Origin of the sequence: Nonomuraea solani (assembly GCF_900108335.1) — a bacterium.
GTDB lineage: Bacteria > Actinomycetota > Actinomycetes > Streptosporangiales > Streptosporangiaceae > Nonomuraea > Nonomuraea solani.
Genome location: NZ_FNVT01000018.1, coordinates 111,196 through 165,643, shown reverse-complemented (window position 1 = coordinate 165,643; position 54,448 = coordinate 111,196). Strand labels below are relative to the sequence as shown.

General features: G+C 70.4%; 59 protein-coding genes (1 of these 59 cut by a window edge). 21 read left to right on the top strand and 38 right to left on the bottom strand.

The features are described from left to right. Both C4V41_RS44615 and C4V41_RS44610 read left to right on the top strand, forming a co-directional pair. Window positions 1–46 carry the final stretch of an acetyl-CoA C-acetyltransferase gene (locus C4V41_RS44615; protein ID WP_103962102.1) on the top strand. The gene continues 1,142 nt to the left of window position 1, outside the view, so 46 of the gene's 1,188 nt are visible here — the last part of the coding sequence; the start codon falls outside the window, past its left edge; it ends in the stop codon at window positions 44–46. Further along, complete coding sequence (locus C4V41_RS44610) at window positions 43–441, top strand: hotdog family protein (protein WP_103962101.1); 399 nt, start codon at window positions 43–45, stop codon at window positions 439–441. Before C4V41_RS44615 ends, C4V41_RS44610 begins: the two co-directional genes overlap by 4 nt. Window positions 442–446: 5 nt before the next feature. Here the strand turns inward: C4V41_RS44610 and C4V41_RS44605 are convergent, their stop codons facing one another. The 8 genes from C4V41_RS44605 to C4V41_RS44570 form a co-directional block, all read right to left on the bottom strand. Then, complete coding sequence (locus C4V41_RS44605) at window positions 447–1,208, bottom strand: crotonase/enoyl-CoA hydratase family protein (RefSeq protein WP_103962100.1); 762 nt, start codon at window positions 1,206–1,208, stop codon at window positions 447–449. 19 nt (window positions 1,209–1,227) lie between these two features. Beyond that, window positions 1,228–2,376 (bottom strand): acyl-CoA dehydrogenase family protein, encoded by a 1,149-nt coding sequence (locus tag C4V41_RS44600; protein ID WP_103962099.1) that lies wholly within the window; start codon window positions 2,374–2,376, stop codon window positions 1,228–1,230. Window positions 2,377–2,446: 70 nt separating this feature from the next. Then, window positions 2,447–3,028, bottom strand: coding sequence for a TetR/AcrR family transcriptional regulator (locus C4V41_RS44595; protein WP_200824650.1), 582 nt, complete (start codon window positions 3,026–3,028; stop codon window positions 2,447–2,449). 132 nt (window positions 3,029–3,160) lie between these two features. Next, window positions 3,161–4,402: an ABC transporter substrate-binding protein gene (locus C4V41_RS44590; protein WP_103962097.1), complete on the bottom strand. Its 1,242-nt coding sequence runs from the start codon at window positions 4,400–4,402 to the stop codon at window positions 3,161–3,163. Window positions 4,403–4,440: 38 nt separating this feature from the next. Beyond that, window positions 4,441–5,559 (bottom strand): branched-chain amino acid ABC transporter permease, encoded by a 1,119-nt coding sequence (locus tag C4V41_RS44585; protein ID WP_235030769.1) that lies wholly within the window; start codon window positions 5,557–5,559, stop codon window positions 4,441–4,443. Beyond that, complete coding sequence (locus C4V41_RS44580; protein WP_103962096.1) at window positions 5,552–6,442, bottom strand: branched-chain amino acid ABC transporter permease; 891 nt, start codon at window positions 6,440–6,442, stop codon at window positions 5,552–5,554. Before C4V41_RS44580 ends, C4V41_RS44585 begins: the two co-directional genes overlap by 8 nt. Next, window positions 6,439–7,230: an ABC transporter ATP-binding protein gene (locus C4V41_RS44575; RefSeq protein WP_103962195.1), complete on the bottom strand. Its 792-nt coding sequence runs from the start codon at window positions 7,228–7,230 to the stop codon at window positions 6,439–6,441. Before C4V41_RS44575 ends, C4V41_RS44580 begins: the two co-directional genes overlap by 4 nt. Beyond that, window positions 7,227–8,018 carry an ABC transporter ATP-binding protein gene (locus C4V41_RS44570; RefSeq protein WP_103962095.1) on the bottom strand — a complete coding sequence of 264 codons (792 nt, stop codon included), beginning with the start codon at window positions 8,016–8,018 and terminating at the stop codon, window positions 7,227–7,229. Before C4V41_RS44570 ends, C4V41_RS44575 begins: the two co-directional genes overlap by 4 nt. Window positions 8,019–8,299: 281 nt before the next feature. Here C4V41_RS44570 and C4V41_RS44565 point away from each other — a divergent pair, with 281 nt between their 5' ends. After that, window positions 8,300–9,340, top strand: coding sequence for an LLM class F420-dependent oxidoreductase (locus C4V41_RS44565; RefSeq protein ID WP_103962094.1), 1,041 nt, complete (start codon window positions 8,300–8,302; stop codon window positions 9,338–9,340). A 73-nt stretch (window positions 9,341–9,413) separates the two neighbouring features. Here C4V41_RS44565 and C4V41_RS44560 read toward each other — a convergent pair whose 3' ends face one another. Beyond that, the gene (locus C4V41_RS44560) at window positions 9,414–10,157 is read right to left on the bottom strand and encodes an SDR family NAD(P)-dependent oxidoreductase (RefSeq protein WP_103962093.1); all 744 of its coding nucleotides are present in this window, start codon (window positions 10,155–10,157) and stop codon (window positions 9,414–9,416) included. A 93-nt stretch (window positions 10,158–10,250) separates the two neighbouring features. Here C4V41_RS44560 and C4V41_RS44555 point away from each other — a divergent pair, with 93 nt between their 5' ends. Together C4V41_RS44555 and C4V41_RS44550 are read left to right on the top strand one after the other, a co-directional pair. Next, window positions 10,251–10,859 carry a TetR/AcrR family transcriptional regulator gene (locus C4V41_RS44555; RefSeq protein WP_103962092.1) on the top strand — a complete coding sequence of 203 codons (609 nt, stop codon included), beginning with the start codon at window positions 10,251–10,253 and terminating at the stop codon, window positions 10,857–10,859. 26 nt (window positions 10,860–10,885) lie between these two features. Further along, window positions 10,886–11,728 (top strand): tetratricopeptide repeat protein, encoded by an 843-nt coding sequence (locus C4V41_RS44550; RefSeq protein WP_146104020.1) that lies wholly within the window; start codon window positions 10,886–10,888, stop codon window positions 11,726–11,728. Window positions 11,729–11,734: 6 nt separating this feature from the next. Here the strand turns inward: C4V41_RS44550 and C4V41_RS44545 are convergent, their stop codons facing one another. The 4 genes from C4V41_RS44545 to C4V41_RS44530 are packed head-to-tail and all read right to left on the bottom strand — an operon-like array spanning window position 11,735 to window position 15,429. Continuing rightward, on the bottom strand, window positions 11,735–12,883 hold the full coding sequence (locus C4V41_RS44545) for an NAD(P)/FAD-dependent oxidoreductase (protein ID WP_103962090.1): 1,149 nt from the start codon (window positions 12,881–12,883) through the stop codon (window positions 11,735–11,737). Between the two features lie 53 nt (window positions 12,884–12,936). After that, window positions 12,937–13,809: an RNA polymerase sigma factor SigJ gene (gene sigJ / locus C4V41_RS44540; protein ID WP_103962089.1), complete on the bottom strand. Its 873-nt coding sequence runs from the start codon at window positions 13,807–13,809 to the stop codon at window positions 12,937–12,939. A gap of 43 nt (window positions 13,810–13,852) precedes the next feature. Further along, the gene (locus C4V41_RS44535) at window positions 13,853–14,587 is read right to left on the bottom strand and encodes a hypothetical protein (RefSeq protein WP_103962088.1); all 735 of its coding nucleotides are present in this window, start codon (window positions 14,585–14,587) and stop codon (window positions 13,853–13,855) included. A 20-nt stretch (window positions 14,588–14,607) separates the two neighbouring features. Beyond that, window positions 14,608–15,429, bottom strand: coding sequence for an alpha/beta hydrolase (locus tag C4V41_RS44530; protein WP_103962087.1), 822 nt, complete (start codon window positions 15,427–15,429; stop codon window positions 14,608–14,610). Between the two features lie 190 nt (window positions 15,430–15,619). Here C4V41_RS44530 and C4V41_RS44525 point away from each other — a divergent pair, with 190 nt between their 5' ends. After that, window positions 15,620–17,170: a M4 family metallopeptidase gene (locus C4V41_RS44525; RefSeq protein ID WP_103962086.1), complete on the top strand. Its 1,551-nt coding sequence runs from the start codon at window positions 15,620–15,622 to the stop codon at window positions 17,168–17,170. Window positions 17,171–17,343: 173 nt separating this feature from the next. After that, window positions 17,344–17,784 (top strand): YybH family protein, encoded by a 441-nt coding sequence (locus C4V41_RS44520; protein ID WP_103962085.1) that lies wholly within the window; start codon window positions 17,344–17,346, stop codon window positions 17,782–17,784. Here the strand turns inward: C4V41_RS44520 and C4V41_RS44515 are convergent. Together C4V41_RS44515 and C4V41_RS44510 are read right to left on the bottom strand one after the other, a co-directional pair. Further along, complete coding sequence (locus C4V41_RS44515) at window positions 17,781–18,665, bottom strand: LysR family transcriptional regulator (protein ID WP_103962084.1); 885 nt, start codon at window positions 18,663–18,665, stop codon at window positions 17,781–17,783. The two genes, C4V41_RS44520 and C4V41_RS44515, sit on opposite strands and share 4 nt — an antisense overlap. A 62-nt stretch (window positions 18,666–18,727) precedes the next feature. After that, window positions 18,728–19,624, bottom strand: a complete 897-nt coding sequence (locus tag C4V41_RS44510; RefSeq protein WP_103962083.1) for a LysR family transcriptional regulator — start codon at window positions 19,622–19,624, stop codon at window positions 18,728–18,730. A 110-nt stretch (window positions 19,625–19,734) separates the two neighbouring features. Here C4V41_RS44510 and C4V41_RS44505 point away from each other — a divergent pair, with 110 nt between their 5' ends. Both C4V41_RS44505 and C4V41_RS44500 read left to right on the top strand, forming a co-directional pair. After that, the gene (locus C4V41_RS44505) at window positions 19,735–20,427 is read left to right on the top strand and encodes an alpha/beta fold hydrolase (protein ID WP_103962082.1); all 693 of its coding nucleotides are present in this window, start codon (window positions 19,735–19,737) and stop codon (window positions 20,425–20,427) included. Between the two features lie 209 nt (window positions 20,428–20,636). Next, the gene (locus C4V41_RS44500; protein ID WP_103962081.1) at window positions 20,637–21,023 is read left to right on the top strand and encodes an aspartate/glutamate racemase family protein; all 387 of its coding nucleotides are present in this window, start codon (window positions 20,637–20,639) and stop codon (window positions 21,021–21,023) included. Here C4V41_RS44500 and C4V41_RS44495 read toward each other — a convergent pair. From C4V41_RS44495 to C4V41_RS44480, 4 genes are all read right to left on the bottom strand, one after another. Continuing rightward, complete coding sequence (locus tag C4V41_RS44495; protein WP_103962080.1) at window positions 21,020–21,979, bottom strand: hypothetical protein; 960 nt, start codon at window positions 21,977–21,979, stop codon at window positions 21,020–21,022. The two genes, C4V41_RS44500 and C4V41_RS44495, sit on opposite strands and share 4 nt — an antisense overlap. Next, a complete protein-coding gene (locus C4V41_RS44490; protein ID WP_103962079.1) occupies window positions 21,976–22,287 on the bottom strand; it encodes a hypothetical protein in 312 nt (103 codons plus the stop codon). Before C4V41_RS44490 ends, C4V41_RS44495 begins: the two co-directional genes overlap by 4 nt. After that, window positions 22,284–22,631: a YbaB/EbfC family nucleoid-associated protein gene (locus C4V41_RS44485; protein ID WP_103962078.1), complete on the bottom strand. Its 348-nt coding sequence runs from the start codon at window positions 22,629–22,631 to the stop codon at window positions 22,284–22,286. Before C4V41_RS44485 ends, C4V41_RS44490 begins: the two co-directional genes overlap by 4 nt. 95 nt (window positions 22,632–22,726) lie before the next feature. Beyond that, on the bottom strand, window positions 22,727–23,893 hold the full coding sequence (locus C4V41_RS44480; protein ID WP_146104019.1) for a hypothetical protein: 1,167 nt from the start codon (window positions 23,891–23,893) through the stop codon (window positions 22,727–22,729). Window positions 23,894–24,406: 513 nt separating this feature from the next. On the opposite strand from C4V41_RS44480, the gene C4V41_RS44475 reads away from it, so the two are divergent. Continuing rightward, complete coding sequence (locus C4V41_RS44475; protein WP_103962076.1) at window positions 24,407–24,769, top strand: hypothetical protein; 363 nt, start codon at window positions 24,407–24,409, stop codon at window positions 24,767–24,769. 6 nt (window positions 24,770–24,775) lie between these two features. Here the strand turns inward: C4V41_RS44475 and C4V41_RS44470 are convergent, their stop codons facing one another. Further along, the gene (locus C4V41_RS44470) at window positions 24,776–25,237 is read right to left on the bottom strand and encodes a nucleoside deaminase (RefSeq protein WP_103962075.1); all 462 of its coding nucleotides are present in this window, start codon (window positions 25,235–25,237) and stop codon (window positions 24,776–24,778) included. 68 nt (window positions 25,238–25,305) lie between these two features. Then, on the bottom strand, window positions 25,306–26,652 hold the full coding sequence (locus C4V41_RS44465) for a hypothetical protein (protein WP_103962074.1): 1,347 nt from the start codon (window positions 26,650–26,652) through the stop codon (window positions 25,306–25,308). A gap of 186 nt (window positions 26,653–26,838) precedes the next feature. Between C4V41_RS44465 and C4V41_RS44460 the strand changes: the two genes are divergently transcribed. Further along, complete coding sequence (locus tag C4V41_RS44460; protein ID WP_103962073.1) at window positions 26,839–27,204, top strand: hypothetical protein; 366 nt, start codon at window positions 26,839–26,841, stop codon at window positions 27,202–27,204. A gap of 22 nt (window positions 27,205–27,226) precedes the next feature. Here C4V41_RS44460 and C4V41_RS44455 read toward each other — a convergent pair whose 3' ends face one another. The 3 genes from C4V41_RS44455 to C4V41_RS44450 form a co-directional block, all read right to left on the bottom strand. Then, window positions 27,227–28,900 (bottom strand): helix-turn-helix domain-containing protein, encoded by a 1,674-nt coding sequence (locus tag C4V41_RS44455; protein WP_103962072.1) that lies wholly within the window; start codon window positions 28,898–28,900, stop codon window positions 27,227–27,229. Window positions 28,901–29,039: 139 nt separating this feature from the next. Continuing rightward, window positions 29,040–29,201, bottom strand: a complete 162-nt coding sequence (locus tag C4V41_RS62330) for a hypothetical protein (RefSeq protein ID WP_160150601.1) — start codon at window positions 29,199–29,201, stop codon at window positions 29,040–29,042. A gap of 77 nt (window positions 29,202–29,278) precedes the next feature. Then, a complete protein-coding gene (locus tag C4V41_RS44450; protein WP_103962071.1) occupies window positions 29,279–29,650 on the bottom strand; it encodes a DoxX family protein in 372 nt (123 codons plus the stop codon). A gap of 455 nt (window positions 29,651–30,105) precedes the next feature. Here C4V41_RS44450 and C4V41_RS44445 point away from each other — a divergent pair, with 455 nt between their 5' ends. The 3 genes from C4V41_RS44445 to C4V41_RS63440 all read left to right on the top strand — a co-directional run bounded on the left by C4V41_RS44445 (window position 30,106) and on the right by C4V41_RS63440 (window position 32,213). Next, window positions 30,106–31,059, top strand: coding sequence for a pentapeptide repeat-containing protein (locus C4V41_RS44445; protein ID WP_235030767.1), 954 nt, complete (start codon window positions 30,106–30,108; stop codon window positions 31,057–31,059). Between the two features lie 128 nt (window positions 31,060–31,187). Continuing rightward, the gene (locus C4V41_RS44440; protein WP_103962069.1) at window positions 31,188–31,922 is read left to right on the top strand and encodes a VOC family protein; all 735 of its coding nucleotides are present in this window, start codon (window positions 31,188–31,190) and stop codon (window positions 31,920–31,922) included. A gap of 75 nt (window positions 31,923–31,997) precedes the next feature. Then, window positions 31,998–32,213, top strand: a complete 216-nt coding sequence (locus tag C4V41_RS63440) for a hypothetical protein (protein WP_200824649.1) — start codon at window positions 31,998–32,000, stop codon at window positions 32,211–32,213. 37 nt (window positions 32,214–32,250) lie between these two features. Here C4V41_RS63440 and rph read toward each other — a convergent pair whose 3' ends face one another. Beyond that, window positions 32,251–34,857, bottom strand: a complete 2,607-nt coding sequence (gene rph, locus C4V41_RS44435) for a rifamycin-inactivating phosphotransferase (RefSeq protein WP_200824648.1) — start codon at window positions 34,855–34,857, stop codon at window positions 32,251–32,253. An 860-nt stretch (window positions 34,858–35,717) separates the two neighbouring features. Further along, window positions 35,718–36,284: a dihydrofolate reductase family protein gene (locus C4V41_RS44430; protein WP_103962068.1), complete on the bottom strand. Its 567-nt coding sequence runs from the start codon at window positions 36,282–36,284 to the stop codon at window positions 35,718–35,720. A gap of 202 nt (window positions 36,285–36,486) precedes the next feature. Between C4V41_RS44430 and C4V41_RS44425 the strand changes: the two genes are divergently transcribed. Continuing rightward, a complete protein-coding gene (locus tag C4V41_RS44425; protein WP_103962067.1) occupies window positions 36,487–36,891 on the top strand; it encodes a hypothetical protein in 405 nt (134 codons plus the stop codon). Window positions 36,892–37,347: 456 nt separating this feature from the next. Here C4V41_RS44425 and C4V41_RS44415 read toward each other — a convergent pair whose 3' ends face one another. Continuing rightward, the gene (locus C4V41_RS44415; RefSeq protein ID WP_103962066.1) at window positions 37,348–37,908 is read right to left on the bottom strand and encodes a hypothetical protein; all 561 of its coding nucleotides are present in this window, start codon (window positions 37,906–37,908) and stop codon (window positions 37,348–37,350) included. A 140-nt stretch (window positions 37,909–38,048) separates the two neighbouring features. Between C4V41_RS44415 and C4V41_RS44410 the strand changes: the two genes are divergently transcribed. After that, window positions 38,049–38,657, top strand: a complete 609-nt coding sequence (locus C4V41_RS44410; RefSeq protein WP_103962065.1) for a TetR/AcrR family transcriptional regulator — start codon at window positions 38,049–38,051, stop codon at window positions 38,655–38,657. 5 nt (window positions 38,658–38,662) lie between these two features. Here the strand turns inward: C4V41_RS44410 and C4V41_RS44405 are convergent, their stop codons facing one another. Continuing rightward, window positions 38,663–39,187, bottom strand: coding sequence for a hypothetical protein (locus C4V41_RS44405; protein ID WP_103962064.1), 525 nt, complete (start codon window positions 39,185–39,187; stop codon window positions 38,663–38,665). A 350-nt stretch (window positions 39,188–39,537) separates the two neighbouring features. Here C4V41_RS44405 and C4V41_RS44400 point away from each other — a divergent pair, with 350 nt between their 5' ends. Beyond that, window positions 39,538–41,088 (top strand): RtcB family protein, encoded by a 1,551-nt coding sequence (locus tag C4V41_RS44400; protein ID WP_103962063.1) that lies wholly within the window; start codon window positions 39,538–39,540, stop codon window positions 41,086–41,088. A gap of 5 nt (window positions 41,089–41,093) precedes the next feature. On the opposite strand, the gene C4V41_RS44395 is transcribed toward C4V41_RS44400, so the two are convergent. Both C4V41_RS44395 and C4V41_RS44390 read right to left on the bottom strand, forming a co-directional pair. After that, window positions 41,094–41,756: a uridine kinase family protein gene (locus C4V41_RS44395; protein ID WP_200824647.1), complete on the bottom strand. Its 663-nt coding sequence runs from the start codon at window positions 41,754–41,756 to the stop codon at window positions 41,094–41,096. A gap of 21 nt (window positions 41,757–41,777) precedes the next feature. Continuing rightward, window positions 41,778–42,431 carry a hypothetical protein gene (locus C4V41_RS44390; RefSeq protein ID WP_146104018.1) on the bottom strand — a complete coding sequence of 218 codons (654 nt, stop codon included), beginning with the start codon at window positions 42,429–42,431 and terminating at the stop codon, window positions 41,778–41,780. Window positions 42,432–42,546: 115 nt separating this feature from the next. On the opposite strand from C4V41_RS44390, the gene C4V41_RS44385 reads away from it, so the two are divergent. From C4V41_RS44385 to C4V41_RS44375, 3 genes are all read left to right on the top strand, one after another. Beyond that, a complete protein-coding gene (locus C4V41_RS44385) occupies window positions 42,547–43,029 on the top strand; it encodes a peptidase inhibitor family I36 protein (RefSeq protein ID WP_160150599.1) in 483 nt (160 codons plus the stop codon). Between the two features lie 43 nt (window positions 43,030–43,072). Next, on the top strand, window positions 43,073–44,011 hold the full coding sequence (locus tag C4V41_RS44380) for a hypothetical protein (RefSeq protein WP_146104017.1): 939 nt from the start codon (window positions 43,073–43,075) through the stop codon (window positions 44,009–44,011). Window positions 44,012–44,120: 109 nt separating this feature from the next. After that, entirely contained in the window at window positions 44,121–44,420 is a 300-nt protein-coding gene (locus C4V41_RS44375) for a hypothetical protein (RefSeq protein ID WP_146104016.1), read from the top strand. A gap of 54 nt (window positions 44,421–44,474) precedes the next feature. Here C4V41_RS44375 and rox read toward each other — a convergent pair whose 3' ends face one another. From rox to C4V41_RS44345, 7 genes are all read right to left on the bottom strand, one after another. Next, window positions 44,475–45,905, bottom strand: a complete 1,431-nt coding sequence (gene rox / locus C4V41_RS44370) for a rifampin monooxygenase (protein ID WP_103962058.1) — start codon at window positions 45,903–45,905, stop codon at window positions 44,475–44,477. A gap of 162 nt (window positions 45,906–46,067) precedes the next feature. After that, the gene (locus C4V41_RS44365; RefSeq protein WP_103962057.1) at window positions 46,068–46,913 is read right to left on the bottom strand and encodes an SAM-dependent methyltransferase; all 846 of its coding nucleotides are present in this window, start codon (window positions 46,911–46,913) and stop codon (window positions 46,068–46,070) included. Between the two features lie 79 nt (window positions 46,914–46,992). After that, the gene (locus tag C4V41_RS44360; protein WP_103962056.1) at window positions 46,993–49,785 is read right to left on the bottom strand and encodes an AfsR/SARP family transcriptional regulator; all 2,793 of its coding nucleotides are present in this window, start codon (window positions 49,783–49,785) and stop codon (window positions 46,993–46,995) included. Between the two features lie 126 nt (window positions 49,786–49,911). After that, window positions 49,912–50,124: a hypothetical protein gene (locus C4V41_RS62325; RefSeq protein ID WP_160150598.1), complete on the bottom strand. Its 213-nt coding sequence runs from the start codon at window positions 50,122–50,124 to the stop codon at window positions 49,912–49,914. Window positions 50,125–50,201: 77 nt separating this feature from the next. Further along, on the bottom strand, window positions 50,202–50,981 hold the full coding sequence (locus tag C4V41_RS44355) for a maleylpyruvate isomerase family mycothiol-dependent enzyme (protein ID WP_103962055.1): 780 nt from the start codon (window positions 50,979–50,981) through the stop codon (window positions 50,202–50,204). A gap of 168 nt (window positions 50,982–51,149) precedes the next feature. Next, the gene (locus tag C4V41_RS44350) at window positions 51,150–52,010 is read right to left on the bottom strand and encodes an aminoglycoside phosphotransferase family protein (protein ID WP_103962054.1); all 861 of its coding nucleotides are present in this window, start codon (window positions 52,008–52,010) and stop codon (window positions 51,150–51,152) included. Between the two features lie 55 nt (window positions 52,011–52,065). Beyond that, on the bottom strand, window positions 52,066–52,929 hold the full coding sequence (locus tag C4V41_RS44345; RefSeq protein WP_200824646.1) for a serine protein kinase RIO: 864 nt from the start codon (window positions 52,927–52,929) through the stop codon (window positions 52,066–52,068). A gap of 324 nt (window positions 52,930–53,253) precedes the next feature. On the opposite strand from C4V41_RS44345, the gene C4V41_RS44340 reads away from it, so the two are divergent. Continuing rightward, entirely contained in the window at window positions 53,254–54,015 is a 762-nt protein-coding gene (locus C4V41_RS44340) for an alpha/beta fold hydrolase (RefSeq protein WP_103962052.1), read from the top strand. On the opposite strand, the gene C4V41_RS66270 is transcribed toward C4V41_RS44340, so the two are convergent. Then, window positions 53,934–54,233, bottom strand: coding sequence for a recombinase family protein (locus C4V41_RS66270; protein WP_407670155.1), 300 nt, complete (start codon window positions 54,231–54,233; stop codon window positions 53,934–53,936). The two genes, C4V41_RS44340 and C4V41_RS66270, sit on opposite strands and share 82 nt — an antisense overlap. Between the last annotated feature and the right edge of the window lie 215 nt (window positions 54,234–54,448).

The following is a 54,448-nucleotide window of genomic DNA, read 5'->3' as shown; positions in this document are numbered from 1 at the left end:
CGGCGGCCAGGGCCTGGCGGCCGTCTTCGAACGGGTGACATCATGACCGCCCGCGTCTTCACGTCCCTGGCGGAGCTGAGGACCGCTCTCGGCGAGCCGCTCGGCCCCAGCGACTGGCTGGTCGTCGGCCAGGAGCGCATCAACGCCTTCACCACCGCCGCGTCCGGCCCCGGATACCTGGCCCTGTCGCTGATCCCGCACTTCGGGAGCCGGCTCTTCCGCCTCGACCTGGGCCGGGCCCGCGTCAACTACGGCCTCAACGAGGCCCGCTTCCCCGCACACGTGACCGCGGGATCACGGGTGCGGGCCTCGGCCACCTTCGCCGATCTACGCGAGACCGCGGCCGGCGCCGCGCTCACCACGCGCTACACCATCGAGCTCGACGGGGCACGGGAACCCGCCTGCGTCGCCGAGACCATCACGCTCGTTCTCGACGCCTGAGCGGGTCAGTGGTCGCGCCAGACGGGTGCCCGCTTCTCGGCGAAGGCGCGGGCGCCCTCCTGCGCGTCGGCGGAGGCCGCCACCTCGGCCCACACCTCCCGCTGCGCCGCGAACGCCGCCTCGTCGGTGTAGGCCACCGACGACGACAGGACCCGCTTCGACATCCGTACCGCGAACGGGGCGTTGGCGGCGATCCTGGCGGCCAGCGCCCGCGCCCCCTCCAGCGCTCCACCGGGCTCGGTCAGCTCGTTGACCAGCCCGTACGCGTGCGCCCGCGTCGCCGTCAACGGATCACCGGTGAGCACGAGCTGCATGGCCAGGTGGTGCGGCAACGCCTTCGCCACCCGCAGCAACCCGCCTCCCACCGCGATCAGCCCTCGCTTGACCTCGGGCAGGCTGAACCGGGCATCGCGGGCCGCGACCACGAGATCGGCCGCCAGCGCCAGCTCGCAACCGCCCGCCGCGGCCCAGCCCTCCACCGCCGCGATCAGCGGCTTCTCCGGCAGCCGCTCGGTGATCCCGGCGAACCCCCGCCCCGGCAGGGCGGGCTTCTCGCCGCGCGCGAACGCCCTCAGATCCATGCCGGAGCAGAACGTGCCACCGGTCCCGGTCAGGATCCCCACCGACAGGTCGGGCCGCGACTCCAGCTCGTCGATCGCCGCCGCGAGCGCCTTCGTCGTCTCCAGGTCCACGGCGTTGCGCGCCGCGGGCCGGTTGATGGTGATGACCGCGACGCCGTCCGCGAACTCGGTCAGCACAGTACTCATCGAGGGGTGCTCCTTCTCGTCAGAGGCCGATGGACTTGGCGATGATGCTCTTCATGACCTCGCTGGTGCCACCGTAGATGCGGGTGACCCGTGCGTCGGCGTACATGCGGGCGATCGGATATTCCAGCACGTATCCGTATCCGCCGTGCAGTTGCAGGCACTTGTCGACGACGCGGGACTGCAGCTCGGTACAGAACAGCTTCACCTTGGCCGCGTCGGCCGCGCTCAGCCGGCCGGCGTCGTGCTCCTGCAGCGCGCGGTCGACCAGCGCCTGGCCCGCCTCCACGTCGGTCGCGCACTCGGCGAGCACGAACTTGGTGTTCTGGAAGCCGGACAGGGGTTGACCGAAGACGTTGCGCCCGTTCACGTAGTCGACGGTGACCTCCAGCGCCGTCGCCGCCGCGGCCTGCGCGTTCACGGCGATGGACAGCCGCTCCTGCGCGAGGTTGTGGCCGAGGTACTCGAACGCCCGGCCCTCCTCGCCCAGCAGGTTCACCACCGGTACGAGAACGTCCTCGAAGGCCAGCTCGGCCGTGTCCTGCGCCTTGAGGCCGAGCTTGTCCAGATTGCGGCCCACCGAGAAGCCGCGCGAGGCCGCCTCGACCACCAGGATGCTCAGCCCGGCCCGCCGGTTGTCCGAAGGCGGGGACGTGCGGGCGACGACGAGCACGAGATCGGCGTTGACGGCGCCGGTGATGAAGGTCTTGGCACCATTGAGCACGTAGTGGTCACCGTCGAGGACGGCGGTGGTGGCGATGCCGGCGAGGTCGGACCCGGTGCCCGGCTCGGTCATCGCGATCGCGGTCATCAGCTCGCCGCCGGCCACCCCCGGCAGCCAGCGCCGCCGCTGCTCCTCGGAGGCGTAGCGCAGCAGGTAGGGGAGCACGATGTCGGTGTGCACCCGCACCGGGCCGAGGCCCAGCCTGGCCCGCGCCAGCTCCTCGTTCACCACGGCGTTGAACCTGAAGCTGCGCTGGCCGCCCCCGCCGTACTCTTCGGGGACCTGCAGGCCGAGAATGCCCAGCCCGCCCAGCAACCGGTAGAAGTCGCGGGGCGGCGCGCCCGCCTTCTCCCACTCGGGGAAGACCGGGACGACCTCGCGGGCCAGGAAGTCGCGGACGGTGGCCCGGAACGCCTCATGGTCGTCGTCGAAGACGGTGCGTCGCATCGTTCCTCTCTCTATTTTGTCGAACGATCGTTAAGTATGGGTCGGCATACGAGGACCCGGATCGGACGGGTCAGCGGCTCTTGGGGCGTGACCTGCGGGGCGGCGGGCTGTGCTGCACCACCGTGAGCGCCAGATGGACATAGCGCTCCACCAGGTCGGTGACGCTCAGGTCACCGCCGGGCTGATACCACTGGGCGATCGCGTTGCACATCGCCAGGATCGCCCGCTGCGCCTCGTCGGGATGGGGAGTGGCGAAGACGCCGCGCGCCACGCCGTCGTCGATGATCTCGTGCAGCAGCTTCGGCAGCGCGTCGCGCCGCTCCACGAACCGCTCCAGCCGCTCCGGCTCCAGGTTGCGCAGCTCGCGCAGCGCGAGCAGGCTGTCGACCTGCCGCCGCACCCGGTATTCGACCGTGGCCTGGACGAACGCGCCCAGCCGCGCCGCCGGGTCGTCACCGGCGGTGGCCAGCGCCGTCTCGCAGCCGCGCCGGCAGTCGTCGAGGGCGTCTTCCAGCAGCGCGTGGAGCAGCTCCTGCTTGCCAGCGTGGTAGTAGTAGAGGACCGAGAGGCTCAGCCCCGCGCCCTTCGCGATGTCCCTGATCGAGGCGCCGTGGTAGCCACGCTCGGCGAAGATGCCGCGTGCCGACTGCATGATCGCAGCGAGCCCGTTTCCCCTGGTCACCGCCTTAGGCGGCCGATCCGCCGCCTCCGCCGTGCCGCGTGTCCCCATTACCACATCCTATTCCACACGTGTCGCGTGTATGATCATCGGCCCCGGCGGGGCCTATCCCGCCTTGACCTGATACTCCTTGGCGAGGTCGGACACCTTGAAGTCCTCGACGAGCTTCATGCCGGCGTAGACGTCCTTGTCGGGGCGGTGGATCTGGCTCGCCCGCGAGGTCGGCTGCGCCGGGTCCGACAGGTCCAGCGCCGGCCCCAGCCCGTCGATGCTGAAGTCGGTCACCTTGGCGCGGGCGGCGAGCAGGCCCTTGCGGGTCAGGTCGCCGCACGTGCCGCTGATGATCTTCGCCCACAGGTGGGTCGACAGGTAGGACAGGACGACCGCGCCGCCCGACTCCGGCTGCTGCGCGCCGAACTTGGCCTTCCACTTGTCCGCGAGCGCCTTGACCGCGGGCGTGTCGGCGCCGAGCAGGCCGACGCCCGACACCCGGTAGTACCGCTTGGTCAGCGCGGGCGCGGCCGCCGTCGACAGCAGGCTCGTGCTGAAGCTCGCCACGTTCCCCATGATCGGCACGTCGAGCCCGGCGGCCTGCGCGGCGCTGGCCACCGCCGCGGTCTGCTTGGCCGTCGAGTCCAGCAGGATCGCCTTGGCGCCGGCCGCCTTCAACGCGTTGACCTGGCTGGTGAGGTCGGCGTCGGTCGGCTTGATCTGCTGGCCGGACAGCTTCAGCCCCAGCTTCCCGGCAGCGAACGTGCTGCCCTTGAGGCTGTTCTCACCGATCTCGCCCTGCAGGTAGATGTGCCCGAGGGTGTCGCCCTTCTTCAGCAGGCCCTCGCGCACCATCCAGTCGACGCTGTTGATCGCCTGGATGTCGTACGTGGCGCCGACCACCAGGAGATGCGGGTCGCCGAGCAGCGTCGGCGCGAACGCCGTCAGGCCGACCAGCACGTCGTTCGACGAGATCTTGTCCCGCAGCGCCGAGGTGATCGCCGACCCGTAGACGTTGAGGAAACCGAGGACCTCGGGCGCGATTTCGTCGTAGGCCGTGACCGCCTTCTGCACGTCGTAGCCGTGGTCCCGGATGACCAGCTCGATCTTCCGCCCGCACACGCCCCCCTCCGCGTTGATCTCGTCGACGGCGAACTGGCTGCCGGCGTTGCTGGTCTTCCCCGACGTGGCGAACGCGCCGGACAGGTCCAGCAGCATGCCGAGTTTGATGGTGGCGTCACTGACGCCGGGGGCGGCGGCGCCCGCGGACGAGGTGGCCTTGGTGGAGCAACCGGTGACGGACAGGGCGGCGACGAGGGCGGCCGCGGCGAAGACGCGCGGACGGGACCGGTTCATGGAGTCCTCCTGGTGTTTTCTGGGGGGTGCCGGATGGGTCAGGGGGCGGCGGGCCCGCGCCGGTCACGGAGGGCGTGCAGCATCGCGCGCAGCCCGCCGGGCTGGGTCAGCATCACGACCACGACGAGCGCGCCGTACACGAACTGCGCGGCGATGGACGCCTCCAGCCCCTCCTGGCCGGGGCCCGCGACCAGCGGGAGCACGTCGGCGTAGCGGGCCAGCACGATCGGCAGCGCGACCACGAACGTCGCCCCGATGATCGCGCCGGAGGTCGAGCCGAGCCCGCCGAGGACGATCATCGCGAGGAAGTCGATGGAGAGGTGGAGGTCGAAGTAGTCGGGGACGGCCCGCTGGAACGCCAGGGCCGTCAGCACGCCGGCCGTACCGGCGTACATCGAGGACAGGACGAACGCGGCGGATTTGGTGCGCTGCACGCGCACGCCCATCGCGGCGGCGCCCACCTCGCTGTCGCGTATGAGGCGGAACGCCCGGCCGGGCCGGCCCCGCAGCACGTTGCGGGCCACCAGCACGGCCACGACGGTGACGGCCAGGAAGAGGTACCAGAGGTTCTCCACGGCCCCGAACGGCACCCCGAGCACGACGAGCCCCCCGGCGTCGGAGAAGACGAACCCGCCGAGCGCGAAGGGCGTGACCGAGCGCCCGTCGTAGCCGCCGGTCACCGGCCGCAGGTTCAGCAGCAGGTGGTGGCCGAGGAAGACCAGGCCGAGCGAGGCGATGCCGAGATAGATGCCGCGCAGCCGTCCGGCGATCGGGCTGAACAGCAGGCCGCACAGCCCGGCGAGCAGGGTCGCGAGCACCGCCGCCACGAGCGGGGGCAACCCAAGGCCCCCCAACTGCCCGCCGCCGTCTCCGGCGAGGAACGCGTAGCCGTAGGTGCCGACCGCGACGAAGAACGCGTGCCCGAGCGACAGTTGCCCGGCCGCGCCGAACAGGATGGTCAGGCCGAGCGCCCCGACCGCCGACGCCATCGCGAACAGGCCGATGCGCAGCCAGAACGCGTCCACGTACAGCGGCAGGACCAGCGCCACCACGATCGCGGCGGCCACGGCCGCGGCGACCGGCAGGTGGCTCGGCAGCGTCCGGGCCCGCGCCTCGGCGGGGGCGGGGCGGGCAGGCGCGAGGGTGTCGTCAGACACGGCTGAACTCCTTCGACCCGAACAGTCCTGACGGCCGCCACAGCAGCACGACGATCATCACGAGATAGGCCACGACGTCACCCACGCCGAGCCCCAGGAAGGCGAGCGAGTCCTGGTGACCGGACACGAGCACCTGGACGACGCCGACGATGAGGCCCCCGGCGATGGCGCCGCCGAGCGAGTCGAACCCGCCGATGATGGCCGCGGGGAAGGCGGCGATCGCGACCGACTCCATGCTCAGGCTGACGCCCGGACTGGGGAACGAGGCCAGGCCGATCCCGGCCGCGGTGGCCAGCAGCCCGGCCAGCACCCAGGCCGTGGCCGAGACCCGGCGCAGCCGGATCCCCGCCAGGGCCGCCCCCTCGGCGTCGGCGATGGACGCGCGCATCGCCAGCCCCCAGCCGGTCAGCGTGAGCAGCGCGGTGAGGCCGCCGATCAGCAGCGGCACGGCGACCACGGTGATGACGGCCGTGAGCGGCAGCGTCAGCGGCCCCAGATTGACCACCTGGCCGTCCCAAGGCGCGCCCAGCGGCAGCACGTGCTCCCCGAGGCGGCGGGTCAGCTCGGCGGTCAGCACGACGTTCAGTCCGATGGTGAGGATCGCCATCGCGTGGTGGTTGTGCGGGTCGACGCGGGACAGCAGCAGCCGCTCGGTCGCCAGCGCGAGCAGGGCGGCGACGGCGAGGCCGAGCAGCGCCGCCACGGCGAACCCGACGCTCGGCTGGGTGACGGCGACCACGTACACGCCGAGCAGGAGGAACGAGGCGTGCGCGAAGTTGACCACGCGGGTGGCCTTGAAGACGATGACGAATCCGAGGGTGATGAGCGCGTACAGCAGGCCGAGGGACACGCCGTTGACGAGCAGTTCCAGCAGGCGGATCATCGGGGCGCCCCTTCCTGTGCGTCCTCGCCCGGCGCGCCCAGGTAGGCGCTGATCACGGTCGGGTTCCGGCGCACCTCGGCGGGCGCGCCCTCGGCGACGACCCTGCCGAAGTCGAGCACCGTGATGCGGTCGGCGATCGACATGACCACGCCCATGTCGTGCTCCACGAAGACGACGGTGAGGCCGAGCGCGTCGCGCGCGGCCAGGACGAGCCGTCCCAGCTCGCGGCTCTCCGCGGTGTTCAGGCCGGCGACCGGCTCGTCGAGGATGAGCAGGCGCGGTTCCAGGCACAGCGCCCTGGCGAACTCCAGGCGCTTGAGGTCGCCGTACGCCAGCCGCCCCGCGGTCTTGTCCAGCCGCTCCGAGAGGCCGACGAAGCCGGCGATCTCGCGTACCCGCGCCTCGTGGCGGCGCTCTTCGCCGCGGCCGAGCCACAACGCGGTCCTGACCAGGCCGGCGCGGGTCAGCCGGTGCCGGCCCACCATCAGGTTGTCCAGCACCGACTCGCGCGGCGAGACCACGATGTTCTGGAACGTCCTGCCGACCCCCAGCGCGGCGACGCGGTCCGGCCGCTGCCGGGTCACCTCGTGCTCGTCGAGCAGGATGCGCCCGCCGGTCACGGGATAGATGCCGCACAAGGCGTTGAGCAGCGACGACTTCCCCGCCCCGTTGGGGCCGATGACCGCATGCACGGTGCCCGGTTCGACGGTGAACGACACCTCGTCCAGTGCCCGCAGGCCGCTGAACGCCACGCTCACCGCGTCCACCGTCAGCCGGGGCGGGTTCATGCCGTCCACCGGCTCAGCCGGGGCACGGCCCGGCCGTCACTCACGTCTTCTTCCACGTCGTCGCCGTCTTCGCCGAGATAGAGCCGGCGGACCTCGTCGCTGTGGGACAACTCGCCCGCCGGGCCGCTCAGCACGACCCGCCCGAGCTCCAGAAGGTAGGCCGAGTGGGCGACGGACAGGGCCATCGCCGCGTTCTGCTCCACCAGCAGCACGGGCACGCCGTCGCGGGCGATCTCGCGTACGGTCTCGCCGATCTGTTCGACCAGCCGCGGCGCCAGGCCGAGCGACGGCTCGTCGAGCAGCAGCAGCTTCGGCTGGGACATCAGCGCGCGGGCGATGGCGAGCATCTGCTGCTCGCCCCCGGACAGCGTGCCGGCCCGCTGCCGGCGCCGCTCGGCCAGCCGGGGGAACATCTCGAAGACCTGACTTCGGGTACGCGCCTTCGCCTCGCGGGAGCGGACGGTGATGGCGCCCGCGTCGAGGTTCTCGTCGACGGTGAGCGGGCCGAACACGTGCCGGCCCTCCGGGACCTGTACGAGCCCGCGGGCCACCACACCGGCCGGGTTCGCCCCGGTGATCTCCTGTCCCAGGAAGCGGATCGACCCCGCGGTGACCGACCCGCCGTGCAGCGCGATCGTCCGCGAGACGGCCCGCATGAGAGAGGTCTTTCCCGCGCCGTTCGCGCCGAGCAGCGCGACGACGCCCGCCTCACCGACTGTGAGGCTCACCTCGTGGAGTACCGGCTCGCGTGCGCCGTAACGGACGGCGAGCCCTTCGATCTCGAGCATCCGGTTTCTCTCTGTCTTATGGCCTCACTGTCGTGAGGCGGCTTCGGTCGCCATATGCCGCCGCCTTCCCCCGCTCTGAACGCCACGTTCCCGCCGCTCCTCCAGGCGACGGCACTACCTCACCCAGATATGCGTCGATCGTTCGTTAAGTTAAATCGAGTTGCCACTATCGATCGTTCGTTAAGTAGGCGTACTGTAAGTGACCTCTGAGACACACGTCAACACCTTGGCGGACGCGGGCGGTACGGGCCCGCGGCCCATCTGACCTTGGAGGTTTCGCCATGCGGATCGGCACGACCCTGGCCTACGGCGGCGGTTTCAAGGAGGCGGCCGCGGGGCTGCGCGACCTGGAGGCGGCCGGGGTGGAGATCGCCTTCGTGGCGGAGGCCTACTCCTTCGACGCCGTGAGCCAGCTCGGCTATCTCGCCGGCGCCACCGACCGGATGCACCTGGCCTCGGCGATCCTGCCGATCTACACCCGGACGCCGTCACTGCTCGCGATGACCGCGGCCGGGCTGGACTACGTGTCGGACGGCCGGTTCACGCTCGGTCTGGGCGCCTCGGGGCCGCAGGTGGTGGAGGGGTTCCACGGGGTGCCCTATGACGCGCCGATCGCCCGTACCCGCGAGATCGTGGACATCTGCCGCCGGGTGTGGAGCCGCGAGGCGGTCGTGTACCAGGGCGAGCACTACGAGCTCCCGCTGCCCGCCGGGCGCGGGACCGGCCTGGGCAAGCCACTCAAGCTCATCAATCATCCGGTACGCGACCGCGTCCCGATCATGCTGGCCGCCATCGGTCCCAAGAACGTGCGGCTCGCCGCCGAGATCGCCGAGGGCTGGCTGCCGATCTTCCTGCATCCCGGCAGGCTGCGGCAGGTGTGGGGCCCGTCGCTCGACGCCGGTGCGGCCGCCCGCGACCCGAGCCTGGGCCCGCTGGACATCGTGGCCACCATGCCGCTGGCCATCGGCGACGACGTCGGCCACCTGCTCGACCGCGCCCGCCCGCAGCTCGCGCTCTACATCGGCGGCATGGGTGCCCAGGGCAAGAACTTCTACAACGACCTCGCCCGCCGGTACGGCTACGAACGCGAGGCCGCGCTCATCCAGGACCTCTACCTGTCGGGCCGCAAGAGCGAGGCGGAGGCCGCCGTGCCCGGCGACCTCCTGCGCGCCACGTCGCTCATCGGCCCGAAGGAGTACGTGGCCGAACGTGTCGCCGAACTCGCCGAGTGCGGCATCACGACGGTCAGCGTGAAGCCGCTCGCGGAGGACTCGGCCGGGCGGATCGCCGCGATCGAGCGACTCCGGGATCTGATGCCCTGACCTCCTGCGAACCTTCGATGAAGGCCCGCCGCGCCCATTTTGACCGGTCAATACCCGTTTCCCAGTCAATTGGCTAGATGTGCACCTCGCCGCCATCGACGATCAAGTTGGCGCCGAGGAAGAAGCTGCCCTGGTCGGACGCGAGGAAGGCCACCACGTTGGCGACCTCCTCCGGACGCCCGATCCGGCCGAGGGGGACGCCCGCGGCGAAGTGCGACTTGGTGACGGGCGTGTCCGCCGCATCGACCACGCCGTCGAGACCAGGGGTGTCGATGGTGCCCGGGGAGATCGCGTTGACCCGGATGTTCCGGTCCTTGAGCTCGTTGGCCCAGGTCCGGGCGAAGGATCGGATCGCCGCCTTGGAGGCCGCGTACGTGCCGAACGCCGCGACACCGTCACCGGCGCGCACCGAGGAGTTCAGGATCACCGACGCGCCGTCGTTGAGCAGCGGCAGCGCCTTCTGCACCGTGAACAGGGTGCCCCGGACGTTGACGCCGAAGGTCTCGTCGAAGTGCTCCTCGGTGACCTGCTCCAGCGTCGCGAACGACGCCGCGGCGGCGTTGGCGAACAGCACGTCCAGGCCCCGCCCCCGAGCCTCGACCGCCGCATAGAGCCGGTCCAGATCGGCCGGGTCCGAGATGTCACCCGGTACGGCGGTCGCCGCGCCGATGCTCTCCACCGCCGCGTCCAGAACGGTCTTCCGGCGGCCGGTGATGAAGACGTGCGCCCCCTCGGCCGCCAATCGGATGGCGGCGGCGAGGCCGATCCCCGTTCCGCCACCGGTGACGACGGCGGTCTTGCCTTCCAACTGCTTCATGCTTTTCACCTCAAGAGATTTCTGTACCGATCGGTGCCGAAGGGACGATAGCAGTTCGGCACCGTCCGGTACAAAAGGGGTAGGATCGCTCGCGTGCAGACTCAGGGAAAGGCGCCGATCGGCCGGCCACGCGGCTTCGACGCCGAAAAGGCGCTCGATCAGGCCATGCGGGTGTTCTGGGACCAGGGCTACGAGGGCGCCAGCCTCACCGACCTGACCAACGCCATGGGCATCAGCCGCACCAGCATGTACGCCGCCTTCGGCAACAAAGAGGATCTGTTCCACCTGGCCCTGCGGCGCTACACCGACGGCCCCGCCGCGTACGTTCCCCGAGCCCTGGAGGAGCCGACCGCGCGGCAGGTGGCCGTCGCGTTCCTCAACGGCTCCGTCCTGGCCACCACCAGTCCCGACTGCCCCGCCGGGTGCTTCGGCGTGCAAGGTGCCCTGGCGGCGGGCGAGCCCGGCCGAGGGGCCCGCGATACGTTGGCGGCCTGGCGCGACAACGGCATCTCGCTCCTGCGGGAGCGTTTCCAGCGGGCCGTCGACGAGGGCGACCTGTCCGCCGGGGCCGATCCCGGCCCGCTCGCCCGATACCTCATGGCCGTGGCCAACGGCATCGCCGTCCAGGCCGCCGCCGGTGCCACCCGTGACGACCTCCAGGTGGTGGCCGGCATGGCCCTGCGAAACTGGCCGCCCACCTGAGGCTCCGCATGGCAGACTTACGGCCCATGCCCGTACAAGATCCGCATATCCATCTGCGGCAGGCCGGTCGGTCGCTTGCCGAATGCGAGTTCCTGCTTCGGCGGTTCAGTGGCGAACGGGCGGTCCCTGATCTGATCGCCCAGGCTCGCCACCACTGCGACCAGGCCGAGCAGTTGCCGCACGAAGACGCCGGGACTCTGGCGATTTTGCGTGCGGTGGCCTCGACCTTCGCCCTTCGGCACGTGGCGCTGTCCGACGTGCGCTGCGATTTCGACGATGACGACGGAACGCTGCTCAACGGGCTGGGAAAGTATGACGCCAAGGGCGTGAGCCGTCCGTTCACCGAGGAGGCCGTCCGTTCCGCGGAGGCGGCCCTTGCCACGGACCCCTATGACGCCCTGATGCCGCTCTACTTGGGCCATGCCCTGACCTGGGCGGGCGATCAGGATGGCGCGATCGCCGCCTATCAGGAGGCCCTGCGCCGCGCACCCGATGACCGTTGCGCCCGTTCGGCCCTTTCCTCCCTTCGTGCCTCGCCTCCCCGAGGGTCTCGGAGCCGGATGAGCCACCCCCGCCACGCCTTCGCGCTACTGCGCAGCGCCTATTGGATCAACAACAACGAGTGGGAGGACGCCTTCGTCCTGTTCGCCTCTACCGCCGATGTTCGTACGCACCTGGCCGGCTACCTGGCCGATGAAGACCTGGAGGATGAGGGCGCGGAGCCGGCTCTGCACATCCACCGCCCTGGCCGCCCCGTTGCCACGTACGACCTGGAGGACACCGATTGGACCGGCATTCCGCTGAAGCCGCCTCTCCCGCCCGGCCGCCCTCTTCGCCTCCACTCCAGAGTCTGCTTCCCTCATCACTGAACCGGCTCAGGCCGCGGACTGCTCTTCGTCGCGGGGGAAGAAGGGGAGAGCGATGTAGACGCGGTCGGCGGCGGCGAGGATTTTCGTGGCGTCGTCGACCGGTGGGTGGATGTATTGGTTGATGCGCTTCTTGACCTCCTTGCCCTGGGCGCCTGAGGCCATCACTCTGCGGTCCCAGCCCCGGGTGAAGATCGCGCCGGCGTCGCCCAGGTCGAGACAGGTGACGTAGGGGCCGGGGGTGAAGTCGCGGAGCGGCAGGCCGAGCAGGCCGGCCGCCGCGTTGTAGCCGGCGACCTTGCCGAGCGGGGTGGCGTGCTGGCAGGCCTGCATGACGGTGTGGCCGGCGTCGAACGCGGCCGCGGCGGTGTCTCCGGCGGCGAACACGCCGGGCAGGGCGCGCAGGTGCCGGTCCACCGGCACGCGGCCGAGGTGGTCGAGCTCGCCGGAGATCTGGCGGGTGAGTTCGCTGGCTCGCATTCCCACGGACCAGATGACCGCGTCCGTTTCGATGGTGGTGCCGTCGGACAGGATGGCGTATCCGTCGCCGACCTCGGTCACCGTCGTTCCGAGCCGGCGTTCGATGCCCAAGTGGTCCAGTGCCGCCTCGATCTCCTTGCGTGGGCCTGCCCCGAGTTGGGCGCCGACCGTGCTCGCGCGGTCCACCAGCAGGACGCGGCCTCGGGCGGCCAGTTCGGTCGCGGCTTCGAGGCCGGTGAACCCGGCGCCGACGACGATGGCGGAGTAGTCGTTGCGGTGCCGGAGGTGACCGGTGAGCCGCCGGGCTCCGTCGAGGGTGTCGATGTCGAAGAGCCGTTCGGCGCCGGGGAGGTTGCGCGGTTTGACGAGTCCGCTGCCTGCCGCGAGGACGAGGCGGTCGTAGTGGATCTCCTGGCCGTCAGCCACCACGACATGGCGGGTGGTGTCGATGGTGCTCACGGTGGCCCGCAGATGCCGGACGCCGATCGGGCCGAGGATTCTGCGCAGTTCTACCTTGGCGACCTCCGGGTCGGGCTCGTACAGGCGTGGTCGCAGGACGAGGTGGTCGTTCGGCGCGATGAGGGTGATGCGCAGGCCGGCGTCTCCGCGTGCGAGTGCCGCTCCCGCCGCGCTCCAGACGCCCGCGAAGCCGCCTCCGACGATCACAACGTGTGCCATGGTCCGTCCTCTCTTCCCTGAAGGGGGTTCGGCAGGGAGACAAGATGGCGGGTTCAGATGTGACCGAGGTGGGCGAGTTTGTCGGGGTTGGCGAGTCTCCGGAATTGCGTGATCCGCCCGTCGGTGATCTCCGCGGTGTCGAGCCAGACGAGTTCGCCATCCTGGTACGTCGCCAGGGCCGGATATCCGTTGACCTCGATGATCTCGAACGTGTCGGGGCGCCTGATCTCGATCTGCCTGGCCGCGAGCCGGGCGATCGTCGTGGCGCCGTGAACGGGCCTGCGTGCCGCGGTCACCTTGCCGCCGCCGTCGGCGATGTACACGGCGTCGGGGTTCAGCAGGTGGACGAGCCCGGCGAGGTCGCCCGCTTCGGCGGCCGCCTTGAATGCTCTGAGCACGCGTTCGGTCTCGGTCTTGGACGCCCGGGGCCGCTCCCGCACGGCGGCGACGCGCGCCCGCGCACGGGAGGCGAGTTTGCGGCCGGCCGCGGGTGTGCTGCCGAGCACGTCGGCGATCTGGCCGAAGGGGAGGTCGAAGACGTCGTGGAGCACCAGGGCGACGCGTTCGGCCGGGCTGAGCCGCTCCATGACCACGAGCAGCGCGGTGCTCACCGATTCGTCCATGAGGACCTGGGCGGCGGCGTCGGGGCCGGTCAGGAGGGGTTCGGGGAGCCAGGGTCCGACGTAGGACTCGCGCCGTACGCGTGCCGATTGCAGGACGTTGTACGACGTCCGGGCGGCGACGGTCACCAGCCAGGCCCGCAGGTCGCGTACCTCGGAGAGGTCGGCGGCGGCGGCGCGCAGCCAGACCTCCTGGGTCACGTCCTCGGCTTCGGTGACGGTGCCGAGGATGCGGTAGGCGGCCCCGAAGACCGCCGGGCGATGGGATTCCCAGTCGGTCTCGACCGGCGAGCCGGTCGGCTCCACTCTCGGCCTCCCGCGGTCTCGGATCGGCGATGGACCCTCGATTCTAGGCAGACCGATTCCGGGCCAGCGCCACCAGGCCGATCAGCACGGTGGCGAGGACGGGGAGCCAGGCGAGCCGGGCGATCAGCCAGAAAGGTCCTGTGGGGGAGTCGTTGAGGCCCGTGATGGGTCCGAGCCGCGCCGTGGCCAGCGCCGCCACGACGAGGGTCGTCGGGTGCCAGAGATAGAGCGGCAGGGCGAAGCGGTTGATCAGGGCGACCAGGCGGCTCTCCGCCTGCCCGCTCACCGGCCTCGGATGGGCTCGCCCCCAGGCCAGGCCGAGCACGTACGGCACCGCCAGGAGGAGCGGTGGGCTCAGCCAGCCGGCGGCGAGGGCCAGAGGCCAGGTGAACCGGAGCAGGTTGGGGCTGATCGCGGTGAGCAGCGCGTACGGGATCAGGTAGGTCATCGGTTCGAGCGCCGTGGCGAGAATCTGCCGAATCGCGTCCTGTGAGAACCCGTTCGCCAGCAGGACGAGAAGACCGCCGCCCCACGCCACCAGGAACGTCACCACGGGCCGCACCACCTGCCCCGCGGGCCAGGGGGCGGTGGCGCGGGCGTGGCCGCCGGCGAAGAAGAGCAGGGCGAGGGCGAGCTGGGGCAGCCAGGCGGCGGGCGCCCACGACGGCATAGCCGTGAGCAGGCTGGTCGTGGTGACCTGGTTCGTGGTCGCGAAGGCGGTGAGGAGCCAGTGCTGGAGGACGACGATGGTGAGGGCGGCGGCTGCGAGGGCGTCCACGTGGGTGTGCGGAGAAGGGTTCACCCGGTCGTTCCGGTGACGGCGATGCGGGTGATGCGTTTCAGGGTGGGGCTGCCCGGTTTGAGGTATCCGCCGTGCGTGGCGGTGCCGCCGTCGAAGACGCGTGCGCCGAAGCCGGGGCTGGCCGGGTCGGTCCCGAAGCCGAGCGGGCCGATGCGTACTCCGGCGCGGAACACGTCGTCGCGGCGCCCGAGTCCGGCCCAGACACGGGCCGGTGTGCGCAACTGGCCGGCCGTCCGCACGCCCATTCCGGGGCTGCCTGTGACGACGAGGTCGTCGACGGGCAGCCCGGGGGCGGCCTGGCCGCAGACGACGGAGCCGTAGCTGTGGCAGACCAGGCTGACGCGCGCCCGGGCGGGAAGTGCGCGGACGAAGGTCCGCAACCGGCTCGCTCCTCGTTCCGCCGGCCAGATGGTGAGGATCTCCGGGTTGATCAGGTCGGGCGGGTCGTAGCCGAGCCAGCCGATCACGGCGACCCCCGGGGCGATCGTGGTGGCCTCGCGGTGGAGTGCGCGGGCGGCTCGCCCGGGCCCTTCGAAGGAGCTGTCGAACGAGCTCAGGCTCTGGCCCGAGCCGGGGACGTAGACGATGATCGTGCGTGCGGTGGCGAGGTCGCCGACCACTTCGATCGCCTGGCCGTCTCCTGTGCGGCTCAGCGCCAGGAACTGGCGGCCTGGCCAGCCGCCGGTTTCGTACCTGTGGTGGAGTTCGTCGGCCGTGAACGCGGGCGGCGGTGGCAGCTCGGCCGTCACCGGCCGCCCGGCGGCGGCGGCGATGGCGGCGAGCAGTACAGCGGGCAGCAGGGTTTTTGGAAATCTCATTGATAGTTAGGGACGCCGCGCCGGGCGCTCTGGTTCCCCCCTTGTGGCTTTCTTCCTGTCTGACGTCCATCCATACCACGGCGTTATGGGCAACTTGGGAGGTATCACTTAGGTCACTCTCAATGTCAATCTGAGGGCACCCCCAGCCGGCCGGGGCTCGTCCACTCCACCCCCCTGAGGAGCAACGAGCGTGAACCCCAAGCTCAGGCTGGGCACTGCCGCCATACTCGCGTTAGCCCTGACCCTCACCACACCGGCGGGCGTCACAAGCGCGAACGCCCAGGTGGCCGACCCGCCCTCACCCTCGGAGCGCGGCGCCGCGGTGGCGACCGCGCAGAGCGTCATCGACTCCAGCCGGACGCGGCTCCTGGCCGCCGACCAGGACGACTTCTCCCTGTCGTCGGCCATCGCCGGCGTCAACGGCATCCAGCACCTCACGTACACGCGCACGTACGCCGGCCTGCCCGTCTACGGCGGCGAGGTGGTCGTGACGACCGCCAAGTCCGGCAGGTCCGTCAGCACGATCGACACCGGCCAGCAGACGATGATCGCGCTGGACACCAAGCCGCAGATCGCCGCGCAGACGGCGGCGGACACGGCCCGCAACGTGGCGCCCAAGGCCACCTCGATCGGCACGCCGGCTCTCGTGGTGCACGCCACCACGCCCACGCCGCGCCTGGCGTGGGAGGTCGTGGCCGCCGCCGGCGACCAGTCGAGCATCCTGCACGTGTACGTGGACGCGCGTGACGGCCAGGTCATCGACCAGTGGGACGAGGTGGTCCACGGCACCGGCAACAGCTACTACAACGGCAACCCGGTCACCATCGACACCTCCCCGTCGTACGTGATGCGCGACCCCACGCGCACCGGCATCCAGTGCGGCGGCCAGAACGGCGCGGCGTACACCAAGTCGACCGACAGCTGGGGCAACGGCAGCGGCACGAACCTGGAGACGGCCTGCGTCGACGCGCTCTTCGCGGCCCAGCGCCAGTGGGACATGCTGCGTGACTGGCTCGGCCGCAACGGCATCAACGGCTCGGGCCGCGGCTACCCCGCGAGGGTCGGGCTGAACCAGGCCAACGCCTTCTGGAACGGGTCGTTCGCCTCCTTCGGCCGTAACTCCGCCGGCACCCAGCAGGCCGTGTCGATGGACGTCGTCGGGCACGAGTTCGGCCACGGCATCTTCCAGTTCTCCGGCGGCAGCGGCGGCAGCGGCAACGAGTCCGGCGGCCTGAACGAGTCGACGGGCGACATCTTCGGCGCGCTGACCGAGGCGTTCGCCAACGAGCCGGCCAGCCTCGACCCGCCCGACTACCTGGTCGGCGAGGAGGTCAACCTGTCGGGCCGCGGCGCGATCAGGAACATGTACAACCCATCGGCGCTGGGGCACCCGAACTGCTACAGCTCCTCCATCCCGAGCACCCAGGTGCACGCGGCGGCCGGGCCGCAGAACCACTGGTTCTACCTGCTGGCCGAGGGCACGAACCCGAGCGGGAAGCCCGCCTCCAGCCGGTGCGACGGCGGCGCGGCCATCACCGGCATCGGCGTCCGCAAGGCGGGCCAGGTCTTCATGACGGGCCTGAACATGAAGACGGCCCCGTGGACGCACGCCAAGGCTCGTGTGGCGACGCTGCGGGCGGCCAGGACGTTGTTCACCGGCTGTGTCGAGTTCAACGTCATCAAGGCGGCGTGGAGCGGGGTGAACGTCCCCGCGCAGAGTGGTGAGCCGACCTGTCCCTGAGCATGATGGCGGCCCTGTTCAGCGCGGATCGTCGGCGGTCCGCGCTGAACAGGGTGCGGCGTCATGCCGCCCAAGGCATAACGTCATGGCAATCTTTATCTTGGACAAGATAACTCTGGAGCCATAACCTCGGAGGCGGCACATCCACTGATAAGGGAAGAGTTGGAGCGGCGATGCCTGCGCAGCGCGAGGTAGACGAGGCCGAGATCCGCCGGCTGATCGACAAGATCGTCGAAGGGCTTCAGGAGAAGGATATCGAGGGTCTGAGGCGGTGTTACGCGCCGGACATCGTGTCCTTCGACATCGAGCCGCCGCTCCAGCACGTGGGGATCGAGGCGAAGCTCAAGAACTGGGCGCCCGTCTTCACGTTCTTCGAGACGGTGGCGTACGAGCTGCGCGACCTGACGCTCACCGTGGGCGATGACCTGGCGTTCGGGCACGCGTTCGGCCGTCTCAGCGGCACGCTGAAGGACGGGACGGCGGCGGGCGGCATGTGGGTCAGGGTCACGTACTGCCTGCGGAAGATCGATGGCACGTGGCTGATCGTGCACGACCAGGTCTCGGTGCCGCTCGACATCCCCAGCGGCAGAGGCGTCGTCGACCTCCAGCCCTAGCGCTCGCCGGTGGTCCAGCCCCAGTCGGCGATCGTGGCGCGCATCAGCCGGGCGGCGGCGGACAGGTGGCTGCCGGCGCCCCAGTAGAGGGTGACCGTGCGCCGGCAGTCGGGGCCGTCGATGGGGATCCAGGCGGCGGGCACCCGCGTGGGGCTGCTCAGGGCGAAGGTGGGCACGAGGCCGATGCCGAGCCCCGCGCTGATCAGGGCCGCGATGGCGCTGGGTTCGTCGACCTCGCAGACGATCTTCGGGGTCTGGTCGCGTGCGGCGAAGAGCCGGTCGAGGAGGCGGCGTTGCCAGTGCCCTTTGCGGGCGCTGACGAAGGGCTGGCCGATGAGCTCGTCGATGCTCACCGACGTGCGGCCCGCCAGCGGATGGCCGAGCGGCGTGGCCAGGCCGACCCCTTCGTCGAGCAGCTCGGCCGCCTCCAGGCCCTCGGCGGAGATCGGCTGGGAGGCGACGCACAGGTCGACGTCCTGGGCGCGCAGATGGCGGCCCATGTCCTCGGCCGCCATCCAGCGGAGCTCGACCTCGATGGCCGGGTGGGCTCGTTTGAAGGCGGCCAGCGGCCCGGTGAGGGTGAGGAAGGTCTCCGACGCGAGGCGTACGGTGCCCATGCCCTCGCTGACGGCCTCGGCGACGGCCCGCCGTCCCGCGTCCAGCTCGCCCAGGGAGCGTTCGACGTAGTCGCGGAAGAGCCGGCCCGCGTCGTTGAGCCGCAGCCGGCCGCTCCGGTCGAACAGCGGGGTGCGCAGCTCGCTCTCCAGCCGGGCGATGGTACGGCTCAGCGACGGCTGCGCGACGCGAAGCTCCTCGGCCGCGCCGCTGAGGTGTTCCAGCCGCGCCACCACCAGGAACTGCCTGAGCGAATTCAACTCCATCGCGCCTCCCGGTATAGCACCCCGGCGATATCGACCTTGGGCAAGATAACCCGTGAGCCATGCTAACCGGGCGGGGCCAGGTCTGACGCGACCTCGATGGCGATCTCGATCGCCCGGGCCGTCAAGGGGGAGTGGGTACGGCCGGCCCGCCAGTGCAGGCAGATCTCGCGCGGGGCGACGGCCGGTCGCAGCTCGTGGACGCGGAGCCGGTCGTCGGACCCGGCGTCGGCGGCGTGGACGGCCAGCCACGGCAGCACCGCCGATCCCATCCCGGCCCGCACCATGGACAGCAGCGTCTCGTTGCCCGCCGTCCGGAAGACGATCTTCGGGTGGACGCCGGCGCCGGTGAACGCCTCCTCCAGCCGGGGCTGGTCGCAGGTGGCCGGCCAGGCCACCAGCGGCGCGCCGTCGAGCCGGTCGAGCGGGACGCGGTGCTCGGAGAAGGCGCCGCGCGCGGCCACCAGCAGGTAGGGGTCGTCGAGCAGCTTGACGTACTCGACGTCGCCGCTGAGGGGGCCGTCGTAGAACAGCAGGTCGAGGTCGCCGATCTGCGGCTGCTCCGGCTCCTCCTCCGACAGCCGGATCTCGCAGCCGGGGTGCTCCTCGCGCAGCCGGCGTACGACGACCGGCAGGATCACCGAGGACACGCTCTGGAAGGTGCCGATGTCGATCCGGCCGTCGCCGGCCTGGAACCGGTCCACGGCCTCGGCCAGGGCCGCCGCCTTCGCCAGCAGCTCGCGCCCGTGCTCTAGGACGACGGCGCCGAGCGGGGTGATCCGCACCGGCCTCGGGCCGCCCGGCCGGTCGAACACCGGGCCGCCGACGGCCTTCTCCAGCGCGGCGATCTGCTGGCTGACGGTCGACTGGGTGTAGCCGAGCCGGGTGGCCGCGCGGCCGAACGAGCCCTCGTCGGCGACGGCGGCCATCGCGGTCAGGTGCCGCAGCTCGAGATCGGTCACGGGACCCTCCTGGCCATCGCTTTCAGCGATCGAGTCAATCGGAAACAATCGCTTTTCACGATGGCTCCCGGCTTCTAGTGTGACAGTTCCAACGAGCGAGGGAGAGTTCGATGAGCACGTTCGTGTTGATCCACGGCGGGGGAGACGTCGGATGGTCCTGGCACCTGGTGGCGGCCGAGCTGCGGGCGCGCGGGCACGACGTGCTGGCGCCCGACCTTCCCGGCGATGACGCGTCGAAGACCCTGACGGACTACGCCGGCTTCGTCGTCGAGGCCATCGGTGACCGGCGGGACCTGGTCGTCGTGGGCCACTCGTTCGGCGCGTTCACCGCCCCGCTGGTCGCCGACCGGCTGCCCGTCAAGGTGCTGGTCCTGCTGGCCGGCATGATCCCGTCGCCGGGTGAGCCGCCGGACGAGTGGTGGGCCAACACCGGCTACCAGAGCGCGGTGGAGGAGCAGGCCAAGCTCGACGGCGGTCTGACCGGCAACGCGGATCCGTTCGTGAGCTTCTACCACGACGTGCCCCGGGAACTGGCCGAGCAGGCACTGGCCAAGGAGCGCGACCATCCGTCCAGCACCGCGTCGGCCGAGCCGTGGCCGCTGGAGGCGTGGCCGGACGTGCCGACGAGGTTCGTGCTCTGCGGCGAGGACCGCTTCTTCCCGCCGGACTTCTTCCGGCGGCTGGTGCCCGAGCGCCTGGGCATCGTCCCCGACGAGATCGCGGGCGGTCACTGCGTCGCGCTCAGCCGCCCCAAGCAGGTGGCGGACCTGCTGGTGGGGTACGCGATCGAGCGGAGCCGGTGACACCCGCCATCGCACGCCTGGATCGCGGGCCGCGTCGAGCGCGAGCTGGGGGAGCAGCCCGACGGCGATGAGCGCCTGCGTCAGCACGTAGTCGTCGGTGCCGTGGCGGATGTCCGGCGTGAAACCGGCCGCCTCGCACGCCTGCCGGAGCTGGCTGGCGCACCGTTCGCAGATGGACCAGCGCCTCGAGCTCTTCTGTCGCGGCCCGCATGCGAGCGGCGATGGCGTCGGCGTGCCGGAGCAGCGCCTGTCCCGCCTCCGTGAGCTGGACACCGCGTGGCCGTCCATGCCATAAGGATCGCTTGGCGGCGATCAGCGTGCCCTTCGTGCACATCGTCGACGCCACGGCGCGCCACGGCACGCCGCGTCGCCGCCGCGGGGAGCTCACGCGGAACCGGATCGAGAGCGCCTCTCGCGAGGAGTACCGGCGCGTCATCACCGATCTCGCGGGACGAGGCGCTCAGGCGGTGATCCTCGGATGCACCGAGATCACCCTGCTGATCGGGCCGGAGGACAGCCCGCTGCCGGTGTCCGACTCCACCCGCCTCCACCTCGAAACGGCCCCCGACCTGGCACTGCGCACCACCGTCGGCTAGCCTTCCCGGCCGTCGTAGCGCTGGGCGAGCCCTCGCAGGCGCTCGGCCAGACGCTCGCGCTCGCCGGCCAGGCCGTCGGCCTCGAACCGCAACTGGCGGAAACGCGCGGCCGCCTCGCCGCGCGTCACGGCCAGCGTGTCGTCGATCTGGCCCCGGGCCAGGCCGAGCCGCTCTCCGGCGAATCTGACCAGCTCGCTCTGCTCGCGCAGGCCGCCGCGGGCGGCCACCATGGCCTCCCGGTCGGCGGGCGACAGAAAGGGATGCCACTTCCAGTCGCCGGTGTAGCGGACGGTGTAGTCGCCCACGCTGTGCGGGTGGCGGGACCGCGTGGAGACGATCGCGTCCCTGATGCGGACGTGGTTCACCTCCAGCGTCCCGCGCGCCTGGTTGGCGGCGCGCTGGGCGGCCTCCAGCGTGCCGCGTACCGCGTCGAGGTGCAGCCGGACGATGTTCTCCGGGGTCGCCCCGCCGCCCACGCGGGCCGCCCCGCCCGAGCGTGCCGGATGCTTCTTCAGCCGGTCGAACACCTCAGCTATCTTGCGCATGGCCAACTGCATCTGGGCGTCGGTACGAAGGGCGGCGGACTGCGCGGCGGGCACCGACTGGGGCGCCACCTGGCGGGCGATGCCGGCGTACGCGGCGTAGAACAGGTAGGCCGCCCCGCCCGCCGCCGCGACCAGCGCCGCCGCCTCGACCCCGCCGGACGCGATGTCCATCCGCCGGCCCAGGTCGGTGGCCCGCACGGAGGTGCCGGCCGTGTGCTCGTCGTACGCCTGCGCCGCCGGGCCGGCCTCGTCACCGGCGGGCCGCTGGGCCATCGCGATCTCGCTCTCCCGGTCGCGGTGGAAGCCCGCGCCCCGCGCCAGCAGCGTGAGATGGTCACCGGCCGGCACGTCGCGCGGCCGCTCGACCGGCAGCAGCGGCGCGCCCATCGCGACCAGCGGGTCGTCGCTCATGCCAGCATCCGTCCCGCGGCCTCGGAGCGCTGGACGCCGGCCAGCTCGGTGGCGGTGTTGCTCCTGGACATCACGATCTGGCCGTCGGCCGCCAGGCGGGTGCGGCCGTGCAATTCCTCGGACTCCTCCAGCATGTTCCGCAACAGCGCCTCCAGCGCGATCCCGACGTACGGCAGCAGCCCGGCGGCGGTCACGGCGGCGCCCAGCGACCGGTTGAACTCCTCGTGCTCGTCGGCCAGCTCGCGCACCGCGTGCCCGGATCTGGCCCGCCTGTCGTTGTGGTGCACCACGTCCGGGATCTCGCTCACGGGCCCTCCAGCCGCCGCAGCAGTTCGTCGAGTGAGGCGTTCATCTGGGAGAAGCGGCCCAGCGCCTCGGCCTCGAACTCGTCAAGGCGTTTCGCCATGGTGTCCGGCGCGAGGGCGGGCGGCACCTCGTCGGCGGGGGCGGGCTCGCCGGCCCGCGCGAGCCGGTCCTGCTGCGCGGCGCGCACCGCGGCCAGCACCTGCTCCTCCAGTTCCTGGGAATCGAGCCGGAGCGCCCGCGGGGCGATGCGTACGCGCTCGAGCAGGCCGTCGGCGCCGACCGTGGCACCCACCAGGCCGCGTGCGGCTTCCCCGAAACCACGGAGATCGTCGTCTTCGGAAGCCATGTACCCGCCTCAACAACCGTGATCTTTGTGGCAGGTCCATGTATAGCACCCTGGCCGGGCGCCCGTCAGGTCGGGCGCCCGGGCGTGGGGCCGGGTCAGCCGGTGTAGTCGGTGGTGTGGGTGGTGCCGGCCGGCCACAGATATTTGCCGTGGTCGGCGGTCGAGTAGCCGGGGTTGCCGTCGCCGGCGCGCGCCTGGAGGAGGTTGTTACGCCAGGTGGAGCCGCGGGCGGTGCCGCCCCAGATGCCGCCGTACAGGAAGCCGTACAGCTGGTCGAGCTCGGCCGAGAACACGTTTCCCGTCACGGTGATGTTCTTGGCGTTGTTGATGGTGCCGATGCTCAGGGCGTACCCCCAGCCGGAGATGTAGTTGTCGGTGACGGAGACGTTCTGGTAGACGCCCGTGCCCTGCAGGGCCAGCCCGTTGGTGTTGCCCAGGGACGCCAGGGTGTTGTGGCGCACGATCATGTTGCCGCCGTCACCGTCGCTCTGCGGGCCGATGCCGTCGTGGTGATAGACGTCGTGTGAGGTGTCGGCCATGTCATGGATGTAGTTGTTCGTCCATGTCGAGGGGCGGTCGGGGAAGCCCGTCACCATGATCATCCCGGCGTTGCCCCAGATGTCGTTGTGGTCCATGACGGCGACGGCTTCCTTCATCGTCGTCACGAGCTGCCAGGAGTCGTCGAACGGCGTGCCCGGTTCGGTGTGCGAGGACGACACCGTGCCGTCGTTTCCGGGAGGCATCGCATAGGAGCTGGGCTTGAACGTCGAGTACAGGAACTTGACGTTGGTGTCGGAGTAGATCTGCACCAGGTTGTCGTTGGGGTTCGTGCCCTCGAACAGGCAGCCCACGAAGGTGAGGTTGTCGCCGTAGATGATCGTCTTCAGGGCGGTGAAGCGGGTGAAGGAGATCACGCTGTTGTCGGGGTATTCGACGCGCAGCGGCTTGTCGGGGCTCATGCCGGCGGTGTAGTCGGTGAGCTTTCCCGGATAGGCGCCCAGCCCGAGGCCGCCGGCGTTGGCGGGGGTGTGGGCATAGCCGGTGTTGGAGAAGTCCGGCCAATATCCCGAGCCGTCGTTGGGCCGCGCGTCGATGGCGGCGACGGCCGGCGCGGCCGGTGGCTTGACGGCGGCGACGGCGGCCTGGCCGTCCGGTGTGCCCGCGCCGGCCATCAGGAACGAGGTGGCCAGCGCCGCGGCGGCGGTGGCGCCGGCCCATCTGATCAGGCGGTTTACCGGCCGGGATAAAAGCTGAGATGGCATTTTGTCGAAGTCCCCGGGTCTCTGGGTAATGAGGTGAATGCGGAAAACCATAAGCCACGTTGATCATCCGACACAAGGAATCAATCGAGGAGGCCATATCGCCGCAGCTAGAGGGCACTTTCATGATCTGGCTGACAGCGTGCGACTTGATGCGGTAAAGTGCTCCGAATAATCTCCGGAATGGTGTGCAAATCACGACCTCTATTCTCTGGCGGCCATGACGATCATGTGGTTTCACGGCCTGGGAATGGTCACCGGATGCGGCTGTGGCGCCGCTCGGGCGGTCCTGGCCTCGGTCCGCGACGCCAGGCACTGGTACGAGATGTACGCGGACCGCCCGGACGGCCGGCGCATCGGCACGCTGATGCTGCTCGCGGCGCGATCCCCGCGCTCCCTGATCTACCTGCCGATGCGCACTGCCCCGGCCGCTCCAGGCGATGGGATCGGCTGGGACGAGGAGAAGCGGATCGACCTCGTGCTGGCCCATCGCGCGCTGCAGTTCCGGCCCTCCCGGTGGAAGCGGCTGCGGGAGCGCGTCAACGCGGGAAACGCCCCCGTGAGCTGCGCACCGCGAGCGTCCCGGCAGGTGACCTGCGCCCGCCCACGGTACGGCGCGATCCGAAGCACGGCGACCTGCTGCACCAGGCCGTCCACGCCGAGACCCTGTTCCTGGCGGGCGGCACGACGGCGTTCCGGCAGGCGGCACAGGAGATCTTCACCGTCACCAGGGACGGGCCGCCCCACGCCGCGACGAAGCACTACCTTCCCGGCGCCTGCAACTACCACGTCTGCCGCAGCCTCTACGACTGGCCGGAGCTGGAGGAACACGACTGGGACCAGGTCCATGTGGAGTTCTGCCCGCGATGGACGAGCTGATCAGGTCTAACGGCCGCCGATGTCCTCACTCCACACCTGCGGCGACAGCCGCTGGAACTCCGACATCAGGGCGACGCACCGCTCGTCGGCCTGGACGATGACCTCGATGCCGTGTGAGCGCAGAAAATCCACATCGCCCGCGTACGTCCGCCGTTCGCCGATGACCACGCGCGGGATCTGGAAGAGGATGATCGCGCCGCTGCACATCGGGCACGGCGACAACGTGGTGTACAGCGTGGTGCCCGCATAGGAGGACCGGCGGCCGGCGGCGCGCAGGCAGGCGATCTCGCCGTGCGCCGTCGGATCGTGGCGCTGGATCCGTTCGTTGTGGCCGGATCCGAGCAGTTCGGTACGTGTCGCGAGCGCCGCCCCCACCGGGACCCCGCCCTCCGCGAACCCCGTCCGCGCCTCCTCGATCGCCACCCTCATCATGTCGTCGTCGTCCGGCCACGGCGGCTCATGCCTCATGCGGTCCCTCCCGGCTCAGGTGCTCTGGCGGTGTCATCCCCGCTCCGGCCGCCCGCCAGACGGCACCCTCAGAACGGAGGTTCGTCGGTGGGCGGGTCGCTCCAGAGCGGTATGGCGGGCTTGGGCTCGTGCCGCTGGAGCAACGCCACGGCGTCCTTGACGCGGCCGAGATCGATGAGATGGCCGGCCAGGAGGGTGCTGTTGGCGGGCTGGTGCCGTTCGAGGACGACGACCGCCTCCTCCGTACGGCCCGCGTCGGCCAGCAGCTCGGCGACGCACCAGGCCGCGTACCAGGTGTCACCCTCGGGGTGCGCCCACGCCAGCTCGATCGCCTCGTCGCGCAGGCCGCAGGCGGCCATCAGCGGGAGCCGCATCCGGAAGAAGGTCCATTCCTCCTTGCCGAGGGCGTCGAGGTGGGCCAGACCGTCCTCAGGGCGCCCTTGGCCGGCGTAGTGGGTGCAGAGCAGGTCGACGATCCAGTCATCCGAGCCGTAGGGCGAGTCCGCGAGCGCGCGCAGCACCTCCGTCGCCTCGTCGGCACGGCCGTGCCGTACCAGGAGCCGGGCGAGCTGCACGGCCCCGTGCAGCTCGCGGAGCGTCTCATCCCCCGGCTGCCGGTACACCGCGATCGCGCCCTCCACGTCACCACGCTCCTCCAGGAGGTCGGCCAGACGCTGAGCGGCGTGCCCGTGGAACTCGGCCGCCGCGTACGCCCGCAGCTCCTCGATCCGGTCGTGCCGGGCCAGCAGGTCCGCCAGCTGGTCTCGGCCGTTGACCGAGGTGACCTCCCGGGTGCGCAGCAGGGCGATCGCGTCGTCGACGCGGCCCTGCCGTTCGCGGATCTCGGCGAGCAGGTCGACGGCGTTGGACGGTTCGACCTCGTAACGGCGGCATGACGGGGTTTCGCAGCGGTGCCCGGCCTCGATGCGGGCGCTCAGCAGCGCGGCGGCCTCCTCGTCGCGGCCCGCGCTCCCGGCGGCGTCCACCAGGGCCTCGGCGCGGAACCAGTCCTCGATGTGCGGCTTGAGCAGGTCGAACGCCTCGCCACCGCGGCCGTGCCGGGTGAGCAGGCGCCCGAAGAACTCCTGCGCCAGCCGATCTCCGGCCTCGGCGTGCGGGCGGAACAGGGTGATCGCCTCGTCGATCCGCCCCCAGCCCTCCAGCAGCTCGGCCGTGGTCCGGGCCGCCTGCCACCAGCCCGTGGCGGTGTACGGAGCCAAGAGCTCCAGGGCCTCCGCCTGCCGGTCCTGCCCGGCGAGCAGCCGGGCCCGCTCTCGCGCGCAGAACCATTCCCCGTGGCGGGCCTGGAACTCCACCTCGTCGGTGTGGCCGAGCTCGATCAGCCGGGAGACCAGATGCGGGGGAATGCAGCCGGTGAGGGTCCGGACTCGATGGTCAAGATCGGCGGCGTCCACGGAGAAGTACTCTACGCCCGCCGGCGGGAGCGTCCCAATAGCTGCACGTTTCACCTGGTCAGAAGCCTGAAACGGTCCCAGCCGTCCCAGATCCCGCGGGCGTTCTTGCCGGGCCGTGCGGCGGGTGGCCATCCTCTGGGTGTCGCGCCACCGAGCCCGGCGCCGTCCGTCCATCTGGAGGAACACATGCATCGTCGGACCATCAAGGGCATCGCCGTCGCCGCCTTGGTGACGGCCGCCTCGTTCTCCACTGCCACCCCGGCCTCCGCCGGGCAGTGCACGTTGAACGCGTGCGGAGTCGTGATCAACGAGTCCCGGCACGCCGCCTTCATCGGCGAGTGGTGCGGCAATCCCGGCAAGATCTGCAGTTACAAGGTCTTGATGCCGGGCGAGCACTCCCAGAAGTACTTCCGCGACACCGACGGCTTCAACCTGCAGTGCGACGGCGTCGTGCAATGGGGTTACGGGGGATCGACGTCGAACCAGCGCGCGCACGTCGACGTCAAGATCTCGGACTTCAACACGGTGTACATCCGCTACCAGGGGTGCTGACACGGGGGCCGGCACCACTGTTTCAAGGGCGGCTACGTCCCTGGCGCGCCGGCTCGACGAGCACCGGCTCCTCGCCGACGCGCAGGCCGTAGCCCGCCCTGACCGCCGCGACGCCGCCGTCGAGGCGGCGTACGGCCTCGATGTCGACCGGCGTCGTGATGGTGGCCGTGCCGCTGTCCGTCCACAGCACTGCCGCCTCGCGGCTGCGGCCGGGCTGGGTGATGGCGAATTGGCAGCGCCAGACGTTCGCCGGCAGGCCGATGGCCGCGCCGTGCCCGCAGGAGTAGTGGCGGGCGTGGGCGAGCCAGCGCTGCAGCTCCTCGACGGCCCGGGCGGCGGCGGTGGGAGGGCGGCCGACGGCCTGGAGCACGATGGGGATCTTGGTGCCGCCCCAGTTGTAGAAGTACATGCGTTCCAGGTTGAAGTGGCGCGCGTACAGGCCGGTCAGGTAGAAGCGGACGGCGTGGTTGCGCGCCTTGGTCTCCTCCAGCTTGCCCTGCAGGGGGATGTCGTACGTGGTGCCCGTGCTCCACAACCGCGGATGGACGCCGGCCTCGTGGAAGGCGCGGTCGGCGGTCGCCGCGAGTTCGAGCATGGTCTCCGGCGGGTCGCCGGCCTGGCGCTGGTGCAGCTTGATGCCGGCCACGTCGCAGTGGTCGAAACCGCCCAGCTCGGCGAAACGGCGCAGCGAGGCGCGCCCGTCCGCGCTCCACAGTCGCCCCATTCCCGGGCATACCAGGACGGCGGACGGGTCGACGGAGCGGATGATGCGACTGGCCCGGCGCGTCATCTCCACCAGGGTCTCCATGCTGCCGCTGTAGAAGCGAGGGTCATTGGCCAGGACCCACAGCTCGTACGCCTCGATGCGCCCCCGGTAGCGGGTGGCCAGCCCGGTCACGAAGCCGTCCCAGTCGGCCAGCCGGTCCGGGGGCGACGTCCGCGAACCGCCGGGGTAGGGGCCGATGCGCCCGTTGGGGCTGGCCCATTGCGGGGTTCCGCCCATGACGAACAGGACGGGCCGCCCGGCCCGGCGCGCGCCGTTCACCAGCCGGTCCAGGACCGACCAGTCGAACGCGCCACGGTGTGGCTGCAGGTGCGCCCACAGGGTGCCGCTGTCCCAGAGGCGTACCGCTCCCACGCGGAATCCGGGCATGGCGCCCGTCGCGCTGTTGATCGTGACCCCGAACAACGTGGCCGGGACGGGGGCGGCGGGGAGCGTCCAGATGCCGGGAACGGCCGGGCCGCCGTTCACGGGCGACCGCGCCGGCACGACGCGCCCGCCGGAGGGGGCCAGGATCAGCGCCATCACGGCCAGCAGGCCGACGAACATCGCGAGGGCGCCCGCCCGGTGCCGTGGCGCCGCCCTGCCGACCGGCGCGGGGACGGGTTCGGCCACAGGTTCGGCCACGGGTTCGTCCGGCAGGTCCTGCGCGTTCTGCGTGTCCTGAGCGTCCTGCGCCGACAACACCGCCGCCTCCCAGAGGCGATAGAGGCGGCTCAGCTCGTCGGGCCGCGCGCCGCAGACGCGGGCGATGCGTTCGACGACGCCGAATTCCGGCGGAAGCGAATGACCCGTGCAGTAGCGGTGTACGGCGGACTTGCTGGCATTGATGACACGGCCGATGGATTGGTAACTGTGCCCGCTGCGCTCTTTGAGGAGGGTGAGTAACGCGCCCAGCTCCGCGGATTTCGGCATCCTGCGTCCTCGCTTCCGGCCGTGACGTCGGCGTGCGCCGTGCACGTACGCATCGGGCACTTCCCACGCGTACGGGCGCCCACGATAACGGGCTCTCCCCGATATCGGCGGGAACGGCCACGGTCGTTCCCGCCGACGTTCATGCCGGGCTGAGGATCGCGGTGGCCGTGCGGTGTGCGATCTTCCAGCGCCCGTTCTCCGCGCGGCGGTGGCCGGCCGGTTCGACGACGTGCCCGGCCGTCCCGGCCGGATGGCGGGCGGGGCCTTCGCCGGCGTGGCTGCGCAGGCTCCGTCCACGCACTTCGTCCAGGGTGTCAGGGGCGCGGCGGTCGCGGTGACACGCATGAGACGGGTGGCTCCTCGCGGCAGAGGCCCGGGTCAGAAGCCGTAAGGGCCGAAGCGGCCCCAGGCGACGAACGCGGCCAGCAGGAACAGGACCGCGTTGAAGGCGATCGCGGCCGGTTCCCTACGGCGGGCATGGGTGAACGCGGCCAGCACCATCACCACGGCCAGGCCGGTCGCGGCCAGCGGGGTCAGGATCGGGGCGATGCCGGTGAGCGCGGGCAGCACCAGCCCGAGCGCGCCGGCCAGTTCGGCGATGCCGATGAGGCGGACGGTGCCGGGGGAGAAGTCCTCCACCCACGGCAGCCTGGGGGCGAGCTTGTCCTTGGGCTGGATGGACTTCATCACTCCGGCCAGGCCGAACATGACGGTCAGGACGGCCTGCACGATCCACAGAACCACGTTCATCGGACGGTCTCCCCTGGTTGCGGTTGATGACGATCTCGGGCCGGCCGCAGCACAGTGACGCCCTTCCAAAGAAGTGGAACGGCCTTCCCGTTTCTATGATGGCAGCTTGGCGATCAAAATGGGTAGGTCGTTCCACTTGGGGTGGCGGTGAGGGCTTAGTGGTTCACCGCGCGCGGACCCGGGGTTGTCAGGAAGTCCACCGGGTCTTCGAACCACGGCATGACGGTGCTCAGGGCAGCGTCACCAGAGGGTGGCCAGCCTCCCGCGGCCAGTAGTTCGAGAAGCAGAGCGGGCAGGGGCAGTCCACGGACATAGACCCGCGAAGGACGCATGCCGCACAGACTCCCATGACCGAGGCCCTCCAGAAACGCTCGATCACGGTGATCGAGCAAGGGATTGTCAGGGCTGGATGCGAGACTTCCGTACATGAATCTCGGTTCCAGCCGCCCACGGGCGTGACTGACGTGATCTTCGATCGGGCCCGGCTGGTGAACGTGGACTTCACCGGGCTACGGTTCGCCGGTTTCACCGCCTACGGTAGCGAGTTCGACGGATGCGACTTTTCCGGCGCCGTCTTCGAGCAGCCATCGCTGGGCAGCACCGGCGTCGGCGGGCAGAAGTGGGATGGCGCCACCTGGCCGCAGACCGTCTACCGCGACTGCGCTTTCCGCCGCACCCTCTTCTCGCCGCACACCTTTTTCGGAAATGTGCGGTTCGAACGATGCGTGTTCGACCGTTCCCGGCTACGGGAGCAGACGGCCACCACCGAAGCCGAGTTCGTCGATTGCGTTTTTGCCGGCCGCGTACGGAACATCAACTTCTGGGGCCGCCCGGCCGACCGTGACCAGGCCGTACTCGGCAGAGACCACAACGACTTCACCGGCAACGACTTCACCGCCGCCGAGCTCAGCCATGTCGCTTTCCACCACATCGATCTGCGGGCCCAGCGCTTCCCCGGCCCGCCCGGCTACGCGCTGCTCGACCGGATCACCCAGCGGGTGCGGGCGGTGCTGCCCATGGCCGACGACTGGCCGGACGAGCGGCACCGTGAGGAGGCCCGCTTCGCGCTGGAGTTCCTCGCCGGTACGGCGCGCGCGTGGAACGACGACCAGGCGCTGGTGAGCCCGGCGGACATGGGACGCAAGCTGCCGCCCGCCCTCCGGGAGGAGCTGTTCGCCGCCATCAGACGCACGACCAGCGATACATCCCCTGATCGAGCCGCACCGCCTCGATCCTCCACCACGACCTCGTTGTCGCCGAACTCGCTGAGGTCACGCCCGCTGATCTCGGCGACCAGCGTGTCGAGCTCGTCAATCCAGCCCTTGCAGTCGACATACGGCAGGTTCACCGCTCCCGGCCCGCCGGACAACGCCTTCTTGGCCAGCTGCTCGGAGTCTGCGGTGAAGTAGTCGACCAGAACGCCCATGGCCGATCACCCTATCGATCGGGCCCGCATCGGCGCAGGGGCCGGGCGGAGCTGTTCGAGGGCGCCTGGATCTGAAGCCTGCGGTTCAGCCGGTGGGCATAGGGTGGCGGCATGGCGCTGCAACTTGTTCAGGTGAATTTCAAGGCCCGGGACGACGCGGCGCTGGGCCGGTTCTGGGCGGAGGCGCTTGGCTGGGGAGTTTCCAGCGAAGGACCCGGCGTGACCAACGTTGAACCTGTGGGCTTCACCTGGCCGGACCCCGTCGCCGTCTGCGCCGATTTCGTCACCGTCCCGGACCCCGAAACGGTGAAATACCGTGTGCACCTCGATCTCGCCACCACCTCCGCAGCCCATCAGGCGGAGTTGGTCGCGCGCCTGAAGGAGCTCGGTGCGACGCCCGCCGACGTGGGCCAGGGCGACGTCCCGTGGACGGTTCTGGCCGATCCGGAGGGCAACGTGTTCTGCGTGCTGGAGCCTCGGGAGATCTACCGCGACACCGGGCCGATCGCCGCGGTGGTCGTCGACTGCGCCGACCCGCGGGCCATGGCCCGGTTCTGGGGCGAGGCGATCGACTGGACCGTGCACGAGGTGAGCGACGACCACGCGAGCCTGCGCTCCGCCAAGGGAGTCGGGCCGTATCTGGAGTTCCTCCGCACGCCCGACGTGACCGTGTGGAACCGGGTGCATCTCGACGTGTTGCCGAACCGGGGTGACGATCAGGCGGCGGAGGTGGCCCGGCTGCAGGCCCTCGGCGCGAAGCTCACCGATGTGGGCCAGGGCGACGTCTCGTGGGTCGTCCTCGCCGATCCTGAGGGCAACGAGTTCTGCGTCCTCGGCCGGGCCTGACGGTTCCGGCGGAAGCCGCAGTTGACATGTCGCGCGCCGCGCGTCTCACCGCCCATGCGGCCGTCTCCATGTACAGTGACCGCGCCCTCAGCGAACTCCTGGACACGGCCGCGCCGCTCGGCTCCGGCGAATCCGTTCGACCTGCCTGACTTCTGCCACTACGGCGTCGGCACCATCGGCGGGCACACGCCGATCGCCGCAGTGATCTCCGACTTCTACCGTACGTTCCAGCGCCGGAGCAGGCAGGCCCCCTACCCGCTGGAGGAGATTCGACGGCTTGGCATGGAGTAACGCCAGCGCACCCATCCGCACCCCCTGCGTGAAACGGTCAGGGCAGAATCTCGACGTACCCATCGCTTCCGTGCACGCGGATCCGCTGCCCATCGGGAATCAGCCGCGTGGCGTCCACCACACTGACGACGGCCGGCAGGCCGTACTCTCGTGCGATCACCGCGCCGTGCGTCATCTGCCCTCCCACCTCCGTCACCAGGCCGGAGATGGCGACGAAGAGAGGCGTCCAGCTCGGGTCCGTGTGGGCCGTGACGAGGATGTCACCCGGTTCGAGCTCGGCCTGGGCCATGTCCAGGATGACGCGGGCGCGCCCCTCGATGGTCCCGGCGGAGACCGGCACACCGATCAGCGCGCCGGCCGGCACGTCATCGCGCCGGTACGCCCCGGTGACGGCCTCGCCCTCAGAGGTGAGCACCCGGGGCGGCGTGAGGGCTTGGTACGACCGGAACGCCTCCTTGCGCTGCCGGATCAGCTCGTCATCCACCTGGTTCGAGCGTGCGACGTCGTGGAACTCCTGGAACGTGAGGTAGAAGACGTCCTCCCTCTCGGCGAGCACACCGGCCCGCACGAGGCGCCCGGCCTCTTCCAGCAGGGCCTGCTTGTAGACGAAATAGCGGCTGATGATGCCGTACTTCGGGTACTCCCGGTAGCCGATGAACGTCCGTACCCGGTCGATCATCCGCTCGGTCTCGCCGGCCTTCTGCTCCCCGTCCGGCAGGGTCCGCAGGCGTTCGAGCACCTCCTGCGCCTTCTCCTGCGCCTTCTGCCGCCCCTGCTCGAAGCGCCGCCCGGCGGCGCCCGGCTCGAAGTTCCTGACGTTGTCGAGGATCACGGGCACGAGCGTGGTGGGGCGTTCGCGCCAGCGCGGCCTCGTGATGTCGATCTCGCCGACGCAGCGCATGCCGTACCGGTCGAGATAGGCCAGGATGGCGTCGCGCGCCTCGGTCCCGCCCGCGAGCTTCGGCAACTCGTCGAGGAAGCCGTCGTCCTCGACGTCCTCCAGGAACGCCACCACCTGCGGATGCGGCCGGACCGCGTCGGCGACGTCGAGCAGCGCCAGCCCCATCTCCGAGGTGATGTTGCCGGGGGCGGACAGCGTGAGGGTGTCGGCCGCGTTCTTCTCGCCCAGCCATTCCTGCAGCTTGTCGTTGAGCCACCAGGTGGCGTCCATCCCCGCCATGATCGCCTGCATGCTCAGCGGATCACCCAGGACTCTCTTGTGCTCCTGGAAGGCCTCCAGCAGGAAGTCGAACAGCGCCGGTCCGGTCTTCGTCCGGACCTCGTCCTGCAACGCCGCGATGGACGCCTCGCTGCGCTCGATCAGTTCGGTGACGATGGCCGGATCGGTCTCGATCGGGACGGGCGGGCCGCCCGCCGCCGGCCTGGCAGGACCACCACCGGCGTCCGGGAGCTTCGGGACGAAGTCGAGGACGGTCTCCAGCGCGTCCCTGGTCAGCGGGTCGGTCCTCTCCGCCATCTCCAGGAAGCCGGCGCGGCTCGCGGGCGCCGCCAGGAGCCGGGTGGCGTCCACGAACAGCCTCCCGCCGGCCTCGTGCATCGGCGCCATGGCCGTCAGTTGCCACATGGAGAGCCCCAGCGGCTTCATGGCGTCGGTCATCATCTGCTGATGGCCGACGGAGAGGTAGAGGCGGTTCTCCTGGTCGGGGGCCGCGGGGATGGGGAACAGCGTGGTGATCGGCCGGCTCTGCACGATCTGGAAGTCGTCGCCGACCAGGCACCATTCGATGTCCTGCGGGCGGCCGAAGTGCGCTTCGATCCGTCGCCCGAGCTCCACGAGCCGTACGACCTGCGCATCCGTCAGCGCAGGCTCCTCCTGCCGCCCCGGGTCGATCGTCACTTCCCGCGTCCCGCCGGCCGGCAGAGCCAGGACGGCGCGTTGCTTGGCGGCGAGTGCCTTGGTGACGATCTCGCCGTCGCGCACCTTGAAGACGTCCGGGTTCACCAGGCCGGAGACCAGGGCCTCGCCGAGGCCGAAACCGGCGTCCACGGTGGCGACCTTCCGGTTGCCCGTGACGGGGTCGGCCGTGAACAGGATGCCGGCCGCGTCGGAAAAGGCCATCTGCTGCACGACCACGGCCATGTGGACCGCACTGTGGTCGATGCCGTTGCGCAGGCGGTAGATCACGGCCCGCTCGGTGAACAGCGACGCCCAGCACCGGCTGACGTGCTGAAGGATCGCCGCCGACCCTACGACGTTCAGGTATGTGTCCTGCTGGCCGGCGAAGGATGCCGTCGGCAGGTCCTCCGCCGTCGCGCTGGATCGTACGGCGTAGGCGGTCTGCTCGCCGGACCGCCCGAGCGCGCGGGTGATCGCCGCCGCCAGGTCGTCCGGGATGGCGATCCCTTCGATGGTCCGGCGGATCTCCGCGCTGAGCGTGCGGATCGCCTCCCGGTCGTCCGGGTTCAGGCGGGACAGCCGATCGTCGATCGACGGCGCCTCCGCCATGATCCGCCGGAAGGCGGCCGTCGTCACGCAGAACCCGGCCGGCACGCGGATGCCCTCGATCCGCGACAGCCCGCCCAGGTGCGCGCCCTTGCCGCCGACGACCGCGAGCTGCGTCTCGTCTACCTCTTGAAGGTCAAGCACGTACTGATCGAGCACGTCGTGCCCCCCGTTCCTCATCGGTGCCGTATCCGGCCGCTGATTCTGCGGCACGACCCGGGGCTTGCCGCAAGCCCCCCTGTGCGCTATACGTTGGAAGTGGCAAGGAGATCTTCTTGCCCTCGTTCTGTCGTCCGCCCGCCACGATATGGCGCATGGTTCGCGAGCCGGGAGAGGTCTCACCCCGCGAGGCCGAAGCGCTGCCGGGCCGAGACGAGGACTCCGTCGGCTGCCCGCGACCTTCCAAGACGCGCAGCAGGATCAGCGCCCCGGCGTAAGCCACCCCGTACCACGCGGACAGCCGGCCACCCACGGCCATGGCGACGGCGAGGCTGATCGCCGACATCGTGGCCAGCAGCAGCGCGCCGGCGGTCCGCTCAAGGAGCGTTCGATGAGCGCGGCGTTGCGTCACCTGGGTCATGTCATGGCTCTCGCCATCGCATGGGGTGCCATCGGGCGCCTTCCCTTGAGCAAATCCATCGTTCCCTTTACACCGATCGCCCCAAGAGCGTTCACGGCCCCCACTCCCGCGCCGGCTCGCTCCGGCCCGCCCAGGTGACGGTCGGCACGGCGTACAGGTCATGACCAGCAGCGTCGCCACCACGACCACCCGCTGGAGCAGGCGCCGGTTGAGCCAGGGTCCCAGGATGGCGGCAGCGATCATGCAGGCGAGCTGGGGCAGCGTCCACCAGGCGGCGCCGCCGCTCCAGGCCGTTGACGCGGAAGTCCAGGTCGAGATACGGCCCACAGCCGGCCCCGCGTACCGCCAATCGGCCCAGGCGGAGAAGACCTCGACCGGTGGGGCGGCGTACACGTGCTCGGTCACGAAGCTTGATCACGGGCCTCAAGCTGTCCGTCCGCCGCCCCTTGTTGTGATGACTTCAGGAAGTGAGCCGGTAATGCGACACCACGACCTGGCCGTCGAGTACACGCGAGCCGGCGAGCCGCAGCTTGTGGCGCTGCTCCGGCGCCTGGAACAGCGGCCTGCCGCCGCCGAGCACCACCGGGTGTACGGCGATGTGGTATTCGTCGATGAGCCCCAGCCCGGTCAGCGCCGCCGCCAGCGCGGAGCCGCCGGTGAGGAGCATGTCCCGGCCGCCCGGCCGCGCCTTGAGGGCGGCGACCTCCTCGGCCAGGTTGTCCTTGATGACGCGGCTGGTCCACTCGTCGCCCGGGTACGTGCGGGAGAAGACGATCTTCGGTGTGGCACGCCAGAAGGGCGCGAAGGCGGTGACGTGCGGGTCGTCCGACATCGACTCGGCGTTCGGCCAGAACGCCACCATCATCTGCCACACCGGACGTCCGAACAGCAGGGTGTCGACCCTCTTGTCCAGACCGTCTGAGTACGCGGACAGCTCCGGCCCCATCGTCGGCCAGTCGAACTCCCCGTTGGGCCCGTCGATGAACCCGTCCACCGAGGCGTGGACCCAGTAGATGATCTTGCTCATGAGTTACCCCTTTTGTCTGTGCGGTCGGTCGTAGGTAGGTCGGAGCCGGCAGCCGGTTCTTGACAGGCTGCGGCAACCAGACTCGGCATGGCTGGGGCATCCGTACAGGCCACTACTTGACTCTGGACCCAAGTCCAGAGTCTACGGTTCAAGTGACGGCTCGACACGAGCGCCGACAACCCATCGAAAGGGAGCCCCCCCCATGGACGTCCCACCCGCTTCCACACCGATCGTCTGCGACATGACCACCGCCCCCGACACCGCCCACCAGCGCCTGGACGAGTACCGGCACCTGTTCGACCGCCATCTGCTCAGCCGCGAGAAGACCGGCGAGGGCATCCGCTTCCGGCTGCGCGCCGAGCCGGGCGTGGCGGCGTGGGTACGGGACCTGGCCGCACGGGAGAAGGCCTGCTGCGCCTTCTTCGCCTTCGACATCACCATCGAGGGCGACCAGGTGGTCTGGGACTGCGCTGTCAGCGACAACGACACCGCCCGCGCCATCTTGGAGGAGTACTACCTGCTGCCCGACGCCGCTCCGGGGTTGGAGAGCCGCCTGGCCGCCAAGGGCCTGAACTTCATCGAACCCCGCCACTACACGGACGCCTGACCCCAAGGCCCAGGTTGGCCGTCGAGATGAAGGCCGAAACACCACCGCCGCCGCGATGCCGGGGACGCATCAGGGCGGCGGTCGTGCGTGACGTTACGAGCTGTCAGCGCCCTGTTTCGTGGACCAGAGGGGACGGGTGCCGTCGTTCTGGACCTCCAGCCGGGCGCCCGGCTGGAGATCTCGGAGCTCCACGGTGGCATGGCGCCCTTGTAGCCGCGTCGAGATCGCCGGTCACCGCCTCGCGCGCGCCCGGCACCTGACGCGCCGCCCGCAACGCCGCCGCACCGCGCAGCAGCGCGTTGGTCGGCATGCAGGCCCAGAAGGAGCGTTCCCCGCCGACGAGCTCGCGCTCGACGACGGCGGCGCTGAGCCCGCCCCGGCACCACCCGGTCGGCGACGTTCTCCCCGACCGGGCCGGCCTCGATGACGACGACGCCGTACGTGCTGCGGCCCATGTCAGTTCCCCTTCGCGGCGCGGCCCAGGCGGAAGGCCGAGATGAGGAAGAAGATGCCGCCGGGGATGGCGTAACCGGCCGCGTTGAACAGCGTCGGGCTGTCCGCGGAGGCGCCGAGGATGAACGAGGCACCGGCGAGTACGGAGATGCCGCCGCTGACGATCATCGGCCACTGGCCGCCCATCTCGCGGCGGGTGACGCCCACGATGAGCTGGACCAGCCCGGCCACGACCGCCCAGGCGCCCCACACACGCAGCACCGCCGGGATGCCGGACGTGCAGGCGAGGGCCACGCCGACGGCGGTGATCAGGCTGACCGCGATGTTCACGTACAGCAGGGCGGGTGATCCGGTGGTACGGGACGCGCGGGCGTCGACGACGGCGGCGGCGACGTCGAACAGCGGGTAGAGCACGAGCAGCGTGACCGCGAGCGGGCCCAGGGTCGAGGCGGTCGTGAACATCACGAGGGCCCAGACGATGGCGAACGCGAACCGGACGAAGTACAGCCGCCGCAGCGCGGACGCGGTCCCGGAGATGCCGGGCGAAGCAGCGATGGTGCTCATGATGATCCTTACAGGGTCGAGAGTTCTGCCAGGGCACCGCCTCTGGCGCCTTGGTAGACCGAACGTTCTGTCTTGACAGAGCATGGCCAGCTACGGCGCGGTCTGTCAAGACCGAACGTTCTACCTACTAGGATGGCGGCATGCCCAGCCCATCCGAAGGCCGTCCGTCCGAAGCGCGGTCCCGGCTGCTCGACACGGCCACCCGGCTCTTCTACACGGAGGGCATCCACGCCGTCGGCATCGACCGCATCGTCGCCGAAGCGCAGGTGACGCGGGCGACCCTCTACCGGCACTTCCCCGGCAAGGAAGACCTCGTCCTCGCCTACCTGAACGAGGTCGACCAAGCCATGCGGGGCCAGGCCGACGAGGCCATCGCCGCCCGTCTACCGGCCGACGGCACCATCCGGGCCCTCAGCGCGTCCATCGCCCAGGGCATCCGGTCCACCGGCTTCCGGGGATGCGCCTTCCTCAACGCCGCCGCCGAATATCCCGACCCCGAGTCCCCGGTGCACAAGGCCGTGCTCGCCCACCGCCAATGGTTCCTGGAAACCGTCACGGAACTGCTGGCCAAGATCCAGGAGACCGGCGCCGAGCCGGCGGCCCGCCACTTCGTGATGATGCGCGACGGCGCCATGGCCGCCGGCTGCCTGTTCGACCCGGTGCTGATCTGCGAGACCTTCCTGCGCGGAGTCGAGAGGCTCCTGCAGGTCTATGCCGTCACCGACTACAGCGAGCCGGCGGGCGCCTGAGATTCTCAGAGCTTGCGGATTGATACGGCGTTGTCGCCGACCCCGCCGCCTCGGGCGTACACGCACAGATAGGTCTGTACGACGGCGACGACCGTCCACCCGGGCGGCGCCGACTGGACGCCGCAGATGATGAGGGTGCGGCCGGAGGGCAGGCCGTTGATGTTGGTGAGGGCCTGCTGGTTATTGAGGACGCCGTTGGGGGTTTTGCTGATTTCACAGTTGATGGAATAGGACAGCGCCGTGGCATAGAACCCGGCCGGAGGCGGAGGCGTGATGCAGGTGGTCACCGTTCCGCCGGAGGCGGTGTCGCTGATGACCTTGACGGTTTTCGCGTTGTAGTAGATGGTGCCGGGCTGGCCACACTGGTACCAGTCGAAGTAGGCCGTCGGCATCGATCCGGTGGGGATGGGGGCGTTCGCGCAGACGTTCGAGCTGGGGCCGAGCACCTGTGCCGATGCTCCTGCCGGAGAGAGGGAAAGGCACATGACGGTGGCCGCCGCGACGATGATGGCGGTCAGCAGTCTTTTCATCGGCGCTCCTGTCGCATCGATGTTGAGGGGAACATCACGACTCATCATTACTGAGCATCTGCCTCCGAGAAATGCGAGCTGTCGCGCAAATGTGCGAGTGGCATTCTTTGACACACATATTGCGCGTCTCTGCGAAAGCTGCGATACTTCCCGCCGCCGCAAATAGGATATGAGTCTCGCCTCTAAAAGGAGGTGGGCCGGCGCACCTGGTAAATCCGTGGCGGGGACGGAACGTGCCGCACTACGGTTGGTCACGTCTTCACCTCGCGGCTGCTGACCCACGAGGCCTGCGGCGACGGCTCATTCCGTCGCCTTCTGTGGCGCGCTCTCAACAGCGCCACCCTCTCGCCATGCGTTTCAGCAGCCCGAAGGACTTCACCAACATGCGTACCCGTCAGGATCACCGTCTCGTCCGCCGTGACGAGCAGTGGCTCACTCTCCCGAACCCCTGGAACGTCCCCGTCGACATCTGCGCCGACGAACGGGTCCCCCTCGAACCGGCGGCCGTCGACGAAGTGCTGTCGGTCCTGGAGACCGCCGACACCCTCGTCCGCCTCGCGAAGGCCGTACCCGGTCATGACGGCCCGCCGCCCCGCCTGACCCGTCTCGTTCTCACCCCCGACTTCCACAAGGGAGCGGGCATCCCGATCGGCACCGTCATCGAGACCGAGGGCGCGCTGCTCCCGCAGGCGGTCGGCAACGACATCAACTGCGGCATGCGGCTGGAGGTCACCTCGCTCACCGTGGAGCAGGTACGGCCGCGCCTGGACGCCCTGGAACGGCGGCTGCGGCACCTGTTCTTCGAGGGCGGCCGCCGCATCGCCCTCACCCCGGCCCAGCGGGAGGCCCTCCTGCGCGACGGGCTCCCGGGGCTGTTGCTCACCGGGGACGCTCCCTGGCAGGGTCACCAGCCGGCCGACGCCGAGGACTGCCTGGATCGCATGCACGCTCCGGCGCACCCGACCGGCACCGCCGAGGCGTTCGCCGACTGGATCACCAGCGCCGGCGGGAGCGCGGGAGCCAGTCACGACAGCCTCATCGGCAGCATCGGCGGCGGCAACCATTTCGCGGAGCTGCAGTACGTGGCACGGGTCCACGACCCCGCCGCCGCGTACGCGTGGGGCCTGGCAGAGGGCGCGGTCGTGCTGATGGTGCACAGCGGTTCGCTGTCGCTGGGGCACCAGGCCAACGCCACCGCGCTGGATCGGCTGCGTCAGACCTGGCCGACGGGGCTGCCGCGGCCCCGCAACCAGATCCTGCCGTTCCTGCTGGACGAGCGTACGGCCGCCGCCCGGCGCCGCTACCTGGACGCGTTCGGCAACGCCGCCAACTTCGCCGCGGGCAACCGGTTCTTCCTCGCCCTCACCATGCGGGCCGGGCTCGCCGCCGAATGCGGTCGGATGGCGGCGCGGCTGGTCTATGACGCGCCGCACAACCTGTTCTGGCAGGAGGGGGACCGTGTCGTCCACCGCAAAGGCGCGACGCCCGCGGGTGGTCACGAACAGATGAGCGGTGGCCCGTACGCGATGTGGGGCGAGCCCGTGATCGTGCCCGGGTCGATGGGAGCCTCCAGCTACCTGCTGCGCGGTCACGGCAACGCCCGCACGCTGGCCAGCGCCTGCCACGGCGCCGGACGGCGCGTCCCGCGTGGTGCCACCGCCCGGGCCGGCGACCGTGACCTCGACGCGTTCCTGCGGGATTTCCGCGTGGTCACGCCGCTGGACCACCGCGATCCGACCGTGGCACGCCGCGCGGACGTCATGGCGGCCTGGCGGCGAGACCTCAAGCAGGAGGCTCCGTGGGCGTACAAGGACATCGGGCCCGTGGTGTCGAGCCTGCACGCGGGCGGGGTGGCGGACCCGGTGGCCGAGCTGCGCCCGCTCCTCACCGTCAAAGGCTGACGGGGTCAGGTGGCTCGCGACGGGGGAGGGGCGGTCAGTAGTTGGCGGGCGGGGTCGTAGCGGACCGCCGGCGTTCCGGCGACGACGAGGTTCGCCCGCTCCCACGGCCGGTGATCGGCCATGAAGGGGATCTCCTGCCGCATCCATTCGTCCCAGAAGTCGCGTGCGGCCTGAGTGCCGCCTTCACGGGCCATGCAGCGGCGCTCGGCCTGGGCGAGGTCTGCCTGTACCCAGACGACGGCGTCGAGCAGGGGCACCAGCTCACGGCGGGCCGCGCCGGTGCCTTCCACGATGACCGTGTGCCGGCCGGCGGGCACGTCGATGGCTCCGGCGCGGCCTCGCCGCGCCCAGGCGGCCGGTCGGCAGGACACGGTCTCGCCGCGGCGCAGCGGTTCGAGGACGCCCTCGACGAGCACGTCGGTCCAGCCGAAGAACGAGTGGTGCCAGGCCACGTCGTCGGTGTGCACCACGGCGGCGTGCGGCATGGCGCCGGCCAGCGTCGCCGCGATGGTCGTCTTGCCGGAGCCACCGGCACCGTCGATCGCCACGATCCGCGGGCGGCCCACCGGGTCGCCCGCGGCGTCGACCAGGATCCGGATCACGTCGTCGATCGCCGTCACCTGCCAGGGACCGGCTGCCGGTTCACCGGGGTAGAGGGTGGGGTCCATGTGCTCCCATGAGTCCGGCCATCAGCAGGAGGCCACGTGGCAGATCTTGGCCAGCATCTTCTCGGTGTCTCGCCGGTCTTTGGCGAAGGGCTTCTTCTGCCGCGGTCCACCGTAGTAGATGATCGCGTTGGCCCGGCGGACGATCACGTAGGCGTCCTGTTGCTCGTCGTCGTCGGTGTTGTAGCCCGTCACCGCCCAGGCTTGGTCGCCCAGGGAACTGGGGTAGAGCTTGCGGCGGAAGACGCCCATCGGCTCGGCCTTCCCGCCCTTGCGCGCGCAGCGGGTGGCCGCGGCCTTCCAGTCGGACATGACCTTCTTGGCGATCTTCGTGGAGCGGTAGACGATCACCTGCTCCTGCGTTCCGTAGTACTCCTGGATGCTGAAGGTCACCGACCGGACGGCTTCGCGGCCGCTCAGCCCGATGCCGGTGCTCCGGCCCGTGCCGACCGCGACGGTGGAGCAGGGGTCGGCCCGGAGCGGCTGGCCGGCTCTGTCGTCGTAGAGCCAGCTCTCCTCATGGTCGTGAATGTCATCAGGGTCGTCACGTGCCATGTCCGCGCGGGCCGTGCGCTCGTAGAGCAGGAAGTTCTCCGGCAACTTCGTGGCCGCCTGTACGGGCAGGGCGGGCGTCAGGCAAACGCCGACGAGTCCAACTAACGCGATCTTCTGCAACATGACCGCTGAGAGTAACGGACCGCCGTGTACTGGCAGGGCGGCTCAACACGCGCTCAACAGAGGCTCAACATCGGCCTGCCTATCTTCCTGTTCACCACACGAAGAGGGAGACGAAATGCGTTTCAGGAGAATGGCCGCCATCGTCATCGGCGCCGGTGTCATCGCCGGCGGCGCGCTCCCGGCCCAGGCGGCCTCAAGCAGCAGCGCCCGGATCGACGCCTACATGGCCGCGTTCCCCGGCGGGACGAAGATCGGCACCAACGAGATCTCCTGGCAGGGCGGCGACGTCCGCGTGGTGATGGCGGCCACCGCCAAGTCCTGCCCGGCCGGCTACTACTGCGTCTACGAGCACCAGTACTGGCGCGGCGCGATGGGCGCGTGGCGGGCCTCCGCCAAGAACTGCAAGAAGTTCGACTTCACCGCCTACTGGCGGGACAAGGTCTCCTCGTTCTGGGCGCGCGGCGGCTGCGAGACCGCCACCTACTTCCTGAAGAACAAGAAGAAGTGGCAACCGGACCAGTTCGAGCCGTTCGAGGGCAAGAAGGCCTGGGTCCGATTCAACGACAGCTACGACTACGCCGCCCGCGGCTACCTGTAAGCCGTGCTGGAACGTCTGAGGTTGTTCGTTCGTCATCCGGAATGTGACGAGCTCTTCAGACTTGGACGAGCGGCTGCGTACGGCGGCCGCTCGGATGCACCGGGCCGACCACCTGCGGCGCTGGCATACGGCCGCCGCGGAGCAGGTCCAGCAGGCCCGCCATACCCTGGCCGACCTGGAGAAGGACCTGTCCAAAGAGGAGGCTGACGTCGCCCGCCTGGAAGGTGGAATGAAGGCTTTCCTGGCTCGCCTGGTGAGCCAGCGCGAGGTGCTGCTGGACCGCGAGCGTGCCGAAGCCGACATCGCCAGGCAGCGGCTCGACGGCCACCGGGCCCGGCTGGCCCAGATCGAGGCGGACGAGCAGGCGATCGAGGCCGAACTCGCGGCGCTCGCGACGGCCTCGGAGGATTACGCGAAGCTGCTGGCCCAGAAGGAGCGGCAGCTCCTCACCAGTGGTGACGCCCGCGCCAGTGAGCTGATGGACCTCGGCGCCGCTCTCGACCGCGCCTCGGCGGAGCAGCGCGAGCACACGGAGGCCTACCAGGCCGGGCAGGCCGCGCTCCAGGCGCTGGCCCAGGTGCTCGACCATCTCGGCGCGGCAAAGGGCGCCTCCACCTGGGACCTCTTGGGCGGCGGCTTCGTCGCCGACGCCATCGAGCACAACCGGCTGCGCTCCGCCGACGAGGCCGCCTGGCACGCCCAGCGGGCCCTGGACGTCTTCTCCCGCGAACTCGCCGACGTCGGCGTCACCGCGCGAGTCCGTCTGCCCGAAGTGGACACGCGGTGGTTCGTCGACACGTTCTTCGACAACATCATCACCGATGTGGTGAAGCATCAGCGCATCGAGAAGACCCGCGCCGAGGTCGAGCGGACGGCGCGATGGGTTCAGGACGTGGGAACGCACCTGCGGCACCGCGACGCCGAGCTGTCCAGAGAACGAGCGCGACTGCTGGCCGAGCGGGAGGAGCTGCTGCGCGGCTGAGGCGTCCGAGCGAGGAGAGCAGGCCGCGGCCTTGACGACTCAGGGAGCATTCGTCATCTTTTAAGAAGCTTTCCTAAAAAGCCTGCCCGCTGGAGGACAGCGAATGCGCATGAGAAAGCCCGCGGCCCTGGCCGCCACCGCCCTCCTCGTCGCCACCATCGTCGGCACCGCCTCTCCCGCCCACGCCTATCCCACCGACTGCACCACCGGCCGGGACGGCACCAAGACCGTCTGGGTCCACTGTGCCGGCGGCACCGGGCAATACGCCGTGAGCATCTACGTCATCCACCCCAACCCCACCGTCGGCTCCTGGCCCGAGTACGGCCCCTGCGTCTACCCCGGGCAGCGCTCGGAGTACACCCCGTACCACAACATCCCCTTCCTCGGCCCGGGCATCGCCTACTGCTGAGCACCCCGGCTGCCCGCGGCCGTCTCGTCCGCGGCGCGGGCAGCCTTCCGATGGTCAGTCGCTACCGGCCGTTTCGCCGAACCAGCGGGAGAGGTGGCCGTCCAGGTCCCGCTGATCGTCGCCGATCCAGGCGACGTGGCCGTCGGGGCGTAGCAGGACGCACGGCACGTCCAGTCCCGCGGTGGGATCCGCGAGGTGGTCGACCCGGTCCGACCAGCCGCCGGCGGTCAGGTGTTCGGTACGGTCCAGCAGTAGGCCCCGGCCGCGATGCAGCAGATCGTAGAGGCGGCCCTGTTTCACGTCGATGTCGCGCAGACGGCGGCCGAGCAGGTCGGGGCCTTCCCCGAAGTCATAGCGGACGCCGATCGCGGTGATCTTCTCGATCAGAAAGCGGTTCACCTCGTCGAAGTCCATCAGTTCGGTGAGCAGCCTGCGCACGGCCCGCGGCCCCGGTCCGGCGGACGACAGTTCCGTCTGGGCGCGGGTGTTGTCCAGCACGTCCTCGGCGACCGGCCGGCGTTCGGCCTGGTAGGTGTCCAGCAATGTCTCCGGCGCCCAGCCGCGGATCTGCGCGGCCAGTTTCCAGCCGAGGTTGAACGCGTCCTGAACGCCCAGGTTGAGGCCCTGCCCGCCGAGGGGCGGATGAACGTGTGCCGCGTCGCCGGCCAGCAGCACCCGCCCCACCCGATAACGTTCGGCCAGCCGGGTGGCGTCCCCGAAGCGGGACAACCAGCGCGGAGAATGCACGCCGAAATCGGTTCCGGCGATGGCGCGCAATTGTTGCCGGAAATCCTCGAGGGTGGGCGGTTCCGCGCGATCGCCGACTCCCGCGGCGGGGACCAGAACGCTATAGACCTTTTCGCCGAAGGGCCGGAGCCAGAATCGCTGCCGGGTCTCGCCGATTTCGGCCACCTTGGCGGCGATCTCCTCCTGCGGCACGCCCACTTCCATCTCGCCCATCAGCGTCTCGGTCCGCGCGGGCTCGCCGGGGAAACCGACGCCGAGCAGTTTGCGCACCGTACTGCGCCCGCCGTCACAGCCGACGAGATAGCGCGAACGCAGCTGTTCCCCGTCGGCCAGCTCGACGGTCACACCCTCGTCGTCCTGCTCGAGACCGACGACCGCGCGACCGCGCCGGACCTGCGCACCCAGGTCGATCGCATGCTCTTCGAGCAGGCGCACGATGACCGGCTGCGGGATGCCCAGCAAATAGGCGTGCGCGGAATCCAGGCCCTTGGGCGCGGGTTTGGGGATGGCGGCGAAGAAACCGCCGGCCGGACGCCGTCTTCCGTGCGGGAGAATGCGATCGAGCAGTCCGCGCATGGCCATCAGTTCGAGACTGCGAATATGCAGCCCGACTATGCGGACGAACGACGCGGGCTCGGTCTCCTTCTCCAGAACGAGTACCCGCACATCGTGCAGCCGAAGTTCGGCGGCCAGCATCGCACCGGTCGGCCCGCACCCGGCAATGATCACGTCGTACATCGGTGTTGCCTTTCGGGAGTGCCTTGTCAGCGCGGCGCTCCCGGCGACACCTACGTCAATCGCCCGGCCATGACGGGAAGAGAGCACCCACATCGATACAGAGTCATGGGTCTCACCTCCTCGGGCGGTGTCACGGCCGACTGCAAGCTACAAGGCCGAGGATCATCCCGTCCAATCCTTTTCCGGCCGTCGGCCCACGCCGGCCAGGATGCCGCCCGTGCTCAGGTCGTACGAGCCGCCGGGGGAGGCGTCGGGCGTCCAGTCGGCCACCGGTACGACGCCAGGGCCGAGCAGTTCCAGGCCGTCGAAGAAGGGGACGATCTCGTCGTAGCCGCGCCGTGCCAGACCGCCCGAGGTCGTGCCGGAGTAGACCTGCTGACCGGCCGTGGCGGCGCCCTCCATGGCGTCGCCCGAGTACAGAAGGTGCGACAGCACCAGATACCCGCCGGGCCCGAGGCGCTCGCGGACGCGCGCGGCGATCCGGCCGGCCTCGGCGTCGTCGGGGATGAAGTGCAGCACCGCGACCAGCAGGACGGCGAACGGCTGGGAGAGGTCGAGGTGTTCGGTGACGCGGGGGTCGTCCAGGATGGCGTCGGGGTCCTTGAGGTCGCCCTCGATGGCCAGCACGTTCGGGTCCCTGGCCAGCAGCGCGCGGGCGTGGATCAGCACGATGGGGTCGTTGTCCACGTAGACGACGCGGGAGCCGGGGGCGAGCCGCTGGGCCACCTGGTGGACGTTGTCCTGGGTGGGCAGGCCCGCGCCGATGTCGATGAACTGGCGTATCCCGGCCTTGGCGAGCACGTGTACGGCGCGGCGGATGAACTCGCGGTTGGCCAGGGCGATCTCGCGGGCGTCGTTGCCCATCCGCCGGCCGATCTCGATCATCTTCTCGGCCGCCTCGCGATCGGCGGCGAAGTTGTCGCGGCCGCCGAGGTAGTAGTCGTACATGCGGGCGACGCTCGGCACATTCGGGTTGATCCCGGCAGGAACGCGGTCGGCCTCGACCATGTGACGACCTTTCTAGATGTGGATCTTCATCGCCGAGTTTAGGGGGCGATCATCGCCGTTGTGGTCCCTTCGCGGAACCTTACGGAGCCGTCAAGGCGGCGAGTCTGGCCTGGACGTGTTCCGTTTGCGCGGTGCGATGCTGGTCCTGGTAGATGGCCAGGGCCTGGCTCCAGACCCGGGCGGCCTCGGCGTCCCGGCGGAGGGCGTGGTAGGTGTCTCCGAGGTGGGAGAGCGTCTCGGCCTCCTGGCCGGCGTTGCCGTTCTCGCGCCGCAGCGCCAGGGCCCGCTGGTAGTGGTCGAGGGCTTCGGCGTACTCGCCGCCGTGGTGGGCGATGTAGCCGAGGCTGTCGAGGGTCGCCGCCTCGCCGACGCGGTCGCCGTGGCGGCGCTGCAGGACCAGGGCTTGCTCGCAGTTCCGCCGGGCGCCCGCGAAGTCGGTGAGCAGCGCCTGGTTCCAGCCCAGGGAGTTGAGCGCGTTGGCCTCCGCGACGGGGTCGTCGAGCTTCGCGTACAGGCGCAGCGCCTCCTCCAGATGGAACACCGCCCGCTCCGGCTCCTCCCGGTCCTCCCAGGCGATCGCGAGCGCGTGCTGGACGTGGGCCTGGCCGGCCAGGTCTCCGGAGTCCTCGTACCGGGTCAAAGCCTCGGCGAAGTGGGTGAGCGACTCCTCGTGGTGCCCCGCGCGGGCGCAGGCGCGGGCGAGCATCTGGTGGACCAGGGCGTGCGTGTCCGGATCGCTCACGTGCTCCACCGCGCGGGCCGCCGTACGCCAGGTCGAGACGGACGCCTGGAGCAGGTTGTGGCGCAGGTGGAAGGTGTCGAGCGTCCAGGCCAGTTGCCAGGCGGCGACGTCGAGCCCGTGCCCGGCGGCCAGCCGCTGCGTGGCGAGCAGGCAGGAGTGCTCGGCCCTGAACCAGCTCTGGGCCGCCGCCGCGTCCGGCAGGGCGTGCGGCGGGCAGCCGGGGGCCGCCGCTCCCAGCTCGATGACGACCCTGCGGTGCGGGGAGAGCAGCCGGTTGGCGTCGTGCGAGGTGTGCAGGTGGAAGTCCACCAGGCGGCGCACGGCCGCGCTACGGTCCTCCGCGCTCAGGTCGTGCTCCGCCCGCTCGATGGCGTACAGGCGTACGAGATCGTGCATCTGGTAACGGCCCGGAACGTGCTGCCACAGCAGATGGGCGGTCTCCAGCGACTGGAGCAGCGTGCGGGCCCGGGCCACCGGATGGCCGATGAGGCCGGCGGCGGCGGGCAGGCCGATGTCCGGGCCGGGCGCCAGGCCCAGATGGGCGAAGGCCCGCGCCGTCGCGGGGGCCAGCACCCGGTAGGAGGAGCCGAAGACCTCGCGCAGGTCGGTGCCGAGCTCGTCGGTGCGCAGCGCGTCCAGCCGGGTGGTCTCCGCCTGGAGCTCCTCGGCCAGCGCGGCGAGGGGCAGGCCGGCGTTGAAGATGGCCCGCGCGGCGATGACGCCCAGGGCGAGCGGCAGCCCGGCGCACGTCCTGATGATGTCGTCGGCCGCCGCGCGCTCGGCGTCGAGCCGATCACGGCCGAGGCGGCGGGCGAGCAGCCGGCCGGCCTGCTCGCCGGACAGCGGCGCCAGCCGCAGCAGATGGGCGCCCTCGGTCGCGATCAGGCCGGTGAGCGCGGTCCGGCCGGTCACCAGGGTGAGGGCTTCGGGGTACGGGGGCAGCAGCGGGCGGACCTGGTCCGGGTTGCGGGCGTTGTCCAGGAGGACGAGCACCCGCCGGCCGGCCAGCAGGCTCCGATAGAGCGCGATCTGCTCCTCGAAGGTGGCCGGCATCCGGTGGTGGGGGACCTGGAGGAGGCCCAGCAGGACGCGTACCGCCTCCTCCACCGGGAGGGGCGCCGAGACGGGGCTGAAACCGCGCAGGTCCACGTAGAGCTGGCCGTCGGGGAAACGGTCGCGTACGCGGTAGGCCCAGTGCACGGCGAGGGAGGTCTTCCCCACCCCGCCCGTGCCGCTGATCACGCAGGTCGTGGCGGCTCGTGACGGCTCCGCCTGCAGGATCCCGTCCAGCGTGGCCAGCTCGTCCTCGCGGCCGGTGAAATGCCTGATGTCGGCGGGGAGCCGGCAGCCCGCCGACCAGGGCGCGGGCTCACTCGCCGGCAGCGTGCCGGCCAGGACGGCGGCCTGCGTACGCTGGAGTTCCTCACCGGGTTCGAGCCCCAGTTGGTCGGCGAGCACCGAGCGGGCTCGCTGGAAGGTTTCGAGCGCCTTGTCCCGCTGCCCGGCTCGCGCGTGCGCCAGCATGAGCAGCCGCCAGGCGCGCTCGCGCAGCGGCTGGTCGGCGACGAAAAGGCCGAGGTCCTCGATGACCTCGGCGGGGACCTCACCGGGCCGGCCGAGCGCCAGCTTCGCCTCGGCCCAGTCCAGCCTGACCGCGGCCAGCCGCTCTTCCAGCTCGGCCACGCGGGCGATCATGGGGCCGGCGAGCGTGGTGCCCTCGGCGGGCGCTCCTCGCCACATCGCCAGGGCCCGCTCGAACCGGTCGACGGCCGTACGGAGGTCGCCCTCCTCGGCCGCGCCTCGCGCCGAGCGCGTCGCCTGCTCGAACTCCAGCAGATCGACCTCCTCGGCGCGTGCCTCGAGCAGATACGCCTTTCCCCGCGTGAGCAGCCGCGTCTCCGGAGGCAGCGCCTTGCGTAATTGGGCGATGTAGGTCTGGAGGTTGGCGACGGCCGACGGCGGAGGGCCTTCCCACAGCCCCTCCACCAGGCGTTCCCTGGACACGGGCGCGTTGACGTGGAGAAGCAGGCCGGCCAGCACCGCACGCTGCATCCCGGTCAGGCGAATCTGCTGGCCGTCGGGCCGGCACACGCGTACCGGGCCCAGGATGTGGAAAGTCGCGTCGACCAAGGCCCTGCTCCTCGCTCGTGGTGTCTGCGGCGATTGTTGCCCACGAGGCGTTTTATGGTCGAGAGATTGGAGCAGGAAGATCGAAAATACCGCGGGCCGGGGGTCGCCCGGCCCGCGGTGCCGGGTTTATCGGAGCCAGAGCTGGTAGTAGCCGGGGCCGTCAGTGCACTTGTACTCGTCGTAGTTCTCTCGCACGTACATCTGGCCCGCGTCGACGCAGGCCCGGTAGCTGCCGTAGCGGGAGTGGGGCTCCCAGGCGGCGGCCTGGGCGGGGACGGCGAGGCCGGCGAGGGCGAGGGCGGCGATGCCCGTGGTGATCAGGGTTGCTCGTACACGCATGTCACCAAGGCTAGGAACGGGCACTACACAGGTGCCACACGGCCGCCACACGGCCGGCCTCCTCGCGACAGCGTGAGTCAGCCCTCGGCGACCCAGTCCATGTGATCGATCCAGTGGTCGAGCAGCGCCCGATCCCCCCGCACCTCCAGCGCGGAAGCCGCACTCAGGGGGCGGCGCCTGCTGATCACGAGCAGGAGCTCGGCGGCCGGGCCGCTTACCACGACGTCCGCCTCGGCGTGCGTACGCTCCAGCACGACCCTGTCCGGTTCCCGGCGTGCCACCCACTCCCCGGGCGCGTCGGTCGCGTGGAAGCGCAGCGTCTGACCGTCACCGCGCATCGCGTCGGCGAAGCCCGGCCTGTTCTCCCAGTAGCCGCGGGAGGTCATCGTCTCCAGCCAGTCATCCAGGGCCGCGAGGGCGGGCTCCGGCGCCAGCTCGTACGGCACGCCGAGCGCCACGGCCGCGTCCGCGCGATGCACGCAAACCTCGCCGAGAAGCCGGCGTGACCAGAACGGCACGCCTGCGGCGGCGCCCGACGGATCCCACACCGGCGTGTCATCGGTGACCGACGCGAACGCCTGTCGCGCCTCGGCCGCGCAGTCGTTCAGCCAGGCGCGCCACTGGCCCGAATCGGCCGGACCCGGGACGTAGCCGGCGAACGCCCCGCTCGGCTCGGTCATCTGCTCGCCCACGAGCATGGTCACCATACGTTGCACCGCGCCGACGTGGTCGACGAGATCGGCCAGCGTCCACTTCGGACATGTCGGCACCGGGGCCGTCGCGTCCTTGCCGTGCACCCAATCGGCGAACGTGCTCGTCTGCTCGACGACCGCCGTTAAATATGCGGATGTGTCCATTGCTGCTCCTCCAAGTGCTTGGGGATCTTCCGTCGATGGTACGGGTGTGCCGGTGGTGAGGAACAGGACGATGACGGGCGGCGAGCCGGCCGCGACCGTTCGAGGGACCGCCCCACGATCACCGGAACGGTGCGGCCATCGAGCCGCTGCGGGTCGGGAGCGGGTGACTTAGGTGAGAAGCACCTGCTCCAGTACGTGATCGCCGATGGCCGCCATGCCGGGGGAGTCGGCCGAGTGGGCGGCCAGCGCCGTACCCATGGCGAGGGCCCAGCCCCGTGCGCGCTGCCAGGTCTCCTCGCCGGCCTCCACCTGTGACCGGAAGACCTCACGCGCCTCCTCGTCGAACACCAGCCACGCGGCGGCCAGGTCGGTGGCGGGATCACCGCTGGTGAGATCGCCGAAGTCCAGGACCGCCACCAGCCCCGCGTCATCGAGCAGGAGATTGCCCGGGTGGGGGTCGCCGTGAAGCCAGAGCGCGGGGCCCCGCCACGGCGGGACGGCGACCAGCTTCTCCCAGAGGGGCAACAGCTCGGCTGAGCGGGGGATCGACCGCAGACGTTGCCGTACGACGGTGTCGCGGGCGGTGAGCGGAACGCCGCGGACCGGGTTGCGCGGGGCGTCGGGTGGCGCCGGGCGGTGCAGGTCCGTCATGAAGGCCGCCAGCGGCACGGCGATGCCCGCCCGGCCGGGCGGTGCCACGTCGGCGGCCGTCCGGCCGTCGAACCAGGGCGCGATCGTCCACGGCCACGGGTAGCCCTCGCCGGGCTCGCCGATCCTGACGGGCACGGGCAGCGCGACGTCGACCTGCTTGGCCAGGATCGGCAGCCAGCGGTGCTCGTTGACGATGAGGTCGACGGCGAGCCGGCGGCGCGGCAGCCGTACGGACAGATCCGCCCCCAGTCGGTAGACGACGTTGTCCCAGCCGTTGGCGACGAGCGTGAGCGGGCCCGCCAGATCCGGGTGCTGGGCGCGGATCAGGCGGTCGACAAGCTCCTCATCGACGTCGACCTCCGCTTCCGGAGTGTTCATGCGATCCAGGTTCTCCTGATGTCGTGCCAGGCGTGTGTTGTCGTGCGGAAGGCGATCAGAACACCATCGTGAGCAGGTCGGCGAACAGCTCCTGTTCGTCGATCTCGAGCCCGCGGTTCGTGAACCACGTGGCCATGTTGTGGCAGTCGCGCATCAGGAAGTCCATGCCCTGCGGGTTGCCGACGATGTCGACGACCTGGGGCAGGTCGATCATCACGATCCGCTCGGCCTGCGCGAGGACGTTGTACGGCGAAAGGTCGCCGTGCGCGAGCCCCGCGCGGGCCAGTTCACGCATGCCCTCGCGGAGCTGCTCGAAGTACACACCGAGCAGCTCCTTCGACGGCCGGACCTGGGCGAGCCGGGGCGCGGCACCGCCCTCGCCGTCGTCGATGAACTCCATCAGCAGCTCGGTGCCGTCCACCTGCACGGGATACGGCACCGGGACGCCGGCCTTCCACAGCCGGTTGAGGGCCTCCCATTCGGCGTACGCCCACTGACCGGCCGCGACACTGCGGCCGTGCGAGGTCTTCTTCGCCATCGCCCGGCTGTCGCGGCTGTTGCGGGTACGGCGGCCTTCGACGTACGACGTACTGCGGTGGAAGGAGCGGTGTTCCTCGGTGCGGTACCGTTTCGCGGCCAGCAGCGAGGACTTCGCCGGGTTGTCGCCGATGGCTTCGACGGCCCGTTCGAGCAGGAAGACGTCGGCTTCCTTGCCGGTTTTGAGCACGCCGAGCTCGGTGTCGATCGCAGCCTGTTCCGTCACGACCCACGAGGGGCGTGGTTCCGGGCCGCGAGAACCGCGCTCGACCTCCAGCCAGGTGGACCACCGCTGATCCGGGCCCAGCTCCTCGTCGACCGAATGGAACGTGAAGGCCGCGGCCGGTTCATGGGTGTCAGAAAGTTCGTACTCGGAAGACAACGGGTGTGCTCCTGAACAATGAGGTGGGACTGATGCGGACATGCCGCAGCGCAGTGATGGCCATCCGTCAGCCCTCCTTTGGTCCAGGCAGCGCTCTCCGCCGCTCGATCGCCCCAGCATGCCCCGCCCGTTCCGGGCCCCGCAACGTATTTACCGGAGCCGGAACCATGCGGCCGGGCTCAGTGCGAGACCCGCCGGTTGCTACGCTATGACCAAAAATCCATTCTGTTCATATGGATATAGCCTGCTGTCAGCATCCTCCGAGAGGGGCGCCGACATTTACCCGGCCCGCCTGATCGACGCGGTCACCGAAGGGATCACCTCATGATGAACGGCCTGCCGTACCTGACGGCCGGTGAAGGACCGCCTCTGGTCGTCCTGCTCTACACCCCTCAGGCGGCCAACCCGACGGGTCTGGCGCGCTGGTCCACGATGCGGCTGGTACGCCCTTTCACCCGGCACTTCACCGTCTACGTCGTCAACCGCCCACCCGGGCTGCCACCGTCAACGACGATGGCCGACCTCGCCGCGGTCTACGCGCGAGCGATCAAAGCCACCTTCGAGGGCCCGGTGCGCATGCTGGCCATCTCGACAGGCGGCTCCATCGCCCTCCAACTCGCCGCCGACCATCCCGCCCTGGTCGACCGCCTCGTTCTGGCGGGTACGGCCTGCACCCTCGGCCCCGTCGGCAAACGGGCCCAGTACGCCTACATCGAACGAGCCCGCCAAGGCCGGCGGCCGAGCCTCGCGCTGGCCGAGATCGTCACCGAGTCGCCGATCAGCAGGAGGCTGCTCAAAGGACTGCTCTGGCTGTCGGACACGGGCCGGAAAGACCACGCCGACGCCATCACCGTGCTCAACGCCGAGGACGGCTTCGACCTCCGCGGACGGCTCCACGACATCAAGGCGGCCACGCTGCTGATCCAGGGCGACAAGGACCTCGTCTACCCGCTCGACCTGGCCCGGCAGACAGCCGACGGCATCCCCGACGCTCGACTCGTCGTCTATCCGGGCCGCGGCCACAGCGCCACCTTCACCGACGAACGCTTCGCGCCCGACGCCCTGGCCTTCCTGACAGACAGGTGATCAACGCCTGGCGGCATCTGTCCCGACTCCTGGCGGCGCTCGGCCGCAGCGATGCCGTCGGCCTGCTGCTCGGTTACCACGGTCAGCACGTGCGCCGCCGAGCGGCCCCACCGGTCGGACTTCCAGAATCCCAGCGTGTCGCCAGGTCGCGACTCCGCCGGCGCGGCCGCGAACTCGGGCCGGTCCCCGCGCAGATGGGCGGAGGCCTTCTCCTCAATCAGCGCGTCGAGCCGTCGGCGCCCAGGGCGTCCAGCCGCGGCTGGCGGTTTGGGCGCGGGTGGACACCAGGCCGCGGACGTCCTCGTCCAACGCCGACCGGCTGGCCACAGCGGATGGCCCGGCCTGCGCGACTAGGTATGCCTGACACGGCGCTTTTGCCGCGAACCACGATTGGTGCCGGATGTGCGCGGGTTGTCTGCCGCAGGCGGCGGCT

Excerpts from the sequence above, each read along its gene's own strand:
- C4V41_RS44570 (WP_103962095.1), bottom strand. The coding sequence starts at position 8,018 with ATGCTCGAGATCGAAGGGCTCGCCGTCCGTTACGGCGCACGCGAGCCG.
- C4V41_RS44450 (WP_103962071.1), bottom strand. The coding sequence starts at position 29,650 with ATGAACGTGGTTCTGTGGATCGTGCAGGCCGTCCTGACCGTCATGTTC.
- C4V41_RS44485 (WP_103962078.1), bottom strand. The coding sequence starts at position 22,631 with ATGGCTTCCGAAGACGACGATCTCCGTGGTTTCGGGGAAGCCGCACGC.
- C4V41_RS44530 (WP_103962087.1), bottom strand. The coding sequence starts at position 15,429 with ATGAGATTTCCAAAAACCCTGCTGCCCGCTGTACTGCTCGCCGCCATC.
- C4V41_RS44505 (WP_103962082.1), top strand. The coding sequence starts at position 19,735 with ATGAGCACGTTCGTGTTGATCCACGGCGGGGGAGACGTCGGATGGTCC.
- C4V41_RS44595 (WP_200824650.1), bottom strand. The coding sequence starts at position 3,028 with ATGCAGTCGGCACGCGGCATCTTCGCCGAGCGTGGCTACCACGGCGCC.
- C4V41_RS44400 (WP_103962063.1), top strand. The coding sequence starts at position 39,538 with ATGCGTTTCAGCAGCCCGAAGGACTTCACCAACATGCGTACCCGTCAG.
- C4V41_RS44520 (WP_103962085.1), top strand. The coding sequence starts at position 17,344 with ATGCCTGCGCAGCGCGAGGTAGACGAGGCCGAGATCCGCCGGCTGATC.
- C4V41_RS44605 (WP_103962100.1), bottom strand. The coding sequence starts at position 1,208 with ATGAGTACTGTGCTGACCGAGTTCGCGGACGGCGTCGCGGTCATCACC.
- C4V41_RS44455 (WP_103962072.1), bottom strand. The coding sequence starts at position 28,900 with ATGCCGAAATCCGCGGAGCTGGGCGCGTTACTCACCCTCCTCAAAGAG.
- C4V41_RS44470 (WP_103962075.1), bottom strand. The coding sequence starts at position 25,237 with ATGAGGCATGAGCCGCCGTGGCCGGACGACGACGACATGATGAGGGTG.
- C4V41_RS44425 (WP_103962067.1), top strand. The coding sequence starts at position 36,487 with ATGGACGTCCCACCCGCTTCCACACCGATCGTCTGCGACATGACCACC.
- C4V41_RS44405 (WP_103962064.1), bottom strand. The coding sequence starts at position 39,187 with ATGAAAAGACTGCTGACCGCCATCATCGTCGCGGCGGCCACCGTCATG.
- C4V41_RS44550 (WP_146104020.1), top strand. The coding sequence starts at position 10,886 with ATGCCCGTACAAGATCCGCATATCCATCTGCGGCAGGCCGGTCGGTCG.
- C4V41_RS44385 (WP_160150599.1), top strand. The coding sequence starts at position 42,547 with ATGCGTTTCAGGAGAATGGCCGCCATCGTCATCGGCGCCGGTGTCATC.
- C4V41_RS44565 (WP_103962094.1), top strand. The coding sequence starts at position 8,300 with ATGCGGATCGGCACGACCCTGGCCTACGGCGGCGGTTTCAAGGAGGCG.
- C4V41_RS44365 (WP_103962057.1), bottom strand. The coding sequence starts at position 46,913 with ATGGTCGAGGCCGACCGCGTTCCTGCCGGGATCAACCCGAATGTGCCG.
- C4V41_RS44355 (WP_103962055.1), bottom strand. The coding sequence starts at position 50,981 with ATGGACACATCCGCATATTTAACGGCGGTCGTCGAGCAGACGAGCACG.
- C4V41_RS44600 (WP_103962099.1), bottom strand. The coding sequence starts at position 2,376 with ATGCGACGCACCGTCTTCGACGACGACCATGAGGCGTTCCGGGCCACC.
- C4V41_RS44340 (WP_103962052.1), top strand. The coding sequence starts at position 53,254 with ATGATGAACGGCCTGCCGTACCTGACGGCCGGTGAAGGACCGCCTCTG.
- C4V41_RS44560 (WP_103962093.1), bottom strand. The coding sequence starts at position 10,157 with ATGAAGCAGTTGGAAGGCAAGACCGCCGTCGTCACCGGTGGCGGAACG.
- C4V41_RS44500 (WP_103962081.1), top strand. The coding sequence starts at position 20,637 with ATGCGAGCGGCGATGGCGTCGGCGTGCCGGAGCAGCGCCTGTCCCGCC.
- C4V41_RS44545 (WP_103962090.1), bottom strand. The coding sequence starts at position 12,883 with ATGGCACACGTTGTGATCGTCGGAGGCGGCTTCGCGGGCGTCTGGAGC.
- C4V41_RS44610 (WP_103962101.1), top strand. The coding sequence starts at position 43 with ATGACCGCCCGCGTCTTCACGTCCCTGGCGGAGCTGAGGACCGCTCTC.
- rph (WP_200824648.1), bottom strand. The coding sequence starts at position 34,857 with ATGAGGAACGGGGGGCACGACGTGCTCGATCAGTACGTGCTTGACCTT.
- rox (WP_103962058.1), bottom strand. The coding sequence starts at position 45,905 with ATGTACGACGTGATCATTGCCGGGTGCGGGCCGACCGGTGCGATGCTG.
- C4V41_RS44515 (WP_103962084.1), bottom strand. The coding sequence starts at position 18,665 with ATGGAGTTGAATTCGCTCAGGCAGTTCCTGGTGGTGGCGCGGCTGGAA.
- C4V41_RS44590 (WP_103962097.1), bottom strand. The coding sequence starts at position 4,402 with ATGAACCGGTCCCGTCCGCGCGTCTTCGCCGCGGCCGCCCTCGTCGCC.
- C4V41_RS44375 (WP_146104016.1), top strand. The coding sequence starts at position 44,121 with ATGAGAAAGCCCGCGGCCCTGGCCGCCACCGCCCTCCTCGTCGCCACC.
- C4V41_RS44575 (WP_103962195.1), bottom strand. The coding sequence starts at position 7,230 with ATGAACCCGCCCCGGCTGACGGTGGACGCGGTGAGCGTGGCGTTCAGC.
- C4V41_RS44440 (WP_103962069.1), top strand. The coding sequence starts at position 31,188 with ATGGCGCTGCAACTTGTTCAGGTGAATTTCAAGGCCCGGGACGACGCG.
- C4V41_RS44460 (WP_103962073.1), top strand. The coding sequence starts at position 26,839 with ATGCATCGTCGGACCATCAAGGGCATCGCCGTCGCCGCCTTGGTGACG.
- C4V41_RS44430 (WP_103962068.1), bottom strand. The coding sequence starts at position 36,284 with ATGAGCAAGATCATCTACTGGGTCCACGCCTCGGTGGACGGGTTCATC.
- C4V41_RS44495 (WP_103962080.1), bottom strand. The coding sequence starts at position 21,979 with ATGAGCGACGACCCGCTGGTCGCGATGGGCGCGCCGCTGCTGCCGGTC.
- C4V41_RS62325 (WP_160150598.1), bottom strand. The coding sequence starts at position 50,124 with ATGCGTGTACGAGCAACCCTGATCACCACGGGCATCGCCGCCCTCGCC.
- C4V41_RS44350 (WP_103962054.1), bottom strand. The coding sequence starts at position 52,010 with ATGAACACTCCGGAAGCGGAGGTCGACGTCGATGAGGAGCTTGTCGAC.
- C4V41_RS44480 (WP_146104019.1), bottom strand. The coding sequence starts at position 23,893 with ATGCCATCTCAGCTTTTATCCCGGCCGGTAAACCGCCTGATCAGATGG.
- C4V41_RS44395 (WP_200824647.1), bottom strand. The coding sequence starts at position 41,756 with ATGGACCCCACCCTCTACCCCGGTGAACCGGCAGCCGGTCCCTGGCAG.
- C4V41_RS44415 (WP_103962066.1), bottom strand. The coding sequence starts at position 37,908 with ATGAGCACCATCGCTGCTTCGCCCGGCATCTCCGGGACCGCGTCCGCG.
- C4V41_RS44390 (WP_146104018.1), bottom strand. The coding sequence starts at position 42,431 with ATGTTGCAGAAGATCGCGTTAGTTGGACTCGTCGGCGTTTGCCTGACG.
- C4V41_RS44410 (WP_103962065.1), top strand. The coding sequence starts at position 38,049 with ATGCCCAGCCCATCCGAAGGCCGTCCGTCCGAAGCGCGGTCCCGGCTG.
- C4V41_RS44580 (WP_103962096.1), bottom strand. The coding sequence starts at position 6,442 with ATGATCCGCCTGCTGGAACTGCTCGTCAACGGCGTGTCCCTCGGCCTG.